Source organism: Achromobacter sp. HZ34 (assembly GCF_002209485.1).
Taxonomy (GTDB): domain Bacteria; phylum Pseudomonadota; class Gammaproteobacteria; order Burkholderiales; family Burkholderiaceae_B; genus Bordetella_C.
In genome coordinates this window covers 169780-227450 of the sequence record NZ_NJIX01000007.1, presented here as the reverse complement: position 1 = coordinate 227450, position 57671 = coordinate 169780, and the positions used below count along the sequence as shown (strand labels likewise).

Annotated in this window: 51 protein-coding genes and 1 pseudogene (2 of these 52 only partly in view); 31 read left to right on the top strand and 21 right to left on the bottom strand. The window is 63.9% G+C overall.

Annotated elements, in window-relative coordinates; translation table 11 throughout:
* The 5 genes in view from CEY05_RS25395 to CEY05_RS25375 are tightly spaced (at most 51 nt apart) and all read right to left on the bottom strand, a layout consistent with a single transcriptional unit that may run on beyond the window.
* On the bottom strand, positions 1-522 hold the 5' portion of the coding sequence (locus CEY05_RS25395) for a polysaccharide deacetylase family protein (RefSeq protein ID WP_088600067.1). It extends 384 nt beyond the left edge of the window; the window shows 522 of its 906 coding nt (coding positions 1-522); its start codon is at positions 520-522; its stop codon lies beyond the left edge, outside the window.
* Positions 523-573: 51 nt separating this feature from the next.
* On the bottom strand, positions 574-1245 hold the full coding sequence (locus CEY05_RS25390; RefSeq protein WP_088600066.1) for an amino acid ABC transporter permease: 672 nt from the start codon (positions 1243-1245) through the stop codon (positions 574-576).
* A gap of 2 nt (positions 1246-1247) precedes the next feature.
* Entirely contained in the window at positions 1248-1922 is a 675-nt protein-coding gene (locus CEY05_RS25385) for an amino acid ABC transporter permease (RefSeq protein WP_088600065.1), read from the bottom strand.
* A gap of 2 nt (positions 1923-1924) precedes the next feature.
* A complete protein-coding gene (locus tag CEY05_RS25380) occupies positions 1925-2668 on the bottom strand; it encodes an amino acid ABC transporter ATP-binding protein (protein WP_088600064.1) in 744 nt (247 codons plus the stop codon).
* A 32-nt stretch (positions 2669-2700) separates the two neighbouring features.
* A complete protein-coding gene (locus CEY05_RS25375) occupies positions 2701-3546 on the bottom strand; it encodes a transporter substrate-binding domain-containing protein (RefSeq protein ID WP_088600063.1) in 846 nt (281 codons plus the stop codon).
* Between the two features lie 368 nt (positions 3547-3914).
* Between CEY05_RS25375 and CEY05_RS25370 the strand changes: the two genes are divergently transcribed.
* Positions 3915-4883 carry a LysR substrate-binding domain-containing protein gene (locus CEY05_RS25370; RefSeq protein ID WP_088600062.1) on the top strand — a complete coding sequence of 323 codons (969 nt, stop codon included), beginning with the start codon at positions 3915-3917 and terminating at the stop codon, positions 4881-4883.
* 62 nt (positions 4884-4945) lie between these two features.
* Here the strand turns inward: CEY05_RS25370 and CEY05_RS25365 are convergent, their stop codons facing one another.
* Complete coding sequence (locus CEY05_RS25365) at positions 4946-5569, bottom strand: ATP-dependent Clp protease proteolytic subunit (protein ID WP_088600061.1); 624 nt, start codon at positions 5567-5569, stop codon at positions 4946-4948.
* 70 nt (positions 5570-5639) lie between these two features.
* Between CEY05_RS25365 and CEY05_RS25360 the strand changes: the two genes are divergently transcribed.
* The 3 genes from CEY05_RS25360 (at position 5640) to CEY05_RS25350 (ending at position 12689) form a co-directional block, all read left to right on the top strand.
* On the top strand, positions 5640-6548 hold the full coding sequence (locus tag CEY05_RS25360; RefSeq protein WP_233161704.1) for an RNA polymerase sigma factor: 909 nt from the start codon (positions 5640-5642) through the stop codon (positions 6546-6548).
* Between the two features lie 151 nt (positions 6549-6699).
* A complete protein-coding gene (locus CEY05_RS25355) occupies positions 6700-8157 on the top strand; it encodes a DHA2 family efflux MFS transporter permease subunit (protein ID WP_088600059.1) in 1458 nt (485 codons plus the stop codon).
* A 17-nt stretch (positions 8158-8174) separates the two neighbouring features.
* The gene (locus CEY05_RS25350; RefSeq protein WP_088600058.1) at positions 8175-12689 is read left to right on the top strand and encodes an AAA family ATPase; all 4515 of its coding nucleotides are present in this window, start codon (positions 8175-8177) and stop codon (positions 12687-12689) included.
* Here the strand turns inward: CEY05_RS25350 and CEY05_RS25345 are convergent.
* Complete coding sequence (locus tag CEY05_RS25345) at positions 12670-13539, bottom strand: LysR substrate-binding domain-containing protein (RefSeq protein ID WP_088600057.1); 870 nt, start codon at positions 13537-13539, stop codon at positions 12670-12672. The two genes, CEY05_RS25350 and CEY05_RS25345, sit on opposite strands and share 20 nt — an antisense overlap.
* 168 nt (positions 13540-13707) lie before the next feature.
* Between CEY05_RS25345 and CEY05_RS25340 the strand changes: the two genes are divergently transcribed.
* A complete protein-coding gene (locus tag CEY05_RS25340) occupies positions 13708-15231 on the top strand; it encodes an MFS transporter (protein WP_088600056.1) in 1524 nt (507 codons plus the stop codon).
* Between the two features lie 133 nt (positions 15232-15364).
* Here the strand turns inward: CEY05_RS25340 and CEY05_RS25335 are convergent, their stop codons facing one another.
* Positions 15365-16051: a response regulator transcription factor gene (locus CEY05_RS25335; RefSeq protein WP_088600055.1), complete on the bottom strand. Its 687-nt coding sequence runs from the start codon at positions 16049-16051 to the stop codon at positions 15365-15367.
* A gap of 349 nt (positions 16052-16400) precedes the next feature.
* Between CEY05_RS25335 and CEY05_RS25330 the strand changes: the two genes are divergently transcribed.
* The 7 genes from CEY05_RS25330 to CEY05_RS25300 all read left to right on the top strand — a co-directional run bounded on the left by CEY05_RS25330 (position 16401) and on the right by CEY05_RS25300 (position 23119).
* A complete protein-coding gene (locus tag CEY05_RS25330; protein ID WP_088600054.1) occupies positions 16401-17099 on the top strand; it encodes a hydrolase in 699 nt (232 codons plus the stop codon).
* 255 nt (positions 17100-17354) lie between these two features.
* Positions 17355-18350, top strand: a complete 996-nt coding sequence (locus tag CEY05_RS25325) for an alpha/beta fold hydrolase (RefSeq protein WP_088600053.1) — start codon at positions 17355-17357, stop codon at positions 18348-18350.
* A gap of 120 nt (positions 18351-18470) precedes the next feature.
* The gene (locus CEY05_RS25320; RefSeq protein ID WP_088600052.1) at positions 18471-20336 is read left to right on the top strand and encodes an amidohydrolase; all 1866 of its coding nucleotides are present in this window, start codon (positions 18471-18473) and stop codon (positions 20334-20336) included.
* Between the two features lie 30 nt (positions 20337-20366).
* Complete coding sequence (locus CEY05_RS25315) at positions 20367-20801, top strand: DoxX family protein (protein ID WP_088600051.1); 435 nt, start codon at positions 20367-20369, stop codon at positions 20799-20801.
* A complete protein-coding gene (locus CEY05_RS25310; protein WP_088600050.1) occupies positions 20798-22420 on the top strand; it encodes an MFS transporter in 1623 nt (540 codons plus the stop codon). The genes CEY05_RS25315 and CEY05_RS25310 overlap by 4 nt, the downstream gene beginning before the upstream one ends.
* A gap of 37 nt (positions 22421-22457) precedes the next feature.
* A complete protein-coding gene (locus CEY05_RS25305; protein WP_088600049.1) occupies positions 22458-22724 on the top strand; it encodes a XapX domain-containing protein in 267 nt (88 codons plus the stop codon).
* Positions 22721-23119: a response regulator gene (locus CEY05_RS25300; RefSeq protein WP_088600048.1), complete on the top strand. Its 399-nt coding sequence runs from the start codon at positions 22721-22723 to the stop codon at positions 23117-23119. The genes CEY05_RS25305 and CEY05_RS25300 overlap by 4 nt, the downstream gene beginning before the upstream one ends.
* A 109-nt stretch (positions 23120-23228) precedes the next feature.
* Here the strand turns inward: CEY05_RS25300 and CEY05_RS25295 are convergent, their stop codons facing one another.
* A complete protein-coding gene (locus CEY05_RS25295) occupies positions 23229-24161 on the bottom strand; it encodes a peptidylprolyl isomerase (protein WP_088600047.1) in 933 nt (310 codons plus the stop codon).
* A gap of 334 nt (positions 24162-24495) precedes the next feature.
* Positions 24496-24933 carry a hypothetical protein gene (locus tag CEY05_RS25290; protein WP_143220642.1) on the bottom strand — a complete coding sequence of 146 codons (438 nt, stop codon included), beginning with the start codon at positions 24931-24933 and terminating at the stop codon, positions 24496-24498.
* A 71-nt stretch (positions 24934-25004) separates the two neighbouring features.
* Between CEY05_RS25290 and CEY05_RS25285 the strand changes: the two genes are divergently transcribed.
* The 4 genes from CEY05_RS25285 (at position 25005) to CEY05_RS25270 (ending at position 29535) form a co-directional block, all read left to right on the top strand.
* Positions 25005-26390: a Do family serine endopeptidase gene (locus CEY05_RS25285; protein ID WP_088600045.1), complete on the top strand. Its 1386-nt coding sequence runs from the start codon at positions 25005-25007 to the stop codon at positions 26388-26390.
* A 326-nt stretch (positions 26391-26716) separates the two neighbouring features.
* Complete coding sequence (locus CEY05_RS25280; protein ID WP_088600044.1) at positions 26717-27196, top strand: Lrp/AsnC family transcriptional regulator; 480 nt, start codon at positions 26717-26719, stop codon at positions 27194-27196.
* A 182-nt stretch (positions 27197-27378) separates the two neighbouring features.
* On the top strand, positions 27379-28491 hold the full coding sequence (locus CEY05_RS25275; protein ID WP_088600043.1) for a saccharopine dehydrogenase family protein: 1113 nt from the start codon (positions 27379-27381) through the stop codon (positions 28489-28491).
* A gap of 57 nt (positions 28492-28548) precedes the next feature.
* Positions 28549-29535: a tripartite tricarboxylate transporter substrate binding protein gene (locus tag CEY05_RS25270; protein WP_088600042.1), complete on the top strand. Its 987-nt coding sequence runs from the start codon at positions 28549-28551 to the stop codon at positions 29533-29535.
* 93 nt (positions 29536-29628) lie between these two features.
* Here CEY05_RS25270 and CEY05_RS31830 read toward each other — a convergent pair whose 3' ends face one another.
* Together CEY05_RS31830 and CEY05_RS32025 are read right to left on the bottom strand one after the other, a co-directional pair.
* Positions 29629-29814 (bottom strand): hypothetical protein, encoded by a 186-nt coding sequence (locus CEY05_RS31830; protein WP_233161703.1) that lies wholly within the window; start codon positions 29812-29814, stop codon positions 29629-29631.
* Between the two features lie 271 nt (positions 29815-30085).
* A pseudogene (locus CEY05_RS32025) lies at positions 30086-30229 on the bottom strand (type IV toxin-antitoxin system AbiEi family antitoxin domain-containing protein); the annotation flags it as partial.
* Positions 30230-30659: 430 nt separating this feature from the next.
* Here CEY05_RS32025 and CEY05_RS25260 point away from each other — a divergent pair.
* The 3 genes from CEY05_RS25260 (at position 30660) to CEY05_RS25250 (ending at position 35327) form a co-directional block, all read left to right on the top strand.
* Positions 30660-32948, top strand: a complete 2289-nt coding sequence (locus CEY05_RS25260) for a phospholipase D-like domain-containing protein (RefSeq protein WP_088600040.1) — start codon at positions 30660-30662, stop codon at positions 32946-32948.
* A gap of 110 nt (positions 32949-33058) precedes the next feature.
* A complete protein-coding gene (locus CEY05_RS25255; RefSeq protein WP_088600039.1) occupies positions 33059-34228 on the top strand; it encodes an ankyrin repeat domain-containing protein in 1170 nt (389 codons plus the stop codon).
* Between the two features lie 31 nt (positions 34229-34259).
* Positions 34260-35327: an esterase gene (locus CEY05_RS25250; protein WP_198952904.1), complete on the top strand. Its 1068-nt coding sequence runs from the start codon at positions 34260-34262 to the stop codon at positions 35325-35327.
* 89 nt (positions 35328-35416) lie between these two features.
* Here CEY05_RS25250 and CEY05_RS25245 read toward each other — a convergent pair whose 3' ends face one another.
* Positions 35417-36478 carry a LacI family DNA-binding transcriptional regulator gene (locus CEY05_RS25245; protein ID WP_088600038.1) on the bottom strand — a complete coding sequence of 354 codons (1062 nt, stop codon included), beginning with the start codon at positions 36476-36478 and terminating at the stop codon, positions 35417-35419.
* Positions 36479-36760: 282 nt separating this feature from the next.
* Between CEY05_RS25245 and CEY05_RS25240 the strand changes: the two genes are divergently transcribed.
* The 6 genes from CEY05_RS25240 (at position 36761) to CEY05_RS25215 (ending at position 42722) form a co-directional block, all read left to right on the top strand.
* Positions 36761-37669 (top strand): dihydrodipicolinate synthase family protein, encoded by a 909-nt coding sequence (locus tag CEY05_RS25240; RefSeq protein WP_088600037.1) that lies wholly within the window; start codon positions 36761-36763, stop codon positions 37667-37669.
* Positions 37669-38736 carry an Ldh family oxidoreductase gene (locus CEY05_RS25235; RefSeq protein WP_088600036.1) on the top strand — a complete coding sequence of 356 codons (1068 nt, stop codon included), beginning with the start codon at positions 37669-37671 and terminating at the stop codon, positions 38734-38736. The genes CEY05_RS25240 and CEY05_RS25235 overlap by 1 nt, the downstream gene beginning before the upstream one ends.
* A gap of 210 nt (positions 38737-38946) precedes the next feature.
* Positions 38947-39954 carry a ketopantoate reductase family protein gene (locus CEY05_RS25230; RefSeq protein ID WP_088600035.1) on the top strand — a complete coding sequence of 336 codons (1008 nt, stop codon included), beginning with the start codon at positions 38947-38949 and terminating at the stop codon, positions 39952-39954.
* A 93-nt stretch (positions 39955-40047) separates the two neighbouring features.
* The gene (locus CEY05_RS25225) at positions 40048-41076 is read left to right on the top strand and encodes an ABC transporter substrate-binding protein (protein WP_088600034.1); all 1029 of its coding nucleotides are present in this window, start codon (positions 40048-40050) and stop codon (positions 41074-41076) included.
* A 78-nt stretch (positions 41077-41154) separates the two neighbouring features.
* Complete coding sequence (locus CEY05_RS25220) at positions 41155-41937, top strand: ABC transporter permease (RefSeq protein WP_088600033.1); 783 nt, start codon at positions 41155-41157, stop codon at positions 41935-41937.
* On the top strand, positions 41937-42722 hold the full coding sequence (locus tag CEY05_RS25215) for an ABC transporter ATP-binding protein (RefSeq protein WP_088600032.1): 786 nt from the start codon (positions 41937-41939) through the stop codon (positions 42720-42722). The genes CEY05_RS25220 and CEY05_RS25215 overlap by 1 nt, the downstream gene beginning before the upstream one ends.
* Before the next feature lie 17 nt (positions 42723-42739).
* Here the strand turns inward: CEY05_RS25215 and CEY05_RS25210 are convergent, their stop codons facing one another.
* Positions 42740-43633, bottom strand: coding sequence for a LysR substrate-binding domain-containing protein (locus tag CEY05_RS25210; RefSeq protein ID WP_088600031.1), 894 nt, complete (start codon positions 43631-43633; stop codon positions 42740-42742).
* Between the two features lie 125 nt (positions 43634-43758).
* On the opposite strand from CEY05_RS25210, the gene CEY05_RS25205 reads away from it, so the two are divergent.
* The 3 genes from CEY05_RS25205 (at position 43759) to CEY05_RS25195 (ending at position 46082) form a co-directional block, all read left to right on the top strand.
* A complete protein-coding gene (locus CEY05_RS25205) occupies positions 43759-44748 on the top strand; it encodes a tripartite tricarboxylate transporter substrate binding protein BugE (protein ID WP_088600030.1) in 990 nt (329 codons plus the stop codon).
* A 1-nt stretch (position 44749) separates the two neighbouring features.
* Positions 44750-45610 (top strand): N-formylglutamate amidohydrolase, encoded by an 861-nt coding sequence (locus tag CEY05_RS25200; protein WP_088600029.1) that lies wholly within the window; start codon positions 44750-44752, stop codon positions 45608-45610.
* 64 nt (positions 45611-45674) lie between these two features.
* Complete coding sequence (locus CEY05_RS25195; protein ID WP_088600028.1) at positions 45675-46082, top strand: GFA family protein; 408 nt, start codon at positions 45675-45677, stop codon at positions 46080-46082.
* 27 nt (positions 46083-46109) lie between these two features.
* Here the strand turns inward: CEY05_RS25195 and CEY05_RS25190 are convergent, their stop codons facing one another.
* Positions 46110-47132, bottom strand: a complete 1023-nt coding sequence (locus CEY05_RS25190) for an amidohydrolase family protein (RefSeq protein ID WP_088600027.1) — start codon at positions 47130-47132, stop codon at positions 46110-46112.
* Positions 47133-47159: 27 nt separating this feature from the next.
* The gene (locus tag CEY05_RS25185; protein ID WP_088600026.1) at positions 47160-48122 is read right to left on the bottom strand and encodes a tripartite tricarboxylate transporter substrate binding protein; all 963 of its coding nucleotides are present in this window, start codon (positions 48120-48122) and stop codon (positions 47160-47162) included.
* Between the two features lie 200 nt (positions 48123-48322).
* Here CEY05_RS25185 and CEY05_RS25180 point away from each other — a divergent pair, with 200 nt between their 5' ends.
* Positions 48323-49063, top strand: a complete 741-nt coding sequence (locus CEY05_RS25180) for an IclR family transcriptional regulator (RefSeq protein ID WP_088600025.1) — start codon at positions 48323-48325, stop codon at positions 49061-49063.
* A 21-nt stretch (positions 49064-49084) separates the two neighbouring features.
* On the opposite strand, the gene prpF is transcribed toward CEY05_RS25180, so the two are convergent.
* From prpF to CEY05_RS25165, 3 genes are all read right to left on the bottom strand, one after another.
* Positions 49085-50281: a 2-methylaconitate cis-trans isomerase PrpF gene (gene prpF, locus CEY05_RS25175; protein WP_088600024.1), complete on the bottom strand. Its 1197-nt coding sequence runs from the start codon at positions 50279-50281 to the stop codon at positions 49085-49087.
* Between the two features lies 1 nt (position 50282).
* Positions 50283-52913 (bottom strand): Fe/S-dependent 2-methylisocitrate dehydratase AcnD, encoded by a 2631-nt coding sequence (gene acnD, locus CEY05_RS25170; RefSeq protein ID WP_088600023.1) that lies wholly within the window; start codon positions 52911-52913, stop codon positions 50283-50285.
* Positions 52914-53159: 246 nt separating this feature from the next.
* Positions 53160-53585 carry a hypothetical protein gene (locus CEY05_RS25165; RefSeq protein ID WP_088600022.1) on the bottom strand — a complete coding sequence of 142 codons (426 nt, stop codon included), beginning with the start codon at positions 53583-53585 and terminating at the stop codon, positions 53160-53162.
* 406 nt (positions 53586-53991) lie between these two features.
* On the opposite strand from CEY05_RS25165, the gene CEY05_RS25160 reads away from it, so the two are divergent.
* Both CEY05_RS25160 and CEY05_RS25155 read left to right on the top strand, forming a co-directional pair.
* The gene (locus tag CEY05_RS25160; RefSeq protein ID WP_198952902.1) at positions 53992-54924 is read left to right on the top strand and encodes an HNH endonuclease signature motif containing protein; all 933 of its coding nucleotides are present in this window, start codon (positions 53992-53994) and stop codon (positions 54922-54924) included.
* A gap of 66 nt (positions 54925-54990) precedes the next feature.
* Positions 54991-55857: a transposase gene (locus tag CEY05_RS25155; RefSeq protein WP_088600021.1), complete on the top strand. Its 867-nt coding sequence runs from the start codon at positions 54991-54993 to the stop codon at positions 55855-55857.
* 203 nt (positions 55858-56060) lie between these two features.
* Here CEY05_RS25155 and CEY05_RS25150 read toward each other — a convergent pair whose 3' ends face one another.
* Together CEY05_RS25150 and CEY05_RS31100 are read right to left on the bottom strand one after the other, a co-directional pair.
* Entirely contained in the window at positions 56061-56498 is a 438-nt protein-coding gene (locus CEY05_RS25150) for a hypothetical protein (RefSeq protein ID WP_088600020.1), read from the bottom strand.
* 159 nt (positions 56499-56657) lie between these two features.
* Positions 56658-57671, bottom strand: partial view of a hypothetical protein gene (locus CEY05_RS31100; protein WP_143220640.1) — the 3' portion only. 75 nt of this gene lie beyond the right edge of the window; only the last 1014 of its 1089 coding nucleotides appear in the window; its start codon lies beyond the right edge, outside the window; it ends in the stop codon at positions 56658-56660.

The following is a 57671-nucleotide window of genomic DNA, read 5'->3' as shown; positions in this document are numbered from 1 at the left end:
GTCATAGCCGGCTTCCTTCAGCAGATCCAGCGTGCACGCCGATTCGGCCAGGTAGGGGCCCAGCCAGCCCTTGGGCTGCGTACCGGACAGGCGGGTGACGACCTCGGTGCACTGGCGGATGAGATGTTCCTCGTCTTCTTCCCACAAACCGTCCTGGCGTTCGGCGTTGGAGCGGCCATGGCCGATCAGTTCATCCTTGCGTGCAACCAGGCGTTCCAGAATCTGCGGGCAATGTTCGAGCACCGCGGAGTTGACGTTGTGCGCGCCCGGAATGCCGTACTCGTCGAGCAGGTCAAGGTAGCGCCAAAGTCCGACACGGTTGCCGTAGTCGCGCCAGGCAAAATTACGCTGGTTCTGCTTGGTCAGGCCATCGGCGCTGTCCGAGCCCATGCCCGCGCGAAAGGCGAAGTACTCGATGTTGTTGCACAGGAAAACCGCCAGGCGCTTGCCTTCGGGCCAGCTATAGTCGGGACGGTCGACGATGGGGCTGAAGTCGTAGCGGTCGTGATGGGGTAGTTTCATTTCATGCTCTCCGGATGTAGTTCTTTGGATATGCCTTGCATCGCCTTGCTTCTACCGGACCTCCCGTTCAGACATGCTGCTGACCCAGCGCACGGCCGGCCACAGCAACACCAGGTAGATCAATGCGCACAGGATCAGCGGCGCCGGGCTGTACAACAACGATTGCGCATTGCGCGCCATGCCCAGCAGGTCCTGCAGGCCTACCACGCTGGCAATCGCTGTCATCTTGATCACCAGCAGGCTGTTGCTGCACAGCTCCGGGTTGGTGCTGCGAAAGGCCTGCGGCAACACGATGCAGCGCAGCGTCTGCGTCGCGCTCATGCCGGTCGAACGCGAGGCCTCGACCTGCCCGCCCGGCACCGCTTCGATGCCGGCTCGCAGGATTTCGCCGTAGTAGCAAGCCGTGCTCAACGTGAAGCTCAAGGCGATGATGCCCCAGTTGCTCCAATCCATGCCCCAGAAGTGGATCAGGAAGGAGATGAAAATCAGCAGCACCAGCGGCGGCAGCGCGCGGAACAGGTCGATGTAGATCGTCAGCGCGATGCGCAGGGCGCGCGACTTGCGCTGCGTCACGCCCAGCGCAATGAGCAGGCCGACCGACAGTCCCAGCACGATGGTGAACACCGACAGCTGGAAGGTCATCCACAGGCCCTTGAGCATCAGCGGCAGGACCTGGCCGAAGATGTCCAGGTTGAAGAAGGTATCCAGTAATCCGTCTTGCATGGCTATTTCCTCCAGTTCCAGGTCCGCTCCAGGTAGCGGCTACCCATCACCACCGGCAGGAAGATGGCGAGGTACAGCACCACGGCCACGGACAGCGTCGACGGATTGCCGGAGTTCGACGACGCCGACTCGGACACGCCCAGGATTTCGGTAAGGCCGATGACGGAGCCCAGCGCCGTCTCCTTGGTGATGGCCGCGATCTTTCCCGTGATCGGGCCTATCATCATCCGCACGGCCTGCGGCAGTACCACGTGCAGCATGGTCTTGAGCCATGACATGCCGGTCGAGCGCGCGGCTTCGACCTGCCCCTTGGGCACCGCCAGGATGCCTACCCAGACACATTCCTCGATGAACGCCGCCAGGATGAGCGTCAGCGTGATCCAGGTCGAGGCAAAGGGCGACAGCGTCAGTCCCAGATAGGGTGCGCAGAAGAACACCACGATCAGGTAGACCATGGGTGGAATGGTGCGCCAGACGTCCACATAAATGACGATCAGCACGGCGAGCAGCCGGTTGCCGGCCGCGCGCGCCACCGCCAGCACGGCGCCCAGGACCAGGCCGCCGATCACGATGAGGACGGACAGCGCGATGGTGACGACCAGGCTTTCCAGGATGTCGGGCAGGTAGCGGTGGATGACTTCCCAATTCAGGAAGACATCGACGATGCTGGAATCCATGCTCAGCGCCCCTTGGTATAGCGGCCCACGAATTCACGGGTGCGGGCTTGCGTCGGGGTTTCGAAAATCTGCCGGGGCGGCCCGTCTTCGACCACGACGCCGCCCTCCATGAAGATCACCCGGTCCGCCGCATCGTGGGCGAAGCCCATCTCATGCGTCACCACCAGCATGGTGATGCCCAGGTTCTTGAGACTCTTCATCACTTCCAGCACGCTGCCCACCAGCTCGGGATCGAGCGCGCTGGTGGGCTCGTCGAGCAGCAACACCTTGGGGTCGAGGGCGATGGCGCGCGCGATGCCCACGCGCTGCTGCTGGCCGCCGGACAGCTCGCCCGGCCTGGCCATCAGCTTGTCGGCCAGGCCGACCTTGGTCAACGCATCGACAGCCTTGTCGTTGGCATCCTTGCGCGACATCTTCTTGACGTGACGCAAGGCCAGTGACACGTTCTCGATCACGCGCAGATGGGGATAGAGGTTGAACGACTGGAACACCATGCCGATTTTCTGGCGCAGGCGATTCAAGTCGACATCCTCGCGTGTGATTTCTTCCCCATCGATCAGGACCTGCCCCCCCTGCACGCTTTCGAGCCGGTTGCAGCAACGCAGCAGGCTGCTCTTGCCCGACCCGGACGGGCCGATGATGCAAACCAGTTCGCCGGCGCTGACCGACAGGTCGACGCCCTTGAGAATCTGGTTGGCGCCATAGCTCTTTTGCAGATTGACGATTTCAAGCACAGGGTAGGCCATGCCGCTTCCTCTCGACCGTGGTTGCGTGCGGATTACTTGCTGCAGGCCAGCGTGACCGGCGTCGCGTCATAGCCGGGCAGGCCGGGGATGCCGGTGCCATCGACGGCCTTGGCCGGCAGGTCGTCGGCAGCGGGCTTGTAGCCCATCCACTTCTCGACCAGGGCAGAGACGACGCCCTTCTGCTTGAGGCACTTCAGCGCGTTCGAAAACTTGGCGCGGGTGGCACCGTCATCCTTGCGAAAGGCCATCGCCACCACGTTGCCGGAATCGATGCTGAACGACGCTGGCGTCAGCAAGGGGTTCTGCTTGGACGCCCAGCGGATCACCGGCATGGTGGCCATATTGGCGTAGGCGCGGCCGGAGATTACGGCCTGCACGGCGTCGGCATTGGTGCCGAACGACTGGAACGTGTAGCCGTACTCCTGCTGGTGCGCCTGCAGCCAGCGTTCCATCGGATTGCCCTTGTTCACGGTGATGATCTTGCCGCGCAGGTCGGCCGAAGTCTTGATGTCGGGCGTGCCCTTTTTCTGCACGAAGGCGTAGATCGACTTCAGATAGCCTTCGGTGAAGATGAAGCTCTGGGCCAGCTCGGGCGTGACCGTCATCGGCGCGGCGATGTAGTCATATTTCTTGGACATCAGGCCCGGCACGATGGCGTTCCATTCCACGCCGTCGATGGATATCTTCTCGCCCAGCTCCTTGCTCATGGCGTTGGTCAGGTCGATGTTGAAGCCGATCAGGTTGCCCGACAGGTCGCGCATCGCGTGGGGCGAATACGTGGCGTCGACGGCGGTGTGAAATTCCGCATGAGCGGCGCCGCTCAGCGCGCAGGCGGACAACAGGAAGGAACCGAGTACGGCGGAAAACCCTTTACGCATTTTGCTACTCCTATCAGTTGCGGGAAAAGACTGGCGCACCGGCCGTCGCGAATGACGTCCAGGTCCGGGAAGAAAAATTGACAGGGGTAGCTCCCCACGAAACGGGAGACGAATCGATCGGCCGATGGCCGGGTGCGCGGCGCCGCCGAGACGACACACCGCCACCTGCCGCATAGGCAGGCGCACTCGCAGCATGAGGCATGCTGTATTCCCCTTGACGATGAGGGTTTTCCCTCTAATTTTCGCCAATGCCGTCGATTTCAAAGAAAAATCGGGCATCAGTCATGGCGGCCAGTGTGACGAATCGTCCCCGCAGTGCACAAACGATTTATCCTGAGGGCTGACTCAGTTTTACTCATACCTATCAAGTGAAACGTCGCCTTCCCCCTTTGCTTGCAGTGCGTGCCTTCGAAGCGGCCGGCCGCCATGGAAACTTCACCGCCGCGGCCAATGAGCTGAGCGTGACCCAGGGCGCGGTCAGCCGGCAGGTCAAGATCCTGGAGGAATTCCTGGGGGTCGATCTGTTCCAGCGCGAAGCGCGCGGCGTGATTCTCACCGCGGCCGGCCGCCGCTACCTGACCATGGCCACCTCGGTGCTGGACCAGATCGCCAATACCCGTGTCGATCATCTTGCCGAACCCGGCAAGCCGCTGTCGATCAGCGTGCTGTCCTCCTGCGCCAGCCTGTGGCTGCTGCAAAGGCTGGCCGACTTCAACCGGCTGCACCCGGAAATCCGGCTGCACGTATCGACGTCGCAGGAGCCGGTCGACTTCAGGCGCGACGGCGTGGACATCGCGCTGCGCCTGGGCCGCCTGCCGGGTCGCGTACCGGCACCGCAGGATGCCCCCTTCTCCACCGACATGGTGCAGGACTGGACCGGTATCGAGGCCCTGCACGTGTGGGATGAATACATCGCGCCCGTGTGCAGCCGGCGGCTGGTCATGGGTGGTCTTCGCATCGACGACATCGACGACCTGGGCAAGCTGACGCTCATACACAATGCCAGCCGGCCCGACCTGTGGCACACCTGGCTGCAGGCCAATGGTGCGTCCATGCCCGCGGACGCCAAATCGATCTGGGTCGGCCAGCGCTTCATGGCGGTGCTGGCCACGCGCGAAGGCCAAGGCGTGGCCTGCGTGGCGGCCGCCGACATAGACCTGCTCGAGTGGCGCCACGAACTGTTCTTTCCTTTCGACCTGCGCGTGCCCACGGGCGACGCGTACTACCTGCTCTATCGTTCGGACACCGGCCGCCGGCCGGAGATCCGCGCCTTCTCAAACTGGCTGCTGACGCTGCGCCACATCGTCAGTGAACAGGGCATCGTTGCGACCGGCTAGGTGCGGCCAGGTCGCTGGCCGCGGCGCCCTACATGCGCGCTGGCCTTGGCCGGATTCCGGTCCTAACCCCGGCCCAGCCCTTCATCCAACTCCCCGCGCCGCTCGATGATGCGCGTGACCAGGCCGTAGGCGACGGCCTCGTCCGCCGGCATCCAGTGGTCGCGTTCGATGTCCGCCAGCACGCGTTCCAGGGGTTGGCCGCTTTCGCGCGCAATGACGCGGGCGATGCGTTCACGCGCCTTGACGATCTCGCGCGCCTGGATGGCAATGTCGCTGGCGACGCCGCCGGCGCCACCGCTAGGCTGGTGGATCAGGAAGCGGGTCTGCGGCAGGCAGAAGCGGCGCTCGCGTGCTGCGCCCAGGTACAGATGCGTGGCGGCACTGCCGACCCAGCCCGTGCCTATCATGTTGACCGGCGCGGTAATGAAGCGGACGACATCGTGTATCGCATCGCCCGATTCCAGATGGCCGCCAGGGGACGACACGATCATGTTGATGGGCGCGCTGGACTCCGCGTCCAGGGTGAGCAGGCGGCGCACCGTTTCGGACGCCGACGCATCCGTGACGGGGCCGAACACCAGCACCGTCCTGGTGCGGAAGGTTTTCTCCTCCAGGAAGGTGTTGTTCTGTCCAGGGGCAGCCTGGGCGGGATGGTCCGGATCGGTGGCATGGGTCGGTGCATACATCGGGGAGAACTCCTGTTCGTGTTAAGTTCACCCGCTATACGAACCAGCCACATGAAACGTGACAGCCGCCATGTCCTCCCATCCATTGAGCCACGATGACGCGCTGCGCAGGCGCCTGATTGCCCTGGCCCGGCGCTGGCTGGCCCAGGGCGCCGAGGCGGAAGATCTGGTGCAGGACACCTATCTGCGCACGGCGGCCACTGCGCTGCCTGCCAGCGATTCGGGCCGGGAGGCGTGGCTGGTGACCGTATTGCACCATCTCTGCATCGATTTCCTGCGGCGGCAGGGGCGTTATCACGCGATTCTTTCCAATGGCGCCGCCGAGGCTGCTGGAGCAATCGGATTTGCCGGGGCCCCCGAAGCTGGCGGGGCTATCGCAAACAACGGCCTTGGGGGCGCTGTCGCCACGGCGCAGGACGAAGACGATCCGCAACGCCTGGCCGCGCAGGCGCAGCGGGTGGAAGCCGCGCTCGCTCATCTCAGCCACACCCTGGCCCCGGCCGACGCGGCGGCCGTGCTGCTGTATGAAATCTTCGAGTTCAGCCATGCCGAACTGGGCGCCTTGGCCGGACGCAGCGAGGATGCGTCCCGCCAGCATCTGCACCGCCTGCTGCGGCGGCTGCGTTCGTCGCCGGCGCAGGGCCGCCGGCCGAAGACGGACGGGCGGGATGGTCGGGACGGGCAGGACAGGCGGGATGCGATGAATGAAAAGGACGGGCAGCCAGTCAGGGATGACACGGATGAGGACGCCGGCTATCTCTTTACCTTGTGCCGCCACGCGCTGGCCCAGCGCGACCCCGGCGGCCTCGTGGCCCTGCTGCGCGCCAGCAATCCCCACATCATGGCAGTCCTTGCGAACACCATCCCTGGCGACCAGGACGCGCGGATCGACGACCGTAACGCCCCACGGATGAATCTCCGGAACCTGCTCGAACTGCCCGCCTTCAGCGCGGCATCACTGCCATGCGTGGTTTCCTGAATCCCGCGCTGAACACCCAACGCCGCACACCGCAATAGGTGGATATCCGCGCAGCTTGCTTTAAGCTCACCGGCACTAGAATGACCGGCTGGTCCCGCCCCCGCGGATCCATGACTAGCCTCCAACGCCTGCAACGGCGTTTCTCGTCCCCGTGTCCACCACCGATTCCGGCACCACGCCCGCCCAGGTTTCCGGCGCTGATACGCAGCGCAGGGAACGCATCGACCCCCAAGTCTGGAAGATCGCCGGCGTGGTCATGCTGGCGCCGCTGATGGCGCAGCTGGACTCGACCGTGGTCAACGTGTCGCTGTCCACACTGGCGGAAAAACTCGATACCACGCTGACGACGATCCAGTGGGTGTCCAGCGGCTACCTGCTCGCCCTGGCCCTGACCTTGCCGCTGACCGGCTGGCTGGTGGACCGGGTGGGCGCGCGCAGGGTGTACCTGGCGACGTTCTCCATCTTCACGCTGACCTCCCTGCTTTGCGGCATGGCCACCACGGCGCCCAGCCTGATCCTGTTCCGCATCTTGCAAGGCATGGCCGGCGGCGTGCTGACCCCGCTGTCCCAGATGATGATGGCACGCACGGCCGGCCGCAATATGGCGCGCGTCATGGGAATAGCCGTGATGCCGGTGATGATAGGGCCCATCCTGGGCCCGACCCTGGCCGGGCTGATCCTGCAGCATGCGGGCTGGCAGTGGATCTTCCTGGTCAACCTGCCGGTCGGCATCCTGGCCACCCTGCTGGCCTGGCGCGTCCTGCCGCCGGACCGCGACCTGCGGGTGCGCCGCAACTTCGACTCCCTGGGCTTCATCCTGCTGGCGCCGGCCCTGGCCATGCTGCTGCACAGCCTGGAGACGCTGGCCAGCGCCACCACCACCGACCCGCAAGGCGTCCGGCTGGAACTGGGCGCGGCCATCGTGCTGCTGGCGGCCTTTCTGTGGCATGCGACGCGGCGCGCCGGCGCGGCCCTGATCGACATCCGCCTGTTCCGCACGCGCACATTCTCCGCCTCGGCCGCGACGCAGTTCCTCACCAACTGCATGACCTACGGCGGGCAACTGCTGTTTCCCCTTTACCTGATCACGGCGCGGGGCTATTCGCCGTCGCGCGCGGGCATCCTGTTGGCGCTGATGGGCCTGGGCCTGATCTGCGCCTTCCCGCTGATGGGCAAGCTCACGGACCGCTTCGGCTCGCGCCGCGTCGCCACGGGCGGCGCGCTGATCGGGCTGGCCGGCACCTTGCCTTTCGTGCTGGTGGACCGCTACGAGATGCCGGATCTGGTGATCTGCGCCCTGCTGTGGCTGCGTGGCACGGGACTGGGATCGATCAACATCCCGTCGATGTCGTCGGCTTACGCGGACATGCCGCGGGAACGGCTGCCGGTGGCGACCACCGCGCTGAACATCGTGCAGCGTCTGGGCGGCCCTATCGCCACCACCGTCCTGGCGATCTGGCTGCATGCCAGCCTGGGCGCGTCCATGAATGGCGCAGCGGCGAGCCACACGGCCGCCGCCTTCTCCAGCACCTTCATCCTGTTCTGTGGGGTACATGCCCTGGGCGTGGTGGCGGCGGCGATGATTCCTGGACGTAGACGCCGGCCGTAGCGCGGTATGCTCCGCGCATGACGTTCGACGCCCTGCCCCAGCCTCCCAGCCAAGATACGGCCCAGCCATCGGCCGCCGCACCGGCACTGTATGGCCGCGAGGCACAGTTGCGGCAGCTGGTCGATGCGCTGGTCCGTGTGCGGACGCATGGCAGCGCCGAACTGGTCCTGATCTATGGCCCGGCCGGCTCGGGCAAGTCCGCGCTGGCCGAGGCACTGGCACATGCGGGCGCCGCGGCCGGGCGGACGGCTGGTAGTACGGCCGGGGCTGCCGCCGCGATTGCGGCCGAAGGTGCCTCCGGCGTTGCGGCTGGGGTTGCGGCTCGATATGTGGCCGGCAAGTGCGACCTGCAGCATCACGACATTCCCTACGCATCGCTGGCCCAGGCCCTGCACGCCCTCACGCGCCAGGCCCTCAACAGCCCGCCCGCCGAACGCGAGGAATTGCGCCTGGCGTGGCTTGCCGCGCTGGCGGGACAGGCCCGCGCGGTGGCCGAGATCCTGCCGGAGATGCACCACGTGCTGGGCGCCACGGCGCCGCTGCCGACGGTGCCGGCGCCCCAGGCTCAGCGCCGCGCGCTGGACGCCATCCTGGCCACGCTTAGCGTTTTCGCCAGCCGGGCCGTGCCGCTGGTGTTGCTGCTCGACGATATCCAGTGGGCAGACAGTTCCACCCTGGCTTTCCTGCAAGCCTACATCGCACGCCCGCCGCGCCATCTCCTGATCGTGGCGACCTGCCGCGACGCCGGCAGCCTGGCCCCGGCGACCGACCTGAACTGGCTGGACCACGCGCACCGCACGCATACGCTGCCCATCACCCGCATCGCGCTGGCGCCCCTGGACGAGAACGCCCTGTCCGGCATGATCGCCGCGCAACTGCATACGGCGCCGGCCAACATCGCGGGCCTGGGCGCAGCCATGCACCGCATCACCGATGGCAATCCCTTCCATGCACAGCAGTTGCTGCGCGCCCTGCTGGACGACGGCGTGCTGCGCAGGCAAGGTGAAAGCGCAGTCGAACGGGGCACAGGCGAAAGGGGCGCAGGCGCAAAGGAGGCAGGCGAAGTCAAAGCCGCAGGCGCCATCTGGACCTGGGATATCCAGCGCCTGGCCGACTGCTACGCCGGCGGCGTGACCGGCTTGATGGCGCGCCGCATCGGGCAGTTGCCCGCCTCCGCCGCGGGATTGCTGGGTCACCTGGCCTGCCTCGGCGCGCGGGCGCGTACCACCCTGCTGGCCGATATCGCCACCTGCCACGAGACCGATATCGACGCAGACCTGGCCGCCCTGGTGAATGCCAAGCTGCTGGTCCATACCCGCAAAGGCTACGCCTTCACGCACGACCGCTTCCTGGAGGCCGCTTACGGCACGGTGCCCGAGCAGGACCGGCCGGCACGGCACGCCCATATCGCCCACGCCATGATCCTGCACTACGGCGACCGCCTGGCCGAACATGCTTTCGACATCAGCAACCAGATCGAGCGCGCGGCCGGCCATCCGCTGACGGAGACCAGGCAGGTGGCATTCGTTCAGGCCCTGGTGGTGGCCGGCCGCCGCGCCAAGGACGCCGCCGCGCTGGCCCAGGCGGTGCGCCACGTCGATGCGGCCCACGCGCTGATGCGTCCAGACTGGTGGCGCAGGCACAAGCAGCTGGCCTATGAAGCCAGCCTGCTGCGCTGCGAATGCCTGATCGCCCAGGCCGAACTGCCGCTCGCCGAGCGCGAGATCGACGGCCTGCTGGCGCGCATCCTGCCGGTACTGGATCGCGCTGCCGTCTACCGCCTGAAGGCTGAACTGCAGACCGTGCAATCCGATTACGAGGGCGCCATCGCCACCGCGTTGTCCGGCCTGGACATGCTGGGCGTGCGCCTGGACCGCAATGCCGGCGCCACCGCATGGCGCCAGGCCCGCGACGCCGTCACCCGTGCGCGCGCCGGCCGCGATATCGCCAGCCTGGCCCAGCTGCCGCTTACCGACGATCGCCGCGTGCACGCCGCGATGGGGCTGCTTTCCACGCTGATCTCATCACTGTTCGTGAAGGACAACCTGTGCTTCCTGCACGTCGCCAAGATGGTGGAGCTGACGCTGACGCATGGCATCACGCCCCACGCGCCTTACGGCATGGCCTGGTTCGGCGTTTTCATCGCGGATATCTACGAGGAATATGAAGACGGCCTGGCCTACGGCATGGTCGCCAAGGACTTGGTGGACCGCCACCGCTATGACGCCGAGCGCATGGCCACGCTGGTCGCGGCCGGCCGCGTAAGCACCTGGACGCGGCCGCTGTGGTTCTCGCTCGACCAGGTGCGCGGCGCCGTGCAGCAAGGCTGGGCGTCGGGCGCGCCCGGCATGGCCTGCTATGCCACTTACCATCTGGTGTGCGACCTCTTGTCCATGGGCGAGGCGTTGCGCCTGGTGGACGAGGAAATCGAACGTGGCCTGGCGCTGACGCGCCTGGTGCGATATCGCGACATCGAACTCATCCTGCTGGCGCAACGGCGCTTCGTGCGCGCCATGCAGGGGCGACTGGAAGACGACGCCACCACGCCGGCGCTGGCTGAACGCCTGGCACAGAGCCGATCCCAGCCCACCCGCTTCCGCGTCGCGCTGTACGAGGGCATGATCCACGCCTATCTGGGCGCATGGGAACCCGCCAAGGCCGCGTTGTCGATCGCGCACGACCTGGCCTGGGCGGCGCCCGCTCACATCAACGTGGCCGAGTGCAAGTTTTTTCTCGCGCTGGCGCTGGCGCGTACACGGGCCACGGATGGCGACTGCGCGGCCCGCATGACGGCGGTTGCCGCGCTGCGCGACCGCGTCGAACGCTGGGCCGCGTTGAATCCGCTGACGTTCCGCGGCAAGCTGCTGCTGATCGAAGCTGAACTGGCGCGGCTGCGTGACGAACCCCTGGCGGCGTTGGCGCTTCACGAACAGGCCATCCAGGCCGCCCAGCTGGCGAGCTTCCCCCAAGAGGAGGCGATGGCGCACGAACTGGCGGCGCAGCTGTGCGACAGCCACGGCCTGCGCACAGCGGCCGGTGAACACCTGCGCGCGGCAGAGGCCGGCTACCGCCGCCTGGATGGCGAACACAAGGCCGATCAGGTCGGCCGCGCCTACCGCGAATGCCTGACCTTGCACAACCCACGCCGCGCGGTGTCCGGCAGGGAGCAGGAAGCAGGCTGGGCCAGCGGCCTGAAAGCGGCCCAGGCCTTGTCCGGTGAAGTGGTGATGGAGCGCCTGCTCGAATCGCTGATGACCAATATCGTCACCTATGCCGGCGCGCAATACGGCCTGCTGGTGTTGATGGGCCCCACCGGTCCCATGGTCGAAGCCTCGGCCCGCGTGCTGCATCACACCGTGTCCGTGCATCTGGGCAGCAGCGTCCCGACAGAAAACGCGCTGCCCATGACGGTCCTGCACAGCGTGCTGCGCACGCGCCAGACCCTGGCGCTGGCCGATGCGACCCAGCAGGCGCCATCCTTGCAGGGCCTGACGGATCCGCCGCGCCTGCTGCGCTCGGTGCTTTGCCTGCCCTTGCAGCGGGGCGGGGAGTTGATCGGGGTTTTCTACCTGGAAAACAATGCGGCGCCCGGCGTGTTCGACGAGACCCACATCGAAGCGCTGGAAGTGCTGGCGCCCCAGCTGGCCATCACCCTGCAGACGGCCCAGCTGTATGAACGCCTGATCAGCGAGAACGACAGGCGGGCCCGCGCCGAGCTGGACTTGCGCAATGCGCGCGCCGATCTTGCCCGCACCTCGCACCTGACGGTGATGGGCAGCCTGGCCGCGTCCATCGCGCACGAAGTCAACCAGCCGCTGACGGCGATCGCGTCCTCGATGGACGCCGGCGTGCGCTGGCTCAAGCGCGCCACGCCCAATATCGAAGAGGCGCTGGATGCCATGGCGCACGCGCGCCAGAACGCCATGCGGGCGGCGGAGATCATCCGCGCGCTGCGTTCTCTGGCCAAGGAGGCGCCGGCCGTGCTGGAGCCGCTGTTGCCGGATGCGGTACTTGAAGAAGTCCTGCAGATGGTGCGCATGGACATCGATGCCAGAGGGGTGCGTTTGCACAGCCACCTGCACGCCGGCCCGGCCACCATCGATGCCGACCGGGTGCAGCTGCAACAGGTCGTGCTGAACCTGATCATCAATGCGCTGGATGCGATGGCCGATACGCCGCTGGCGGAACGGGAACTGGAGGTGTCGTCGGCCTTGCGCGATGGCCGCATCGAGATCAGCGTCAAGGACAGGGGCCCGGGTATCGCCGCCGAGACCCTGCCGCGCATCTTCGATGCGTTCTACACCACCAAGACGCACGGGATGGGAATGGGATTGGCCATCTGCCACTCCATCGTCGAAGCGCATGGCGGCACGCTGGAAGTGCGCGCCCGCAGCGGCGGCGGCATGGCGTTCTGGTTCCAGTTGCCTGCCAGCCTGCCGGCAGCGCCACCGGCCGGTCTGCCGGAGAATCGGCTGGCCTCCCGACCTGCCGAATCCGCGCCCCGACCGCCCATCACCCCTTCAACTGCTTGAGCAGGTTCAGCACTGGCGGCGACCGCTCATACTTGCGGAACACCGCCGCCACTTCCGAGGTAATGGCCGGCTCCGCGAGGTTGCGATAGACGATATTCGGCAGCGTGATGACCGTGCGCAGCGTGTCAGGCACGATAGCGACACCCGCGCCCAGCGAGACGTGCGTAAGGACGGCCAGCAGTCCACCGGGAACCGCGCCGATGGCGGGTTCGAATTCGCCACGATGCGCCACTTCCTGCAAGCCGCGCCGCTGCTCCGGAACGATGAAGGTTTCCTGGGCCAGCGCCCCGGGCTGTATGGGCAGGCGGCCCTGCGCCAGCGCGTGCCGCGCCGGCATGGCGACGCAGAACTTGTCGCGGCTGAGCACCTGGCTGGTCAGGGCCGACGGCAGGATGACGGGCATACGCACGAAGGCGATATCCAGCTTGCCCTCTTCCAGCATCGCCGGCAATCCGTCCATCGGCAGTTCAGACGCCTTGATGACGACGTTGGGCCAGTCCACGCGGTACTGCCCGACGCGCTGCTGCAGCAGGCCGGAGAACGCGGCCGAACCGACGTAGCCGATCTCGACACGGCCAATCTCGCCGCGGCTGGCCTGGCGGCCAACGCTGATTGCGCGCTCCATGCGTTCGACGACGGCGCGGCTCTCGACCAGGAAGGCCTCGCCTGCCGCGGTCAAGGACACGGCGCGCTTGGTGCTGCGATTCAGCAGCCGTAGCTGCAACTCTTTTTCCAGCTTGCGGATCTGCACGGTCAAGGTGGGCGTCGAGATGCCCAGCGACTCCGCCGCCCGCGTGAAGTGCAGTTGTTCAGCGACGGCGATGAAGTAGCGCAGATAGCGGAGTTCCATGGTTTGCTGCCCGAGAGGAAGCGCGCCCGGTGGCGCGCCGTCCGGCGTTGATGTATCGAAGTCGGCGTAAATAATTATCTGAAAACTAATAATTATCCCGTTTCGTTATATTGAACCAAATTATCCGTGGTGCTTCAATGACTCCATGATTCCAACCATCGCCCCAACATGAGCGCCCACCTCGCTTCCCGACGGACCCACGGCCGGACGGCCGTACTGCTGGTCGGCGCGCTGGGTTGCGCGATGACCGTGCTCGACACGAATGTGGTCGGCATCGTCCTGCCGACCATCGCACGCGATCTCAACGCATCATTCGCCGACATCGAATGGGTGATCAGCACTTACGTGCTGTGCTTCTCGGCCCTGCTCCTGCCGGCGGGATCGATCGCCGACCGGTATGGCCGCAAGCGCGTGTTCCTGTGCGGCATCGTGCTGTTCGCGCTGGCGTCCTGCGCCTGCGGCCTGGCGCCCACCGCGACGGCGCTCTACCTGGCGCGCGGTGCGCAGGGTGTCGGCGCCGCCTTCCTGCTGGCGCCGGCCCTGGCCATCATCGGCCATGCCTTCCACGAAGAAAGTGCGCGAGCCCGGGCCTGGGCAATCTGGGGCGCCATCATGGGCCTGACGATGGTACTGGCGCCCTTGATCGGCGGCGCCATCAATGCGCTGCTGGGCTGGCGCTGGGCCTTCCACATCAATGTACCGATCTGCGCCGCCCTCGCCCTGGCGGTCGCCGGCGTCATCGACGAGTCGCGCGATCCGACGCCACGGCCCCTGGACTTCGCCGGCATCGTCCTGTTCGCCGGCGGCATGTTTGCATTCACATGGGCGTTGATCGTCGGGCCGGTACAAGGATGGGGAAGTGCCGGCTTCCTGCTGCGTCTCGGCGCGGGCCTGGTCCTGTTCCTCGGCTTCAGCCAGGTCGAGCGGCGTGGCAGGCATCCAATGCTCGACCTGTCCTTGTTCGCGGCGCCGGCCTTCGTCGGTGCCGTGATTGCCATGCTGGCGTATGCCGCGTCGGCGCAGGTCATGGCGTCGCTGCTGCCGCTGTTCCTGCAGAATGCACGGGGCAAGACGGCACTGCTGGCAGGCGTGAGCATGCTGCCGTTCGCCCTCGCCATGCTGGTGTTGCCGCAGGTAGGCCGGCGTCTGGCCACGCGGCTGCGCTCCTACCAGATATTGGCCTTGGGGCTGGCCATCGTCGCCCTCGGCAACCTGGCCATGATGGTGGCCGCCGGGCATCACAGCCCGGCGCTGTTGATCCTTGCCATGGCGGTGCTGGGCAGTGGCGGTGGACTGCTCAACGGCGAAACGCAGAAAGCCATCATGGGCACGGTGCCGCGCCACCGCGCCGGCATGGCGTCGGGCATCAGCACCACGGCGCGCTTCTCCGGCATCCTGCTGGGGTTCGCCAGCCTGGGAGCGGTACTGGCCGGGGGCGTGCAGGCGGCGCTGCGCGACAGCATGCTGCATGTGGGGATAAGCGGCACGCCCGGCTTCGCCGATACCATCGCCGCGGGAGACCTGGCGCGGGCACTGGCGATGTACCCCGCGACGCTGCATGAGACGCTGACCGCGTTGGCACGGGACAGCTACGGCGCCGGGTTCGCCAGGGCATTCCTGGTGGCGGGGGTGGTCAGCCTGGTGGCGTCGGTGACGGTCTATGTGTTGATGCGCGACAGGCGGCGCGTTTGAGGGAATTGACTTCGCTGCGGCGCCTGAATGCGCCAGGGAAAAAGGAATTTCTTTAGAAATTCCCTTTTTTATCTTGGAGTCGTTCCGACAGCGTCGGCCAAGCCGTGAATACGGAAGATGCGCGGAGTTTGCTTCAGGCGGCGGCGTGCACGCCCAGTTGCTGGGCCATCAGCACCAGGTCGGCGAAGGTGCGGGCTTTCATCTTGCGCATGGCCTGGCCGCGGTGGATCTTGACCGTGACTTCGCTGATGCCGATCTCGCCGGCGATCTGCTTGTTGAGCAGGCCGCGCACCGCCAGGCCCATGACTTCGGCCTCGCGCGGGCTGAGCGTCTGATAGCAGGCGCGGATTTCATTGAGCCGGCGTGACCCCAGGCGGCGCTGGCGGTCCTTTTCCAACGCCGCCGTGACGGCGTCGAGCAGGTCCTGGTCGCGGAAAGGCTTGGTGATGAAGTCGACGGCTCCCGCCTTCATGGCGGTGACGGTCATGGCGATGTCACCGTGGCCGGTCATGAAGATGATGGGAATCTCCACGCCCAGCTGAGCCAGCCGCGCCTGCAGGTCCAGGCCGCTGGCGCCGCGCAGGCGCACGTCCAGCAGCAGGCAGCAGGCGACGTCGGGCAGGGCGGAATTCAGCGGTGGAGCGTCCAGTACCGGGTCGTCCAGCAGTTCAGCCGCCGAGGCATGCAGGCGCACGGTAAACCCGACGGAGCGGAACAGGCTGCCCAGTGCGTGCCGTAGCGCGGCATCGTCATCGACGACCAGCACTACCGCATCGTCGATGGCAACCGGATCCAAGGGTTCGAGGGTGGCGGACGTCAGGGTGTTCTCTCCAATAGCCGCCGATTATATAAGCCGGCACGCGGCGCGCGCCAGGGCCGTACCTATACCTTTGGATGATGCGTCCCAGACGTAAATACGACATGAACCTATGAATGGTAGCTATGGAAGCCGCGGCGCCAGCCATGCGCATATGACGCCGGTATGGCAGAAGGCACCTGGATGGCGGCGCCGTCTCCCTTGCCGTTAATACCATCGAACAATGGTCGGCAACGCCTGGGCCATCTAGTCTAGCTGCGGTCGCGTCGCCACGCGCGTCGAAGTCCCTTGAAGCGGCGGCATCGCGCGTCACCCGCGCGCCGCCCTATTCTCTTCCTACAGGAATCGTGCCATGTCCAATCCCAAGCTCGAAGTGCTGACCCCGCAGAACAGCCAACTCATCTTCATCGATCAGCAACCGCAGATGGCCTTCGGCGTGCAGTCGATGGACCGCCAGACGCTGAAGAACAACGTGGTGGGCCTGGCCAAGGCTGCCCGCGTGTTCAATGTCCCGACCACCATCACCACCGTCGAGACCACGTCGTTTTCCGGCTACACCTTCCCTGAACTGCTGGACGTGTTCCCCGAGCAGAAAGTGCTGGAACGCACGTCGATGAATTCCTGGGACGACCAGAAGGTGCGCGACGCCCTGGCCGCCAACAAGCGCAAGAAGGTGGTCGTGGCCGGTCTGTGGACGGAGGTCTGCAACACCACGTTCGCCCTGTGCGCCATGCTGGAAGGCGACTATGAAATCTACATGGTGGCCGACGCTTCCGGCGGCACCACCAAGGAAGCGCACGACTACGCCATGCAGCGCATGGTGCAGGCTGGCGTGGTGCCGGTGACCTGGCAGCAAGTGCTGCTGGAATGGCAGCGCGACTGGGCTCGTCGGGACAGCTACGACGCCGTGATGGCGATTGCCAAGGAGCACTCGGGTGCTTACGGCATGGGCGTCGATTACGCGTACACGATGGTGCACGACGCCAAGCAACGTACGGCTACGACCCACGAAGCGCTGGCCCCCGTCCACGCGCCCGTGATCGCCCGCTGATAGGCGCCCCGCGCTAACGCGCGGGATAGGTTTTTTAGGGGGGTGCCCCCCTAAGCCCCCCGCACTATCAGGGTCCTGTAGGGACAGCCTTCTACAGCCTCCCACCGTACCCGATGGCTGTAAGGCGCAGCCTTCAACAACTCTCGCCATTGCGGGGAGTTGTAGGGGCGGAGCCCCTTCAGCTATTGCAACGCGGGGGCTTAGGGGGCGTAGCCCCCTATTCCTCTCTCTTACAACAAAACGAAGAAATCCACGATGAATACCGAAGCCCAGACTCAAGACCTCAGCACCAGCCGCCGCAAGATGCTGGTCGCCGGCGCCACCTCGGTCGGCGCCGTCGCCGCCACCGCCATCGGCAGCACCGCCCAAGCCGCCGACAAGCGCGCTGCCGCGCCCACCCATGGCGGCAAGCATGACGGCCGGCAAGGCACCAACTACGTCGTCACCAAGGACGGCACCCGCATTTTCTTCAAGGACTGGGGCAAGGGCCGCCCCGTCGTGTTCTCCCACGGCTGGCCGCTGAACTCGGACGCCTGGGACAACCAGATGCTGTTCCTGGTGCAGAACGGCTTCCGCGTCATCGCCCACGATCGCCGCGGCCACGGCCGCTCGGACCAACCCGCCCAGGGCAATGACATGGACACCTACGCCGACGACCTGGCCGCGGTCATCGAAGCCCTGGACCTGAAGGACGCCACGCTGGTCGGCCATTCCACCGGCGGCGGCGAAGTCGCGCACTACATCGGCCGCCACGGCACCAAGCGTGTCGCCGCTGCCGTACTGATCGGCGCGGTGCCCCCCATCATGATCAAGACCGACAAGAACCCCGGCGGCCTGCCCAAGGAAGTGTTCGACGGCATCCGCAAGGGCGTGGCCGACAACCGTTCCAAGTTCTACCAGGAACTGGCCATCCCCTTCTTCGGTTTCAACCGCCCCAATGCCAAGCCGGAAAAGGGCACCATCGACGCCTTCTGGTCGCAAGGCCTGACCGGCAGCGCGCTGGGCCAGTACCTGTGCGTGCGCGAGTTCTCCGAAGTCGACTACACGCCGGACCTGGAAAAGATCGACGTGCCGACGCTGGTGCTGCATGGCTCCGACGACCAGATCGTGCCCATCGACGACTCCGGCCGCCTGTCGGCCAAGATCGTCAAGAAGGCCACGCTGAAGGTCATCGAGGGCGCGCCGCACGGTATGTGCGTCACCCACGCCGACCAGATCAATGCTGAACTGCTTGCTTTCCTGAAGCGTTGAGCTGACGGAAAATCGTCGCTTCAAGGCATGCGCCCAGCTGTATGAAAACGCTGGGCGCATGCCCGTTGAAGCACCGCCGCGCGTCCCCCCCAGCGGCCATCCTACCTAGAGAACCCTGCCATGAACGCCACCACCACGCCCGATCTCATCTTCGTCAACGGCAAATTCACCACGCTGGATCGCAGCTGCCCGCAAGCCGACGCCGTCGCCATCCATGACGGCCGCTTCACCGCCATCGGTGAACGCGACGACATCATGCGGCTGGCCGGTGCCGGCACGCGCGTCGTCGACCTGCAGGGCCGTCGCGCCATTCCCGGCCTGATCGACAGCCATATGCACATCATCCGCGGTGGCTTGAACTACAACATGGAATTGCGCTGGGACGGCGTGCGTTCGCTGGCCGACGCCATGCGCATGCTCAAGGACCAGGTGGACCGTACCCCGGCGCCGCAATGGGTACGCGTGGTAGGCGGCTTCACGGAGCACCAGTTCGCCGAAAAGCGCCTGCCCACGATCGAAGAGATCAATGCCGTGGCGCCGGACACTCCCGTGTTCATCCTGCATCTGTACGACCGCGCGATCCTGAACGCAGCCGCGCTGCGCGTGGTCGGCTACGGCAAGGACACACCCAACCCGCCGGGCGGCGAAATCGTGCGCGACGCGCAGGGCAACCCGACCGGCCTGCTGCTGGCCAAGCCCAATGCCACCATCCTGTACGCCACCCTGGCCAAGGGCCCCAAGCTGCCGGCCGAATATCAGAAAAACTCTACGCGCCATTTCATGCGCGAGGTCAACCGCCTGGGCGTGACCGGCGTGATCGACGCCGGCGGCGGCTACCAGAACTACCCCGATGACTACAACATCATCGAAGAGCTGCACAAGGAAGGCAACCTGACGGTGCGCCTGGCCTACAACCTGTTCACCCAGAAACCCAAGGAAGAACTGGCCGACTTCAAGAACTGGTCGGAAAAGGTCAAGCCCGGCCAGGGCGACGACCTGTACCGTCACAACGGCGCGGGCGAAATGCTGGTGTACACCGCGGCCGACTTCGAGGACTTCCGCGTCGAACGGCCCGACATGGCGCCTTCGATGGAAGCCGACCTGGAGCCGGTGATCCGCCTGCTGGCCGAGAAGCGCTGGCCGTGGCGCTTGCACGCGACCTATGACCAGACCATCTCGCGTGCGCTGGACGTGTACGAGAAAGTGGCCCGCGACGTTCCCTTCGAAGGCCTGAACTGGTTCTTCGACCACGCCGAAACCATCACCGACCGCAACATCGACCGTATCGCCGCGCTAGGCGGCGGCATCGCCGTGCAGCATCGCATGGCCTACCAGGGCGAATACTTCGTCGAGCGCTACGGCTCGCGCGCCGCCGAGGCCACGCCGCCCATCCGCAAGATGCTGGAACGCGGCGTCAAGGTCGGTGCCGGCACCGACGCCACCCGTGTCGCCTCCTATAACCCGTGGGTATCGCTGTACTGGCTGACCACTGGCAAGACGGTCGGCGGCACGCAGCTCTATCCCCAGGCCAACGTCATGGACCGCGAGACCGCCTTGCGCCTGTGGACCGAAGCCAATACCTGGTTCTCGTCCGAAGTCGGCAAGAAAGGCCAGATCAAGGTGGGTCAACTGGCCGACCTGGCGGTGCTGTCGGCCGACTACTTCCACGTCCCCGGCGATGAAATCCAGGACATCACCGCGGTGCTGACCGTGCTGGGTGGCAAGGTGGTCTATGGCGAAGGCGACTACGACGATCTGTCGCCGGAACTGGCCCCGGCCATGCCCGACTGGTCGCCGGTGCGCCATGTGGGCGGCTACCAGGCACGTGCCAACCTGAGCAGCGCCAAGATGATGCCGGTGTGCGCGTGCGACAGCGCCTGCGGTGTGCACAAGCACTCGCATGCGAACGCATGGGCCACGCAGGCACCCACCTCCGAGGAAAGCACCTTCTGGGGCGCGCTGGGCTGCTCCTGCTGGGCGTTCTGAAGCCTGTACCTGAAGATCCTGGAGAGAACCATGACCGTGATATCCGAGTTGCCGACGGCGGGTTCTCCCGCCGATCGCCGACCGCTGTGGTGGCTGGGCCTGCTGCTGCTGTGCGCGCCTTACCTGCAGGGCGGCCTGGTCAAGTTGACCGACTTCAACAGCGCCTTGGCCGAGATCCAGCATTTCGGCCTGGCGTCCTCGGGGCTGTGGACCACGGTCATGGCCGCCGGCACCATCGCGCTGGAGCTGGGCGCGTCGGTGCTGGTGCTGTCGAATCGCGGACGCAGCCTGGGGGCGCTGGCCCTGGGCGCCTTCACCCTGATGGCCACCTTCATCGCCAACCGCTACTGGTCGGCTCCGCCCGAAGCCCGCTTCGCGCAGGCCAACAGTTTCTATGAACATCTGGCGCTGACCGGCGCGTGGCTGCTGGTAGCGGTCGCCAGCTGGCCGAGGCGCCGCGCATGACATCGCCCGCCCTGCCCCCGTCCACGCCAGCCACGCCGCCGGCGCAGGCCAAGCCTTTCGCGCCGCTCGCCCACGCCACCTTCGCCGTGCTGTGGGTGGCCACCATCCTCGGCAACGTCGGCAGCTTCATGCGCGACGTCGCCAACGCCTGGCTGGCCACGGACCTGTCGAACTCGCCGACCGCGGTGGCGGCGATACAGGCCGCCACCACCCTGCCCGTTTTTCTGCTGGCGATACCCGCCGGCGTGCTGTCCGACATCCTGGACCGCCGCCGCTTCCTCATCGTGATCCAGATCGCGCTGGGCCTGGTCAGCGGCACCTTGATGGTGCTGGCCTGGCGCGGCGCGCTCACCATCGAGATTCTCATCGCGATGGCTTTCGTGGGCGGCATCGGCGCGGCCATGATGGGACCGACCTGGCAGTCCATCGTGCCGGAACTGGTGCCGCGTCCGGAACTGCGCAGCGCGGTCGCGCTCAATGGCCTGGGCGTGAACATCGCTCGCGCCATCGGTCCCGCCACGGGCGGCTTGCTGCTGGCCGCCTTCGGCGCGGCGGCAACGTATGCGGTGGACTTCGTCAGCTACATCCTGGTGATCGGCGCGCTGGTCTGGTGGAAACGGGCGCCACGTACCAGCGATCCCCTGCGCGAACATTTCTTTGGTGCCCTGCGCGCGGGCCTGCGCTACACCCGTGCGCACAGCAAGCTGCACGTCGTCCTGTTTCGCGCGACGGTGTACTTCATTTCGGGCAGCGCCATCTGGGCTCTGTTGCCGCTGGTGGCGCGCCAGGTATTCGCCGGCGGCGCGGGGCTGTATGGCCTGCTGCTAGGCATGGTCGGTGGCGGCGCCATCATCGGCGCACTGCTGCTGCCCCGTCTGCAAGTCTGGCTGAACGCGGACAGGTTGTTGCTGGCGGCAGCGGCCGCCACCGCCGTGGCCATGGGCTTGCTGAGCCTGGCGCCCCCGCTGGTGCTGGCCTTGCCGCTGTTCCTGCTGCTGGGCGTGGCATGGATAGCCGCGCTGACCACCTTGGGTGGCGCGGCCCAGGCCATCCTGCCGGACTGGGTGCGTGGACGCGCGCTGGCCGTTTACCAGATGGTGTTCAACGGTGCGCTGGCGGCAGGCAGCCTGCTGTGGGGCGCGGTCGCGCAGCACCTGGGCGTGCCCCAGGGGTTGCTGGCCGCGGCCGTGTTCCTGCTGGTGAGTTCGCTGCTGGCACACCGTGTCCGCCTGCCGCAAGGAGAGGAAGACCTGGCGCCGTCGCAGGCCTGGCCCGATCCGCGGATGGCGGTGCCGGTCGAAGACGATCGCGGTCCTGTCCTGATCCAGATCGAATATCGCGTGGCACGCGCCGATCGGCAGGACTTCCTGCGGACGATCCGGCGTTTGTCGGAAGAACGCTTGCGCGATGGCGCGTTCAACTGGAGCGTGATGGATGACCCGAACGATCCGGAACGCCTGGTCGAGTGGTTCCTGGTCGAATCCTGGGCCGAGCACATGCGCCAGCATCGCCGGGTTCATAACGCCGACGCCGATCTGCAGCGCGAGTTGCTGCGGTTCCAGCGCGGCGCTGCGCCGCCGCAAGTGCAGCATCTGATCGGCGTGAAACTGCCGCTTTGATATCCGATCCACTTATTACGACACTCAAGGAAATCTCATGAAGCTTTATATCGTTTCGCTCGCGACCGGTATTTTGGTCGGTATTATTTATGCCTTGTTGAACGTGCGCTCACCCGCACCGCCCGTGATTGCGTTGATCGGACTGCTGGGGATGTTGATCGGCGAACAGGTGGTACCGCCGGCACGGCGATTGCTGAACGGCGAGCCCGTTACGCTTTCCTGGTTTCATAAAGAATGCGTGACGAAGATCACGGGCGTCGCTGCCGCCCCCAAGACCGATACACAACCGACCGACAAGTCATGACCGCATCCCCCCGCGCCGCTGCCCCCATCATCGCCATCGTGGACGACGATGCATCGGTGCGGATGGCGCTGGGCCGCCTGCTGCGCTCCATCGACCTGGACGTACGTCTGTACGACGGCGGCCAGGCGCTGTTGAATGACACCCAGGCCGGTACGCTGGACTGCGTCGTGACGGATGTACGCATGCCGGGCGTCAGCGGTTTTGATTTATGCCAGTCGCTGCGCAAGCGCGGGTTCGCCATGCCCATCGTGTTCATGACGGCCCACCTGCAGGAAGGTTATGCCGAGCGCGCGCAGGAAGTCGGCGCGGCCTGTTTTCTGCAGAAGCCTTTTGCCGATACGGAATTGATTGCCTGTATCGAGCAGGCCGTGGGGCGTTCGTCGGGCGACGATTGAGGGACAACGCTGCTGCAACCGCCATCGATGCGTGGAATTGAAAAAGGACCGGCAACCAATATGGCGTCGGTCCTTTTTCTTGAGCGGCTGGGGTGCTGGTCGTGGTCGCTTACCTGATCACCGAATCCACCACCGCATTCAACGCGGGGCCATCGACCGTCACGGTCTGGTTGTTCAGCAAGCCCTGCAGATACGCCGCCGCGGTATCCTGCTGACGCTTCTGCCGCATGGCATTACGCAGGCTGTCGCGCACTTCGGCCAGGGTCGGCGTGCCTTGCGGCGTCATGTCCACCAGCTTCAGGACATGAAAACCCTGCCCCGATTGGACCGGCGCCGACACATCGCCCTTCTTCAGCTTGCCAACCACCGGACGCATTTCCGGCAGCAGCTGGCCCAGCGGAATCAGGCCGGTATCGCCACCCGCCTGCGCCGAAGGATCCTTCGAATACTTCTTCATCAGCGCGGTGAAATTCGCCTTGGGGTTCTGCGCTTCCTTGGCGATGTCGGCCGCGCTCTTGCGGGCCTCCGCGACAGCCTTGGCGTCATTGGCCGGCGCGGGGATGAAGATCTGCGCGACGCGGTACTGCGCCGGCTTGACCATCTGGCCCTTGGTCTGGTCATAGACGGCCTGCAGCTCCTTGTCCGACGGATAGTCGGCCGGTACGGCACTGACCGAAGCCAGGTAGCTGCGGAACACGATCTCCTTGGTGGCCGCATCGATCTGCGCCTTGACCTCGGGACGCTGCGCCCAGTTCTGCGTCTGCGCCTGCTGCAGCACGGCCTTGTCGGCCAGTTGCGAACGGACCAGGCGTTCAGCCGCGGGGCGATTCGCCTTGATCTCCGCGCGCGCCTGCGGCGGCAGCGAATTGAGCATGTTTTCGACTTCGCCACGCTGGACTTCAAGCGTACCGGCCTTGGCGATGACGTAGTTGCTGGCCGGCTTGGCTTCAGGGGCCTTGGCATCGGCAGCGAATGATTGCGCCGTCACGGCCAGGCAGACCGCGCCCGCGGCTGCCATCCATCGGTGTTGAACAGTTTTCATCGCGCTCGTATTTGTACGTGAAACAAGGTGGGCAAGATTGGCGCCGCATCCGGGAATACGCAGCCCGGCCTGGCGCGGCGCGCCGTGGCCCGACTGCGGAAACACTCCGACTGCGGGAAGACCTCAAGCCCCTGATTATTCCACGTCCACGGTCGCGGGAGAAACAACAGGCGCAACCGCAGCAGTTTCGTCCGCATCGACGTTGGCCGCAAATCCTGCCGCTTGCCCCGGCTCGCCGCTGCAGCGGCGGACGGGGCGCCCCTGCCTTGGGCAAGGGCATGCGGTTGCCACCATTCACTGGATAAGGATTCGCGCCAGGCCAGGATGTGCCGATTCAGGTAGCAGAACCGTCGTCTGATTCATGCCGCGCGGCGACGGCGCGGATAGCACGAGTGGCGCGCTTGTGCGCGCCCGGTTCAAGACGCGTCGGCGCCATGAAGCCGTTGGCAACCGCCGCGGCTTTCTCTGCTTCCCAGGCCGGGCTCAGCATTTTTTCCTGGAGGCGCAGGGGCAGGTACAAGGCGTACAGATGCCCCCAGATGCCGCTACTACCCTGTTCCTGGCGTCGATTCCACCACATAGACCTGTCCCCGTCCGGCTCCACCAAGAATGATGCCAACCGCCAGCGGAAGGCCGGGGAAAAGGTTTTCAAGGTGGTGGAAGGATCCTTCAATTTCATGACCGGATGATGAAGTGGCTGTGGAAAAGTTCGCGCTTGCGCATTCGGTGCGTTCGGCGCGATCGCCGCGCTCGGCACAGAGACACCACGCATGACTTACCCTGCCGCACGGTTTATCCTGCCGCGCTACGTGTCTTGCCGCATGTCTTACGCATAATCCGACCATGTCCCACGCCATTACCATCCGCCGTCGCGGCGGCTTCGCCCGGCATATCGCCGCCTGTGCCGCCCTCGCCTCGTTGCTGACCCTCGCCGCCGCGCCCGCTGTTTCCGCGGGCCTGCCGGCGGCGGTCGACGGCAAGGAGCTGCCATCGCTGGCGCCCATGCTCGAAGCGGTGACGCCGGCCGTGGTGAATATTTCCGCGGTGAGCGCCAACAAGCCGCCGCCTGGTTATTTCTATTTGCCGGGCCGTGGCCGCGTCACGCAGAGTTCAGGCTCGGGCGTCATCGTCGACGCCGCGCAAGGTTATGTGCTGACCAATCATCATGTGGTGCGTGGCGCTGAATCGATCAAGGTGGCCTTGCAGGACGGCCGCAGCTTTTCCGCCAAGGTGCTGGGCAGCGATCCCGACACCGACCTGGCGGTGCTGCGCATCCCCGCCGAGAACCTGAAGCAGCTGGCCCTGACAGATTCCAGCGCCTTGCGGGTGGGCGACTTCGTGGTGGCCATCGGCGATCCCTTCGGGCTGGGACAGGCTGCCACGTCGGGCATCGTTTCCGCACTGGATCGCTCCAGCCTGCGTGCCGCCGGCTACCAGAACTTCATCCAGACTGACGCATCCATCAACCCCGGCAATTCGGGCGGTGCGCTGGTGAACCTGCGCGGCGAGCTTGTCGGCATCAATACGATGATCTACACGCCTTCGGGCGGCAACGTAGGCATAGGCTTCGCCATTCCGTCCAACCTGGCCAGCGAGGTCATGCATCAATTGCTGGAACACGGCCAGGTGCAGCGGGGCACGCTGGGCGTGGACGTGCTGGATATCACGCCGGGGATCGCGCAGCAGTTGCGCATGGCGCCCAGCACGACTGGGGTGGTCATCGCGCGTGTGGTGGACGGGTCGCCTGCTGACAAGGCGGGGGCCAAGGCGCGCGACGTAGTGTTGGCGCTGGACGGCAAACCGATATCCACACGCCAGCAGTTCCACAATACCGAAGGGCTGCTGCCGGTGGGCAAGAAGGTAAGGATGACGTTACGGCGCAATGGCCAGACGCTGGATGTGACGGCGGCCATCGAGGCTGAACCCAACGAGGCGATGCATGGCGGGTCGGCCGACCCGCGCCTGACCGGCGTCGAGTTCGCCGAGATGCCGCGCGAGCAGCGGGTGCGGGGTAACGATGGGGTGATCGTCAGCAACGTCTATCCGTCGCGCGGACCGGTGGCGGCGCGGCTCCAGCGTGGGGATATCCTGATCGGCGTGAACCAGCGCCCGATCAGTCGGCTGGCGGATTTGCGGGAGCTGCTTTCGGGCGGAAGTGGGCAGGCGTTGTTGCTGCAGATGATACGTGGGCAGACGAAGTTCTATCTGCAGGTAGCGCCAGCGCGGTGATCTCCCCTCCTCCAAATTACCTAGGGATAACCCTTGGCTTCAGAAATATTCCTGAGCGAGCGTAAGCGGCATGGCGGATGAAGCCGCCCGCTCGGGCGGTCATCACTTTGTTTGAGTAGAGAAACATTCAACTATTCCGCAAGCCCGGGAATATCCCTGGTCCGGGCCCTTATGCGACATAAGCCAGAAAAATCAGCACCCTTAACGCGGGGTTATACGTTTACGATATTTAGACATAGGACACGCGTCAGGCCCTTTCCTATGATCGGACCATCATGCGAACGCCCTCCGCAAGGACAGCGTCCGTACAAGTAACGGGGTAAGCCATGCAACAGGCCAGCATCGAACATCCAGACCCACGGTTGGACGTCACCGACCGTCATCTATTGACCCTGTTGCAGGCCAATGCCCGCGAACCCGTGGCCCTGCTGGCCCGCAAGCTGGGCCTGGCACGCACCACGGTCGTGGCCCGCATCGCCCGGCTGGAGAAAAACGGCATCATCGCAGGCTACGGCGTCCGCCTGGGCCAGACGCTGGAAGAAAACGTGGTGCGCAGCTATTGCTTCATCAGCGTGCGCCCCAAGACCGGCGCCCAGGTCGCCGCCGCCCTCAAGCGCCTGCCCGAGGTAGAAGAACTGTCCGCCGTCAGCGGCGTATTCGACTACCTGGCATTGCTGCGCTGCTCGCGCGTCGAACAGCTCGACGCCCTGCTGGACCAGATCGGACTGGTGGAAGGGGTCAACCACACCCAGAGTTCCATCGTCCTCAGCCGCAAGATAGACCGCCGTGCGGCGCTCGGTCAGTAGGCCGGGCCGGCCCACCGCCCCACCACACCCCGAGAATCCGTCCCGGCACAGTCATTTCGACGAATTCCCCCGTCGAAATGACGAAAGAGCACGACATTTCGACGCTCTGTACGCTACCAACCGACAATCCTCATCCGTACGATTCCCTCACTGCCAACACTTCAGGTAAAGGGGAATCGACCATGGCAACACGCATCGAAAACGTACTCGTGCTGGGCGCGGGCAAAGTAGGCGGCACCATCGCGGACATGGTGGCGCACTACCATGAACTGCCCGTGACGCTGGCCGACGTGGCACTGGCCGACGCAGTGCCCGCCCACGCGGACGACCTGGTACGTCGCCTGCAATGCGACGTGATGGACGACACGGCACTGGCCGCCGCCGTCGAACGCCACGCCGTCGTCATCAACGCGCTGCCTTTCTATCTGGCCGAACGGGTGGCCACGCAAGCGGGCCGCCTGGGCGTGCCGTACTTCGACCTGACGGAAGACGTCGCCGCCACTACCGCCATCCGCCGCATCGCGGCCACCGCCTCCGCCCCGCTGATGCCGCAATGCGGCCTGGCGCCGGGCGTGATCGGCATGCTGGGCAGCGACCTGGCACGCGGTTTCGACGAACTGCACGATCTGCGCCTGCGCGTCGGGGCGTTGACGCGCAGCGCCAACAACGGCCTGCGCTACCACTTCACGTGGAGCATAGACGGCGTCATCAACGAATACTGCAATCCTTGCGTGGCCATTGTCGACGGCCAGTTGCTGTCGGTGCAGCCCATGGAAGGCTATGAAACGCTGACGCTGGACGGCGAACCCTTCGAAGCCTTCAACACCTCGGGCGGCCTGGGCACCCTGTGCGAAACCCTGCAAGGCAAGGTCCGCAATCTCGACTACAAGACCCTGCGCTATCCCGGCCATCGGGACGCCATGAATTTCCTGCTGCACGACCTGCGCCTGATCGAGCGGCGGGAGATTCTGCGCGACGTCCTTGAATATGCCGTCCCGCACAGCCGCGACGACCTGGTCATCATCCACGCGTCGGCCAGCGGCATGCGCGACGGACGCTATGAGCAGGACAGCCGCACCTTGCGCTGCCATGGCGCCACCCTGCGCGGCAAGCGGCGCACCGCCATTGAACTGACCACGGCGGCCGGCATCGTCGGCGCCTTCGAACTGTTGAAGGAAGGCCTGCTGCCGCAACGCGGTTTCGTGTCCCAGGAACAGGTGTCGCTGGACAGCTTCCTGGGTACGCGTACCGGCCACTATTACGCCGGCCTGGGCGTGGAGGCGATCGCAGCATGATCGCCCGCGCCTGGTCCCGGTCCGAGTTTTTCCCTACCCGATCGGCTTCCGAAGACCATGCGCAAATCCCCCCTCGCCCAGCTTGCCCTGACTGCCCTGTCCACCGCCGCCATCCTGTTCTCATCGCAAGGCCAGGCCCAGACCGCGTACCCTGACCGGCCCGTGCGGCTGGTCATCCCCTACGCCGCCGGCGGCTCGCTGGACGTCGTCGGCCGCGTGCTGGCGGAGAAGTTCCAGGCACAGACGGGGCAGACACTGATCGTCGACAACCGCGGCGGCGCCGCGGGGCAGATCGCGGCGGACTACGTGGCGCGTTCGCAGCCGGACGGCTATACCTTGCTGTTGGGAACCGCGGCGCAAACGTCGATAGCCAGCGCGTACTTCAAGAAGCTGCCGTACGACCCGTTGAAGGACCTGATCCCCGTCAGCCTGCTGGTCAACACCTCCAACATCGTCTTCGTGTCCACGGAGTTTCCTGCCACCACCATCGCGCAATTACGCGAGCAGGTGCAGGCCCATCCGGGCGAGGTCAGTTACGGGTCGCCCGGCAACGGCAGCGTCTCGCACCTGGCGACGGCGCTGTTCGAAGAACGCACCGGCATGAAGCTGCTGCACGTGCCTTATCGCGGGGCTGCCCCGGCGCTGAATGATCTGGCCGCGGGCCGCATTTCGATGTTGTTCACGTTGCTGGCCAGCGCCAAGCCCGTGCTGGATTCAGGCAAGGTCCGGGCATTGGCCATCGCGGGCCCCAAGCGCAGCCCCGCCCTGCCTGACGTACCGACGCTGAAGGAGGTGGGCATCGAAGGCGCCGACAGCGGCGTATGGATAGGCGTCATGGCACCCAAGGGCACCCCCGCCGCCGTCGTCGACAAGCTGAACGATGTCATCATGACCGCGCTGCAAGCGCCCGACCTGCGCAAGCGCCTGGCCGACAGCGGCGCCGACCTCGCCCCCATGGGCCCCAAGGAATTCGGCGCGATGATCACGCAGGACGCCAAGACCTGGAAAGAAGTCGTCACGGCGGCGCATATTCAGATGGAGTGATGCGTACCAGGGGTGCGCTAAGCTCAGGCGCCCGGCCAGATACCAGGGGCCGGCAGCGAAGGATAGCCAATGCAGGGCTCTAAGCCCTCTGTTTCATTGCATGGCTATGATGTAAGGCTCGATGCGCGTAGCGACTCGATCGATGGCCGCATACGTCATCAGGTCGTCTACCGTGGTACGCCTTTGCTTCAACGCATCTCTCAAGGCTTCGATGGCCACACCCTCGCCCACGTGCCGTCGATGCTTGAAATAGTCCGCGATCGTCTTTTGCGATGCCATATACCGGAACGTCCACTCCTTCGACCCGAAAGTGCTCCACGCCAGCAGTCAACACGTTCCCTGTGGCGCGGACGACTTCAAGCCTTATCCGCCGTTCGTCTGGCATCCTGGCTTTGCGGGGAATCGTCATCCACACGGTGTGCGGCAATTGAGTGGTCAATAGGTGGTGACGCAGGGCGCTAAGCAGACTGACGACCCCGAGAGGTACAAGCCGGGCTGCCTCCGCCAGATCGTGCGCGGCATCCTCTCCAACAAGGGCGGGACTTTGGTAAAGGCCTCGGGCCAGACGCACCAACTCACTCGCGTCAACCAAGCGTCTGAGATAAACCAACGGAACGCCCGCCGCCGTCAAATCTCGTGCGCGCACCATTCCGCGTTCACTGAGAATCTGTCGCACGCATTCACTATGGGTCATTGAGCGCTCCGATCGTTATTTTACGCCGGCAATTTTCCAAAATTGCCGACATATCATAACGACGTGCGGCGGCTTCACGGATAGAGCGATGGCGGCGCACATCCGGTGGGATGATCGGAAAACAGGCGCTCCGACGATCGACCTGCCTACTCTTAGACCAAGGGCTGATTTAACATTTTGTGAATATTTTAGATTTAAAAAGTAATTTCCCTGGGATTCAGTTTAGATTTATATTTATCTTGTTTCATGCCGTCTCATTTTAGGTAACTATTAATGTTTTTATTCGGCCGCAAGTTGTGCCGCCGATAAAACCATATATCTGGTGTTCCGGTTTTCTGGCAAGCATCAAAAAGGAGGCGCTGCATAAAGCGCGCCGATACTAATCTGCCTTCGCTCACATTGACGAGGGCTAGCCAGCTTTGCCGCCCCCATGCATCCCGACGTCGATTCGTATACCGCTCAAATCGTCCCAAACACCCTAACCACGGCTTCCGGTCAGTATTTCGACCTCAATCAGCCGTTTGCGATGCCGCGCTACGGTAATCAATGCACTGGCTATATCACGGGCCGTGAATACATGGCGGATGTGGCAGACGCAATCCGGAAAGCGAAAAGTTTCATCTTGATCGGGGACTGGCAGTTGGATTTCGACGTTGAATTGGACAACCGCGGGAAAGATGGTCATCCCGGGCGCCTGTCGGAATTGCTTGCTGAGGCGCTCAAGAACGGCGTGCATATCCGCGTACTGTTATACGACTCGGTCCAATTCAAGCTGGACACGCATGAAGAGGTATCACGCCGAATCCTGGAAGGCTTACCTAAAGGCAAAGGGTCGATCAAGGTAATGCTGCAGAACGCGAGTACGGGGCGCGCAGGAGTGTGGGGCCGCAACGTGCCAAATGTGTCCAGCAACATTGTTTTTGCCCATCACCAAAAGTTTGTTGTCGTGGACGGCAGCATCGCGTTCCTGGGAGGAATGGATCTAGCGTACGGGCGTTGGGAAACTCCGGCCTTCCACATTGTGATAGACCCCAATATCCACATCATTAATGACGCCTACAACCAGCAAATACCTCCCGCGCGCAGGCTGACTGACGACGAGAATAAGTTGACGGCTGCAAACGAGGGCCTGCCGGGATTTCGTCAGCCCTTCACTGTGCCTCCGCACGAGGTGTTGGACCCGAAAACGCAGCCACGTCAGCCATGGGAAGATGTGGGTCTGAAGATCGAGGGGCCCGCAGCGTTCGACGTCTTTACTAATTTTGTCCTTCGCTGGAATAGCTTTGCGCGAAGTGGCAGCAACGCCATGGACGGCACAATGAACACAGCCTGGTTCGACCGAGCAAAAGGGAAGGACTACCTGGTCGACCCACTGGCTCCAGGATCGGGATCTAACATCGTTCAAATTTGCCGTTCTGTTTCCTCATATCAATTAGGTATCGAACTTGAGCTCTGGGACGATAATCACAAGTATGTAAACGACGACTGGAAGCAACCCAATCCCAAGCGGCGCCGTGTCGTGCAGGCGGCGCGCGCAGCTTGGGCCGGCAATCATCAGACCAGCATCCTGGATGCAATGGTCAATGGCATCAGATCAGCCCAGGCGTTTATCTACATGGAGAATCAATTCTTCATGTCGGCCTGCGGCCCCGACGAAAACGGCACCGCACCACCGTCCACCAACTCCATTGTCGAGGAGCTTGCCAACGCTGTCGGACGCGCTATTTTTGCAAATCGGCCTTTCCACATTTATTTGGTACTGCCCGAGCACCCTGAAGGACGGCTGGAGGAAAGCGCCACAGTCTCTCAAGCGTGGTGGGCGCTGCAGGGCGTGTCACGGGCACGACTGAGCCTGCGCAACCGAATCAACACGTTTCTCTACCGAAAGCAGGCATCCGCCCGCAAGATGCGGCCCGCGAAGAACGATGATGAGCTACGGCAATTCCTCGCCCTGTGGGGCATGGCGGACGAATGGCGCAAGTATCTGACGGTGTTAAATCTGCGTAACTACGGGCGGACGACAAAGGGCGTACTGACAGAGATGATCTATGTGCACAGCAAGTTCACGATCATTGACGATGCTGTCGCGATCATCGGCACGGCGAATATCAACGATCGCAGTCTCAATGGAAACGGCGATACAGAAATCGCGGCGGTCGTCGTTGACACAGCACAGGCGCAAATGACCGACATGGGCGGCGGGGTACGAGTCGTGGCGCGCGGATTCGCCCGCGACTTACGCAAAAACGTCTGGCGCAAGCATTTTGGGATGTCGATCGATGAACCGACCGAGGGCAGCGAAAAGAAGGACGACCCACCAGAGGGAATAGATATTGACCGCCCCTTGCATCCCGGTACCATCGACGGCATTTTCAAGGTCGCGCGCGCCAATCGCATGGCTTACGATGAAGTTTTCTCGCATACTCCGCGCGATAGTTTCAGGGCGCTGACCGAAGGGCGCAAGCGGTATCCAAAAGGGGACTTTTCCGCCATGCCTCCGTTGCGACCCAACTATATGAAGGGTGGCGGGCATGATATCGCCAAGGCCCACGCCTATTTGCGTGCGCACGTGCAGGGGTTCTTTGTGGAAATGCCACTGTTATGGGGGACCAACATGTCTTCGCCTCCATCACCTGGACATATCGACATGACGATTGCCCAAGCAGACGGCGAGCGACAGGGGCCCATGCAAAGTCAGCCGGAGGAGGCCAGCGTATGAACAATCTGGATTTTGCCGATTCAACCAAGGAACGTTCAACGCGCTGCGCAGGAACGGCCCGATCCGCAGCATGATGTATTCGGCCAATTAATACAGCACAGACCCTTTCCATGAAGAAATTCCTCAGATGGCCCTACATTCTGCCGACCGTCTTGGCAGTCGCAATGCTTTGCATCTATTTGCTAGCGCTATCGGGCGGCAATGCCGCGCATGATGGCAGTGGCCCCGATCCCGTCGGGTTGATCCTGATGTTGGTGGTGTGGATCCTGGGGATTGGCCTGGCCCTCACCACCTTGTACGCGATGTTCGCGCGGCGGCGGACAGGGGCGGTGAAAGGTCATCGAGCACGTGTAATCGGTTTTCACGCAGCGTTGTGGCTCGTGGTAGCGATCGGAATTTATACACCTGAGATCCGTGAGAGTTTTTCCAGACGCGCGGTGCACCAAACGGCCGCATGGAGGGCACCAGAAACTGTCGCCCATGGAACGCTCAAACAGGTCGAACGCGCTTATCTGCAAGCGCGCCAGGAAACCGATGATCCTTCCGTGTTAAACAGCGCGATGACATCAGCGGCTTTATCCTATTTTCGCGTCGATGTCTTGAAATTCCTTAAAGATCAAGGTGTGTCGCTGGCACAGCCGGGACAGGAAAACGCCTGGATAGACAGCATCGTCAGGGTTTTGAGAGCTAGCCGCGATGACAAGCCACAAGCTACCCTTGAAACGGTGCAATGGCTGATGGACGAAGGGGGAAAGCAGGGTTTCTCTTTGAAAGCTCGGGCTACCGATTTCTCCGCGATCACGTTCTATTTCACTGCATACGAGGATGTCAATAATCCGGCAACCCGCCAGCTTCTCGATTTACTCGTTGCGCACGGCGCGGATACGGTCGGGTGCAAGGGCAAGGCTCCTTGCCCGCTAATCTACGTCGCTGGCAAAGGACTGGTCACGACCGTACGCTATCTTCTCTCGCAAGGCGCGGATCCCAATTCGGTAACTACCGGCGCAGACGAAACGGCACTCGCCTCAGCAATCCGCGACCGCAACTCGGAGATAGTGAAGCTGCTGCTGGACGCAGGGGCACGTCCGCGCTTCAGGGTGCACGATAACGATATTGCGCTCGCTTGCGAAACGCAGAGCGGGTCCGATATCGAGGCAAGCAAACGAGTGATTCAGGTACTGCGCGCGGGAAACCTCCATATGACCGCAGACGACCTGGCCCGATACCAAGGCCCGATCTATAGCGAGGACCAGAGGGCCTGCATAAGAAGTTTCATGTGAAAGCCACACTCGCCCCAACTAAGGAGACATCATGCCCTTGCACCGTACCCTGGCCGCGCTTTGCGTCGCGGCAGCCAGCCTGCTGCTCAACTGCGCGAATGCCGCGCCCGCGGCGCCGCCTCCCGTGCCCAAGACGCCCACCGGTCCGTTGACCCTGAGCGGACAAGGCAGCTTCTTCGTCGGCGGACGTGATGTCACGTCGGAGACCTTGTCGCTGTCGCCCAAATACGATGCGCACGGCACGGTGACGGTGGATCAGATGTATGTGCGTTACCAGATTCCCCAACATACCAAGCGTTTTCCCATCACGCTGATCCACGGTTGCTGCCTGACCGGCATGACCTGGGAAACCACGCCCGACGGCCGCATGGGCTGGGATGAATACTTCCTGCGCAAAGGTTATTCGACCTACGTCATCGACCAATCCGGCCGTGGCCGCTCCGCCACGGACATCTCCGCCATCAACGCGGTGAAGCTGGGCAAGGCGCCCACCAGCTCACTGCCGGATCTGTTCGCCGCCGGGCACGAGGCAGCCTGGGCGATATTCCGCTTCGGCCCGCGCTACCCGGAAGCCTTCAAGGATACGCAGTTCCCCGTGCAGGCCCAGGCCGAGCTGTGGCAACAGATGGTGCCGGACTGGCTGGGGTCCATGCCGACGCCCAATCCCACCGTGGCGAACCTGTCCAAGCTGGCCATCAAGCTGAACGGCACCGTGCTGCTTAGCCATTCGCAGTCCGGTATCTATCCTTTCCAGACCGCGGCCATGAACACCAACGGCATCGCCGCCATCGTTTCGGTGGAACCGGGTGAGTGTCCCAAACCGGAGGACGCCAAGCCGCTGACCGGCATTCCCATCCTGGTCGTCTTCGGCGATCACATCGAAGAGTTTCCACGCTGGGCGCCGCGCCTGAAGGCCTGCCACGCCTTCATCGATGCCCTGAATGCGGCGGGCGGCAAGGGACAGCTGATGAGCCTGCCGGCATTGGGCGTACACGGCAATTCGCACATGATGATGCAGGACAGGAACAACCTGCAGGTCGCGGACCTTATCCTGGATTGGATCGGCCGCAATACGTCGGCATCGAAGCAGCAGCATTGAGGACGACGGCGCCAAGGCGGGGCCTCTGAAAGAGATTTTTAGATTATGGGGAGCGCCCCCATAGGCCCACGCTCCGGCGAGCCTCAGAGTCAGGCGCTGGCACGGACGATCAGTTCGAAGCCGATGTCCTGCACGCGGGCGCTGACCGCGTGGCCCGCGGCGCGTTGCACGATCCATTCGGCCGCCTGGGTGCCTATGCGGCGGCCGTCGATGCGTATCGTGGTCAGGGCGGGACTGGTGTCGGCCGCCAGCACGTGGTCGCCGAAGCCGACCACGGCCAGTTGGTCGGGGACGGCGATGCCGTGCTCGCGTGCTTCGATCAACGCGCCCAGGGCCAGCATGTCGGTGCTGCAGAAGACGCCGTCGATGTCCGGATGACGCTGCAGCAGATCCGCCAGCGCGCGACGGCCCGAGCCCATGGGCGCGGGCGCATTCACGACCGCGGTAGGCAAGCGCGCCATCGCGTCCGCGCCAGCCGACACCAGCAGCCCCAGCCGGGCCAGTTCTTCGGCATAACCCTGCCGGCGACGCTGCGCGCGCGGGTCGTTGCCGGTGATCAATGCGGGACAGCGCACGCCGCGTTCGTGCATGGCTTGCGCCACGCGCGCGCCAACGGCTTCATGGGAAAAACCGATCAACATGTCGACCGGTGTTGCCGTCAGGTCCCAGCTTTCCACGACGGGTATGCCGGACCGCGCCAACCGCTGCCGCGCCGCTTCCGACTCCAGCACCCGCGTCAGCACAATGCCATCCGGACCGCGGCTGATCAGGTTCTCCAGCAATTCGATTTCGTCGGCATCGTCATAGCCGCTCTCGCCCAGCATCAGCTGGTAGCCATGCGCGGCCAGGGTTTGCGTCAAGGCTTCCAGGGTCTCCAGGAATACGGGTGACGCGATGGCCGGCACCAGCGCGGCGACCAGCCGGCTGCGGCCGGATGCCAGTCCGCCCGCCAGACGGTTGGGCACATAACCCACCTGCTGGATGGCCGCGCGGACGTGGTTGACGGTCGCCTCCGGCACCGTGGCCGGGCTGTTCAACACGCGCGAGACGGTTTGCGCGGAAACACCGGCCACCCGGGCCACATCGGCCAGCGTGGCCCGCCCCGAACCACGCCGGGTCCGCCGCGGCGGCGCGGCCACCGCGGGCGTCATGTCAGGCGTGCCGGACGCACGGGGCGTAGGCGTTCCAAGCGGACGCGCAGACGCAGGCGCCGCGACGGACGCTGGCGAACGGGAAGACTTGGAGCGTCCAGGTTTCATGCCGCGGAAGATAGCACGGATGATTGTGTTAGCGCTAACGTTAGCGCTAATATTACCCCCCTGATTTCGACGATCTCCCGAGCCTGATCGGCCCGAGCCGATGTGGCTCGGCCCGCGCAGGGCAGCACGCATCGTCGACACGACCAGACCAACCTGAAAGGAAACACCGGCATCATGATGACGCAGATGAAAGGGCTATACGTAGTGGCGCAAACGCCGTTCGCGGCCGATGGTGCGTTGGACCTGGACAGCATCGACACCCTCACCGACTTCTACTTCAAGCACGGCGCCGCCGGCCTGACAGTACTAGGCGTGGCAGGCGAAGCGGCCAAGCTGTCGGAAACCGAGTCGGTCAGCGCGGTCAAGCGCTTCGTCACCCGTGCCCAGGGCAAGCCCGTCATCGCCGGCGTAAGCAACCCCAGCGTCGCGCAACTGGCCACCCTGACCCAGGCGGTGACCGACGTCGGCGCCAGCGGTGTCATGATCGCCCCGCCGCCCGGCCTGCGCACCGAGGAAGACGTCATCGGCTACTACGGCGCCGTCTTCGACCGCATCGGCGACGTACCCACCGTGTTGCAGGACTTCCCTTTCTCCACCGGCGTCTGGATGTCGGTGCCGACCATGGCCCGGCTGATCGAGCGCTTCCCGCAGATCCAGGCCATCAAGGAAGAAGACATCCCCAGCGCCGCCAAGATCACCCGTCTGCGTGAAGCCATGCCGCGCCACGTGCCCATCCTCACCGGCAACAACGCCGTGTTCCTGCCGCAGGAACTGGAGCGCGGCATCGAAGGTCCGATGGCCGGTTTCTCGCATCCAGAGATGCTGTCCGGCGTCTACGCCCTGTACACCCAGGGCCAGCGCGACGCCGCCTTCGACCTGTTCAACCTGTACCTGCCGCTGCTGAACTTCGAGAACCAGGCACAATGGGGTGTCGCCGTGCGCAAGGAAATCCTGCGCCGCCGCGGCGCCATCGCTTCCGCGGTCATGCGCGCGCCCGGCCCGCGCCTGAGCCCGCTGGACCTGAAGGATATCGACTACCTGCTCGAACGCCTGGGGCAGGCCCTCGCACAACGGAGCCTTTGATGTCCGACCATCCCCGCTACGACGCCAGCGCGCTGATCGCCCATGCACGCGCCCTGCTGGAAAAACTGCACATGCCCGCGGACAAGGCCGCCGCCGTGGCCGAGATCCTGGTGGAAGCCGATCTGATGGGCAGCCCCACGCACGGCCTGAACCTGCTCGACCAATACCTGGAGCACGTGCAGAAGGGCCATATGCAGGTCCAGGGCGACCCGGAAGTGGTCTCCAAACGGCCCGCCGTCGAAGTCTGGGATGGCAAACGCCTGCCCGGCCCCTGGCTGGTCCTGCGCGCCCTGGAAAGCGCCATCGCGCGCGCCGCCACCTATGGCACCGGCACGGTGGTGATCAAGAACAGCCACCACATCGGCAGCCTGGCGACCTATCTGCGCCGCGCGACGGCGCGCGGCGTGGTGCTGCATCTGGTCTCATCGGCCCCCAGCGCCAGCAGCGTAGCGCCTTACGGCGGACGCAAGGCGCTGTTCTCACCCAGTCCCATCGCCATCGGCCTGCCCGCGACCACCGATCCCATCCTGGTGGATATCTCCGCGTCCATCACCACCAACAATATGGTGAAGAAGCTGGCGCGCGAGGGCAAGAAGCTGCCCGGCAAATTCCTGCTGGATGCGGACGGCAATCCCAGCGACGATCCCGCCGTCATCGCTGGCTCCCAGCCCGGCACCTTGCTGCCCTTGGGCGGACTGGATGCCGGCCACAAGGGCTACGGCCTGGCGTTGCTGGTGGAAGGCCTGACGGCGGGCTTGTCCGACCAGGGCCGCGCGCAGGACAACGGTCCGATGGCCAACACCATCTATCTGCAGGTCATCGATCCGGAAGCCTTCGGCGGTTTGCAGGCCTTCGAGCAGCAGATGGAACAGGTCGCCCAGGCCTGCCGCGACAACCCACCGCGTCCCGGTGTCGAATCCGTGCGCGTACCAGGCCAGAAAGGCATGGCCACCGCCCGCCAGCAAGCGCAACAAGGCATTGCGCTGGCGCCTGGCATCGTCGCGGCCCTGGAGAAGTGGTCCGCGCATTTGGACGTACCCATGCCCGCTCCCTGCGCGGCGGGCTGATACCGGGTACCGCGCTGGCCGGCACGTTATCAATCGAAGGCCACCCGACTCAAGGCCGGCGTATCGCGGGCGGAGCGGGTGCCTCCGGCCCCAGGCGCCCGCCTGCGCTCAGGTACAAGACAACCGGCTTATGGCAGTATCGCGGATGCCGTGGACCCGGGGCGCTGCAGCGGCCATCGCGAACCACGCTATCGATATTCAAGGGGAATCATGAAGAAGATCTGTATTTTCGGCGCCGGTTCGGTCGGCGGCCATATGGCGGCCCGCCTGGCGCAAGCCGGCCTGGACGTTTCGGTGGTGGTGCGCGGCGCGCATCTCGCGGCCATCCGCAAGAACGGCCTGCGCATGACCGCGCCTGGCGAAGACTTCACCGTCCAGGTGCACGCCAGCGACAATCCGGCCGACCTGGGTCCGCAGGATCTGGTCATTTCCACCCTGAAAGCCCAATCCCTGGGCCCGGCAGCTGAAGGCATGGCCGCGCTGCTCAAGCCCGACACGCCGGTGGTGTTCGCGGTCAACGGCATTCCGTGGTGGTACTTCCACGGCATGCCCGACGACGGCAGCGGGCAGCCCGCCGCCACCCGCCTGCCCCGCCTCGATCCGCAAGGCCTGGTGTGGCGCCATATCGGCGCGCAACGCGCGCTGGGCTGCGTCATCCGCTCGCCCAACGAATTGTCCGCCCCCGGCGTAGTCCGCAGCACCGGCGCCGCCAACACCTTTACCATCGGCGAACCGGACAACAGCGCATCGCCGCGCCTGGCCGCCATCGTGGAGACCTTGCAGCGCGGCTTGCCCGGCGCCCGCGCCAGCCAGGAGATCCGCCGTGACATCTGGGCCAAGCTGGTCTTGAACGTTCCCAGTTCGCTGCTGTGTGCGCTGACGGTCTCGACCGCGCCGGAACTGTTTGCACGGGAAGACACGCGTGAAATGTGGCGCCAGCTGGGCAACGAGACCCATGCTGTCGCCGCCGCGCATGGCATCGACGCCGGCTTCGACCTGGACGCGCAGATCAGCTCCGGCGGCAAGAACCGCCATCCTCCTTCCATGCTGCAGGACCTGCTTGCCAGCCGGCCCATGGAGCTGGACGCGCAGATGCGCGCCGTGCAGGATCTCGGCCGCATGGCCGGCGTTCCCACGCCCACGCTGGACGTGGCCGTGACGCTGCTGGCGCACCGAGAACGATCGGAATTCGCCGCATCGCTGCGGGAAAAGGCGTAAGGCGCGCAGCGGATTTCGATATCACTATCGAATCGTTCGCAATCGTCCCGCCCGTCCCTACTATGAGCGCCCGTCTTCCACACCGGTGCTCATATGAAAGCCCTTTTCCGCGCCCTGCTCCTGACCGGCTTTGCCGCCGTGGCCTCGTACTCCCACGCGGCCGAACCGCTACCCAAGGAAGTACGCATCACCTATAGCGGCGGCGCGCAGCTGATCGTCAACGCCAAGGTAGATGGTTCGCTGGAAAAAGCCTTCGGTGTTCCGGTGAAATGGGTGCAGTTCGGTACGGGCGCGGACGTCCTGAACCTGTTCGCCAGCAACAGCATCGACATCGCCAACTTCGGCTCCAGCCCTACAGTCTCGGCCATCGTGCGCAAGTTGCCGATCGAACTGGTCGGCGTCTCCGCGGACATCTCGACCTACGAACGCCTGGTCGCGCGCAAAAGCAAGAACATCAATACGCTGGCCGACCTGGCTGGCCACACGGTAGGCTACCCCGCCAACTCCACCGCCCAATATGCGCTGGACACGGCAATTGCCCTGAACCATATCGATCGCTCGAAGATCCGCTTCGTTCCGCTGAAGCCGGACGAACTGGTCGCTGCCTGGCGTCGTGGCGACGTCGATGCCGGCTATGTGTGGGCGCCGTTCAACTCGACGCTGGAACAGAATGGCGGCCAGCCCATCTTCTACACGAAGGATCTGAAGAAAGACGGCTACCTGATTTTCAATGGCCTGTCCGTCTCGCGTGCCTTCGGTGAAAAGCACCCCGAGCTGGTCGCCAAGCTCCTGCTGGTGCTGGAACAGGAGGTGCAGAACTACCGGAAGAACCCCGACGCGGTCGCCACCGCCATCGCCAAGGAACTCGGCTCGACCCCACGGGCAGTGCGCGAATCGATAGAGGGCAACAACTACCCGACCATCGCCGAGCAATTGCAGGACAACTGGTTCGGCGACGGCAGCAATACCGACAAGACCGTGCTGGGCGGCGCCGTGCGCAAGACGGCGGAGTTTCTTGGCAGCATCGACCAGATCCGCAAGCAGGACATCCCCGCGTCGTTCGCGGGAGCCATCAATCCCGCGTACCTGAAACTGGCGCGCAAGCTGCAGACCGCGCAGTAAGGCCGAGGCCCCGACCGGGCAGAAGCACAGCCGAATGTCCGTGCCGGACCCGCACTACAAGATCATGAAGCAAGACTTTTGAAGCGACGTACTCGACGTACCTATGGCCTCGTCGTCAGCACCGCCGCCGTCGTGGCGGTGCTGGCTTCATGGCAACTCGCCAGCACACGCGGCTGGGTCGACAGCCTGTTCCTGCCGCCGCCCTCTGAATTACTGTCCACATGGGCCGACCTCTGGCGCAATGGCTATGGACAGATTCCCCTGTGGGAACATGTCGGCATCAGCCTGGCCCGGGCCTTGTCGGCGTTCGCTCTGTCCATCGTCATCGGCGTGCCGCTGGGGCTGGCCATGGGCTTGAACGCCACGCTGGCGGCCATCCTCAATCCCTTCGTCCAGTTCCTGCGGCCGCTGCCCAAGATCGCGCTGATTCCCCTGGCCATCGTTTGGCTGGGCATAGACGAGGCGTCGAAGTTCTTCCTGATCTTCATCTCCACGTTCCTGAATGTGCTGGTAGGCGCGGCCGCCGCCGTACAGGGCGTGCCGCAGGGCTACATCCGCGTGGCCCGAACGCTGGGGCTGACGCGGCGCCAGGTCTTCTGGCGCGTGGTGTTTCCGCATTGCGCCGGCGACATCTTCACCACCATCCGCCTGTCCATCGGCATAGGCTGGACTTCGCTGGTCGCGGCGGAACTGGTGGCTTCGACGTCGGGCGTGGGGTGGCTGATCGTCAACGCGGGATCCTATCTGCGCACTGACGTCGTATTGATCGGCATCCTCATCCTGGGTGTGCTTGGCTATCTGCTCGACCTGATCCTGGTCACCCTGCAACGCTGGTGCGTGCCATGGGCAGGGAAACAGTGATGTCCCATCTGATCCTTGAGAACATCGATTTTTCCTTCGCCACGGCGCGTGGCGACGCTGGGCCGCCGATACTGGCGGGCTTCAACCTGGCCGTCGATCCGGGCGAGTTCGTCGTGTTGCTGGGCCCTTCCGGCTGCGGCAAATCCACCATCCTCAACCTGGTCGCCGGCTTCGAACGCCCCGGCGGCGGGCGCATCCTGGTGCACGACGTCGCGGTAAGCGGGCCCGCGCCCAGCCGCGGCATGGTGTTCCAGCAGGCGATGCTGTATCCCTGGCTGACCGTGCTGGAAAACGTCACCTTCGGCCCACGCATGCAAGGGGTGCCGGCCGCCACGTACCTGCCGCAGGCTGAAACCCTGCTGCGCCACATGGGCCTGCAGAATCATCACCATGCCAAGTCGTGGGAATTGTCGGGCGGCATGCGCCAGCGGGTGGCCCTGGCCCGCGCCTGGATCATGCAGCCGGACATCCTGCTGATGGATGAACCCTTCGGCGCGCTGGACGCGCAGACCCGCAGCCTGATGCAGGAACTCCTGCTACAGGCCTGGGCCCGCGCCAGGACCACGATCCTGTTCGTCACGCATGATGTCGAGGAAGCGCTACTGCTGGGGACACGCATCCTGGTGATGTCCGCGCGCCCGGGACGCATTCGCGAGGAAATCCGCGTGCCCTTCGCCACGCCACGCGACGCGGAGACGCTGGCCACCGATCCGTCCTATGGCGAGATCAAGCGGCATGCCTTGCATCTGGTGCGCGAAGAGGCGCGCAAGCATCTGGCCTTGTAGCGGTGCCCTGCTGGCCGTTACGCGGCCTGCGCCGTTTCGACCAGCCAATCCCGAAATGCCAGCAGCGCGGGAGAGGGACTGCGGTGACCAGGAGCACAAAGATAATACCCGCGCGACAATGAGATGGGCAGGTCAAAAGGCATCTGCAGGCGCCCCGAAGCCACGGCATCTCCTATGAGGCAACGCTGCACCAGGGCCACGCCCATGTCCGTCATGGCGGCCTGGATCAATATGGAAACCTGATCGAAGCCGGATGCCAGATTGGGCCGCGGCGCCTTGACGCCGGCCAGCCGCAGCCATTCCGTCCAATTACCCGGCGCCGTGGTGTGATAAAGCAGTGGCGCCCGCATCAACTCCGCTGGCGTACGCCAGCGCGCCGTGCGTGCGCGGTCGGCGTGGCACACCGGCACCATCTGCTTGCCGATGAGATACGTACAGTCCCATCGCGGCCATTGCGTCGGCCCCGCGCCAGGCAGGATGGCGGCGTGCGGCGTGGCGCCCGAGAAATCCTCGTCCTTGCGGTAAGGCACGAACTTGAGACGGACGTCGGGATGCCTGCGTGCGAAGTCAGGCAGCCGCGGCATCAACCACACGCTAGCCAGCGTAGGCACGGTGGACAGCACCAACTCACGCGGCCCCGGGCCCCGGCGCAGCTCCGCGCTGGCGCCTTCGATCTGTGCCAGCGGCCCTTCGACAGATGCGAGCAGGTCGCGGCCGGAAGATGTCAGTTCAAGCCCGTGCGCATTGCGCCGGATCAAGGTCTGGTTGTAGTGGCTTTCCAGCCGGGCCACGGCGCGGCTGATGGCGCCCTGCGTCACGCAAAGCTGTTCAGCAGCGCGGGTAAAGCTGCCTGTTCTTGCTGCCGCGACGAAGGCGTGCAGCTCGGACATCGACGGCGACTGAATGCGCATCCTGCTCCCCTTTACATGACTGTTGGTAATGATACCAAGCGCTTTTGTCGCTTGAGACGCCTGGGCGCGGCGAGCAAACTTCGGTCCACTTCGCCGTTCAGCCAGTCTCAAAACAGAGAGCCACCATGAAATTCCGTTATCCGACGTTGCCGTTCATGCCTGTCCTGCTTACCGCCGTGATGTCCTTGTCCGCCGCCACCGCAACCGCCGCGGGCTACCCCGAACACAGCATCAGGCTGATCGTGCCCTTCGCGCCTGGCGGCTCGACCGACCTGGCGGCCCGCCTGATCGCCCAGTATGCGGGCCAGGAGCTGGGCCAGGCCATCGTGGTGGAAAACCGCGCGGGAGCCGGGGGGTCCCTGGGGATGGAGATGGTGGCCCGGGCCGCGCCCGACGGCTACACATTGGGCATGGCCACCATGAGTACGCACGGCGCGAATCCTGCCGTCTACAAAGGCCAACTGAAGTACGACGCGGTCAAGGACTTCACGCCCATCACCAACGTGGCCTCGGTGCCAGGCGTCTTCGCGGTCAATCCCAAGGTTCCCGCCAAGACCATCCAGGAATTCATTGCGCTGGCCAAGGCCGCGCCGGGCAAGTACAGCTTCGCCAGTCCCGGCACGGGATCGCTCGGACACGTCAACGTCTCCTATTTCTCGGCGCTCGCCGGCATGCAGTTGCTGCATGTGCCGTACAAGGGTTCCGGTCCGGCCATGAACGACGCGCTGGCGGGCCAGGTCGACGCCATCACCGACAACCTGCCGTCGGCGCTGCCCCACATCCAGGCCGGCCGCCTGCGCGCGCTGGCGGTATTGTCCGAACACCGATCGCCCATGCTGCCCGATGTACCCACGTACATCGAGGCCGGATTTCCGCAGATGGGCGGCGGTGGCTGGTTTGGAATCGTAGCTCCTGCCGGCGCGCCCGCCAGCGTGGTTGCAGGCTTGAATACCGCGATCCACAAGGCCATGCAGCAACCCGAGTTCATCAAGAAGATGGACGATGTCGGCGCCACGTTGGTGCCGACCACGCCTGAAGAATTCAGCGAGCAGATCAAGCAGGCCGTAGCGCGCTATCAAAGCGCGGTAAGCATGGCGAAGATCGAGATCAATTGAAATGACGACCCGCCAGCCCTTTACGATAGAACGCCCCACTGCGCCCCCCATCGCCCTGGTCTGCGACTCACCGCACAGCGGCAGGACGTATTTCCCGGACTTCCGCCACGCGATAGACCGCAAGCGGCTGCGCCAGGTGGAAGACACTCACGTGGAGGCCCTCTGGTCTTCGGTACCGGCCGTGGGAGGCGCACTGCTGCACGCGCATTTTCCCCGCAGCTATGTCGATGCGAATCGCGGCATCGACGACATCGATCCCCAACTGCTAGACGGCGTCTGGCCCGGGCCGTTGAATCCCGGTGAGAAAACCAGGCTGGGATCCGGGTTGATCTGGCGCAAGGTCGCGGCGGATACGCCTATCTACGATCGCCTTTTGCCGGTAGCCGAGGTGCAGGCACGGCTGGACGCCTGCTACAAGCCCTACCACGCGGCCTTGGCGTCATTGATCGAACAGGCGTTCCAGGCTTTCGGGTCCGTATGGCATCTGAATCTCCATTCCATGCCCAATAACGCATACGAGCGCTTGCGCATCGAGCACGATCATCCATTGGCGGATTTCGTGCTTGGCGATCGCGACGGCACCACCAGCGACCCTGCATTCGTGGATGTGCTGGAGCAGGAATTGCGAGCGCGCGGGTACACCGTGGCGCGTAACGATCCCTACAAAGGCGTGCAACTGATCGCGAACATAGGACGGCCGGCGTTGCTGCGCTACAGCCTGCAGATAGAGATACGCCGTCCTCTCTATATGGATGAAGCCACTCGGGAACGCAATGCGAACTTTGCGGCGGTTCAGGCCGACCTGAGGGATATCACGCAGGTCCTTGGAAAATATGTGACGGAACGCACGGCGCCACGCTGAGCTATCCTGGTGTCTTCCTCTTATTCCCTAACCGCGCGTCCAGTCATCCGCGCCAGGAGGCAGTATGAAAGTCGAAGGCCGTTGCCATTGCGGCGCCATTGCGTTCGAGGCGGACGTCGATCCTGCCACGGTTGCGGTGTGCCATTGCGCCGATTGCCAGAAGCAGTCCGGGTCGGCATTCCGGACCAACGTTCCCGCCAGCGCCGCCACCTTCCATCTTCTCAAGGGGTCGCCGCGCCGCTACATCAAGACGGCGGACAGCGGCAATCGCCGCGTTCACGCGTTCTGCGAGAACTGCGGCACGCCGATCTACGCCTGTGCCGTCGAGAATCCGCAGACGTATTCGCTGCGTGTCGGCACACTGGACCAGCGCCAGGAACTGGCCCTGCCGGCCCGGCAGATCTGGACCAAGCGGCGCCTGCCGTGGCTGCACGACCTGGACTCGGTGCCAGGCGTGGAGGGCCAGCCCTGAGATTGACTATCCGGCACGCGCCGCGAATCAAAGACGGCCCTGGGCTTGCAATCGCTGCGCCAGGCGCGGGTAGACGCGCAAGGCGTTTTCACCCAGTACCTTGGCGCGATGCCCGGGCTGCAGCCACTCGACGGCGTCGATATAGCGCTTGGTGTCGTCGTAGTAATAGCCCGTGCGCGGGTCTATGCCCTTGACCGCGCCGATGATCTCCGACGCGAACAGCACGTTGTCCGGCGGCACGACCTCCAGCAGCAGTTCGATGCCCGGCCGGTGATAGACGCAGGTGTCGAAGAACACGTTGTTCATCAGTTCCTCCACCGTCGGCCGTTCGAACTGCTGCGCCAGGCCGCGATAGCGCCCCCAATGAAAAGGCACCGCGCCGCCGCCATGCGGAATCACGAAGCGCAGCGTGGGGAAGTCCTTGAAGATGTCCGCCATCAGGAACTGCATGAAGGCGGTGGTGTCGCCGTTCAGGTAATGCGCGCCGGTATGGTGGAAATTGGGATTGCAGGAGCAACTGACGTGCACCATGGCCGGCACGTCCAGCTCCACCAGGGTTTCGAACAGCGGGTACCAGTGTTTTTGCGTCAGCGGCGGATCGGTCCAATAACCGTCGCTGGGGTCGGGGTTGACGTTGCAGCCGACGAAGCCCAGTTCCTGCACACAGCGTTTCAGCTCGCCGATGCAGTTTGCCGGGCTGACGCCAGGGGATTGCGGCAGCTGGCACACGGCTGCCAGTTGATCGGGATATAGTTCCACCGCGCGGTGGATGAGGTCGTTGCAAGCCCGCGTCCAGTTGGCACTGGTGGTGGCATCGCCGACGTGATGCGCCATCGCGCCGGCGATGGGCGAGAACAAGGTCAGGTCGACCCCGCGCTCGCGTTGGATGCGCAACTGATTGGGTTCCAGGGACTCGCGTATCTCGTCGTCGCTGATATGGAAGTCGGGTGTCAGCACCTTGCCTGCCGCATAGGCTTCAGTCTGGCGTGCGCGCCATGCCTTGAGCGCGGCAGGCGCGGTGGTGTAATGGCCGTGGCAATCGATGATCATGGTTGTGTCCTGCGTAGGGAAGAAGGCCTACTCGACCTTCAGGTTGAATTGCTTGGCCACGTCCATATATGCCTGCAATTCCTCGTTGAAGAAAGTGGTGAAGGCCGGTGCCGGCTGGGGCGCCGCTTCGATGCCCAGTTTGTTCAAGGCCTCGATGACGTTGGGTTGCGCCATCACCACCTGGATGGCATCGGACAGTTTCTTCACCACCGGCTGCGGCGTGCCGGCAGGCGCGAACACGCCCCACCAGCCAGTGCGCTCAAGGTTCGGCACCCCGGCTTCCGCAAAAGTAGGCACCTTGGACAAGCGATGGAAACGCTCCGACCCGGTAACCGCCAGCGCGCGCAGCTTGCCGCTCTCCACCAGGGGGACGACTTCGCTGGCGGTGGGAATCATGAAGGTGAGACGGCCCGCCAGCAGATCGGGCAAGGCGGCGGAGCCGCCCTTGTAGAGCACCTGCACAGGCTTGGTCCCCGTGTTCTGCGGGAACAGCAGATTGGTCGGCGCGCCGGCCCCCACCGCGCCATACGAGGCCTTGTCCGGATTCGCCTTCATCCAGGCCACCAGGCCGGCCACATCGTGGGCCGGCGATGCCGTCGGCACCACCAACACAAAGGGCGCGCGGCCGGTGCGGGCGATGGGCTGCAGATCCTTGGCCGCGTCGTACGGCATGTTGGCCGTGGTGGCGCGGTTGAACGCCAGATACGTCGAGCCCATCAGCAAGGTGTAGCCGTCGGGCGCGGCGCGGGCAGCGTATTCCGAGCCGATGTTGCCATTGGCACCGCCACGATTCTCGATCACCACGCTCTGCTTCAGGCGCGTTCCCAGTTCACTCGCCACCACGCGCGAAATGTTGTCGACGCCGCCGCCCGCGGCATAGGGAACGACCAGGCGGATGGGTTTGTCGGGATAGTCGGCCCAGGCGCTGCCCGCGGCGCCGCTCCAGAGCACTAACGCGGCCAATGCCACGCGAATAGGACGCAGATGCATGATGTCTCCTGGTGTCTTGTCGATGTTTTTGCATTTCGCGTGCTGGAGCCGTTCGCGTACCCTGCTCGCCGGGGCCTCCTGTTGCCCCGGCACGTCTCCATGCACCCTTGCAGCGTAGGCGCCGCCGTCAAGCACGACAATATCGGTCCGTCAGGCGGACCGATATAAGATAGGCGGACAACTAGAACGAGGAGACAGCGATGAGTGAAAACCCTGACGACCTGGTGGTAGCGGCCACGCGGGCGTTGGCCATCCTGGACGTGTTCAGCATGGAAGAGCCGCACCTGGGCCTGAGCGACATCGCACGTCGGGTCGGCCTTGCCAAGACCACCGCATTGCGTCTGCTCAAGACCCTGGAGGCCAGCCATTACGTCGCCCGCACGGACCAGGCGCAATGGCGGCTCGGCCCCGCCACCGCATCGCTGGGCTCGCGCTACACCATGGCCTTCGACGTGCGGGAAAGCATAGAGCCGGCATTGCGCAAGCTGTCCGATGAAACCGGCGAAGACATGTCCTTCTTCGTCCGCGACGGCGACCACCGCATCCGCCTGGTCAAGGTGCGTTGCCCGCAAGCCCAACACAACCGCGCCCGTGTAGGCGAAGCCATGCCGCTGGATCGCGGTGCGTCCGGCCTGGTGCTGTTGGCGTACATGGGGGAAACGGGACCGCTCTACGACGAGATTCGTGCACGCGGCTATCACGTCACCGTGGGTGAAGCGCGGCAGACTTCGGCCAGCGTGGCCGTGCCCGTCTTCGGCAATCGCTGGCGCGTCGCGGGCGCGCTATGCATAGGCATGCCGGCCAGCCCCGACGTCGCACCGAAATTGCATGCCTATGCGCCGCGCCTGCTGCAAGCCGCGCAATCCCTGTCGGCGATGCTCAGCTATGACGCCGGCACCGCGCGCCACGAACGCCGGCCCCGCGCGACCTGGCATCCGTAACGTGCGCGCGTCAACCGACGATCACTTAGCGTCCAGGCAGGACTTCGGCACGCGGATCCAGCCTTCCATCAGGATGCGCGCGCTGCGACTCATCAGCGCCTTGGTGACCTGCCATTCCCCCTTTACCTGCTTCGCCTCGGCACCCACCCGCAGCGTACCGGACGGATGGCCGAAGCGCACCGACTGGCGTTCACCGCCACCGGCAGCCAGATTGACCAGCGTACCCGGCACCGCCGCCGCGGTACCGATGGCCACCGCGGCGGTGCCCATCATGGCGTGGTGCAGCTTGCCCATCGACATGGCGCGCACCAGCAGGTCCGCGTCACCCGTGCCGATCGCCTTGCCGCTGGAAGACGTATAGGCGCTGGGCGGCGCCACGAAGGCAACCTTCGGCGTGTGCTGCCGCGTCGCCGCCTCCGCCAGGTCCTTGATCAGGCCCATCTTCAAGGCCCCGTGCGCACGGATGGTCTCGAAGCGCGCCAGCGCCGCTTCATCGCTGTTCAGATCGGTCTGCAGCTCGCGGCCGGTATAGCCGATATCCACCGCGTTCAGGAAGATGGTGGGAATACCGGCATTGATCAGCGTGGCATCGAAAGTGCCGATGCCCGGCACTTCCAGGCGATCCACCACCTTGCCGGTGGGGAACATCGCGCCGCCATCCTCGCCCTCGTCCGCCGGATCGAGGAACTCCAGCCGCACCTCGGCCGCGGGAAACGTCACGCCGTCGAGTTCGAAGTCGCCCAATTCCTGCACCTGGCCGTCCGTGATGGGCACATGGGCCACGATGGTCTTGCCTATATTCGCCTGCCAGATGCGTATCGTCACTTCGCCATTGCGCGGGATGCGCGCGGCGTCGATCAAGCCCATATGAATGGCGACCGGTCCCACCGCCGCCGACAGGTTGCCGCAATTGCCGCTCCAGTCCACGAAGGGCTGGTCGATCGACACCTGGCCGAACAGATAGTCGACGTCGTGGCCGGGCCGCGTGCTGCGCGCCAGGATCACCGACTTGCTGGTGCTGGACGATGCGTTGCCCATGCCGTCGATCTGCTTGCCGTAGGGATCCGGGCTGCCCAACGCGCGCAGCAGGATCGCGTCGCGCACGGCGCCGGGCTGGCGCGCGGCTTCCGGCAGGTCTTCCACATGGAAGAACACCCCTTTGCTGGTGCCCCCGCGCACATAGGTCGCGGGAATCTTGATTTGATGATCGACGGCCATATCAGGCTCCCTGTTCTTGAGCGAGAAAATCTTGCGCGAAGCGTTGCAGCACGCCACCCGCTTCGTACACCGATACTTCTTCAGCGGTATCCAGACGACAGTTGACGGGCACTTCGGCCGTGCTGCCGTCCTTGCGATGGATGACCAGCGTCAACGTGGCGCGCGGCGTGCGCGCGCCCACCACGTCATAAGTCTCCCCGCCCTCCAGCGCCAGCGTGTGGCGATTCACGCCCGGCTGGAATTCGAGGGGCAGCACGCCCATGCCGATCAGGTTGGTGCGGTGGATACGCTCGAAGCCTTCCGCCACCACCGTTTCCACACCGGCCAGGCGCACGCCCTTGGCGGCCCAGTCACGCGAAGAACCTTGGCCGTAATCGGCCCCGGCGATGATGATCAAAGGCTGCTTGCGGTCCAGATACGTTTCCATCGCTTCCCACATCCGCACGACCTTGCCTTCGGGTTCGAGGCGGGCCAGCGAACCGGCCCGCACCTGGCCGTCGGCATCGCGCACCATCTCGTTCTTCAGCGTGGGATTGGCGAAGGTGGCGCGCATGGCGGTCAGGTGATCGCCGCGGTGCGTGGCGTAGGAGTTGAAGTCTTCCTCCGGCACACCCATCTTTGCCAGGTACTCGCCCGCCGCCGAATTCGCCAGGATGGCATTGGACGGCGACAGGTGGTCAGTGGTGATGTTGTCCGGCAGGATGGCCAGGGGCCGCATGCCCTTGAGCGTGCGCGGATTGGCGGCCAGGGCGCCCACGCCCTCGGTGTCCCAATAGGGCGGACGGCGGATATAGGTGGACTGGGGACGCCAGTCGTACTGCGGGCTGACGGCGGTTTCGACCGAGATATCGCGCGCGAACATGGGCTCGTACACGCGGCGGAACATGTCCGGCTTCACTGCCGCCTTGACGATGCTGTCGATCTCTTCGTCGCTGGGCCAGATGTCTTTCAGGCGGACTTCCTTGCCGTCGACCACTGCCAGCACATCCTTCTCGATATCGAAACGCACCGTGCCGGCGATGGCGTAGGCCACCACCAGCGGCGGCGACGCCAGGAATGCCTGCTTGGCGTAGGGATGGATGCGGCCGTCGAAGTTGCGGTTGCCCGACAGCACGGCGGTGGCGTACAGGTTGCGGTCGATGATCTCCTGCTGCAGGGCCGGATCCAGCGCACCGCTCATGCCGTTGCAGGTGGTGCACGCGAAAGCGACGATGCCGAAGCCCAGCTGTTCCAGGTCGCCCAGCAGGTCTGCTTCCTTCAGGTACAGCTCCACGGCCTTGGAGCCGGGTGCGAAAGAAGACTTCACCCACGGCTTGCGCGCCAGGCCCAGGCGGTTGGCGTTGCGCGCCAGCAGTGCCGCGGCGATCACGTTGCGCGGATTGGACGTATTGGTACAGGACGTGATGGCCGCGATGATCACCGCGCCGTCCGGCATCAGGCCCTGCGCCTCTTGCTCCCTGCCCTGCTCCAGGCCCGCGCTGGTGGCGATGCCGCGTTCGGCCAGGGCGGACGTCGGCAGGCGCCGATGCGGATTGGACGGGCCGGCCATATTGCGCTCGACCGAGGACAGGTCGAATTGCAGTTCGCGTTCGTATTGGGCGTCGCGCAGGCTGTCCGACCAGAAGCCGGCGGTTTTCGCGTAGGTCTCGACCAGGCGCACCTGCGCTTCCTCGCGGCCGGTCAGGCGCAGGTAGTCCAGGGTTTGTTCGTCGATCGAGAACAGGGCCGCCGTGGCGCCGTATTCGGGGCACATATTGGAGATGGTGGCACGGTCACCGATGGTCAGGCCGCGCGCGCCGTCGCCGAAAAATTCCAGATAGGCGCCGACCACTTTTTCCTTGCGCAGGAATTCCGTCAGGGCCAGCACGATGTCCGTGGCGGTGATGCCGGGTTGGGCGCGGCCCGTCAGCCGCACGCCGACGATTTCCGGCAGGCGCATCCAGGACGCGCGTCCCAGCATGACGTTTTCTGCTTCCAGGCCGCCCACCCCTACCGCGATGACGCCCAGGGCGTCAACGTGGGGCGTATGGCTGTCGGTGCCGACACAGGTGTCCGGGAAGGCCAGGCCGTCGTGCACGTAGACCACCGGCGACATCTTCTCCAGATTGATCTGGTGCATGATGCCGTTGCCCGCTGGGATCACGTCGACATTGGCGAAGGCCAGCTTGGTCCAGTCGATGAAGTGGAAGCGGTCCTCGTTGCGGCGGTCCTCGATGGCGCGGTTCTTGGCAAAGGCATCCGGATCGAAGCCGCCGCATTCCACCGCCAGGGAGTGATCGACGATCAGCTGCACGGGCACCACGGGATTCACCAGGGCGGGGTCGCCGCCTTCGGCCGCGATGGCGTCGCGCAGTCCGGCCAGATCGACCAGGGCGGTTTGTCCGAGGATGTCGTGGCACACCACGCGCACCGGATACCAGGGGAAGTCGCGGTCGCGGCGCCGTTCGACGATCTGCTGCAGGCAGGCTTCGAGGATGGCGGGGTCGCAGCGTCGCACCAGGTTTTCGGCGTGCACGCGTCCGGTGTAGGAAAGCTGGTCCCAGGCGCCGGGCTTCAGGGCATCGACCGCCGCGCGGGCGTCGATGTAGTCTACGGCGGTGCCCGCGAGGGGCTTGCGGTAACTGGTGCTCATGGGTGATGTGGCGGGACGGTGTCGGCCCTGCCCAAGTCCTTGATGATGTTGTTGTCTTCAGGGCGGCATGGGTTACGGCGGGTATCCGCGGGTAGTTTGTCTCCACCCATGCGCGTCCGGTCTCGTTCGATATTATGCCGCTTGTTGTCGGGATGCCATCGGGGCTGTTCAACCGCTGGGATCCGGACCGCGGGTTTACCTGGGGTGCGCGGGTGCCCGCAGGGCCTCCCTGAATCCTAGCGAGGATTACGTTTTCCCGGCCGGTGGCTGTGGGTTGTTCGCGGGGTTGGTGTCCACCTTGGTCACGGCCTCGATGCCGCTATCTGTCCCCAACGCGACCAGATCCACGCGCAGGGCCTCGGCTGGGGCGCCGTCGTAGACCTCCTGATCGTCCACGTAGGCGGTATAGACACGCCGATACTTGGCTTCCTTGACCGGATCCTGAATGGTGTCGCGGGTCCAGCGATACAGGGGATACTGCGCCTCGCCCTCGCGTTCGGCTTCGGCGACGTAATCGGCGAAGGCCTGGAACTGGGACTTGATGACGGCGTGGTGGCACGCCAGGACGGCGCGTAGCGGCGCATCCTCGGATGCGTCGGGCCGATCACGCAACCGCTCGGCCGTGGCCGCGGTTACGCGCAGGCGAATCTGATACTGCCAAGTATCTTGCACGAAGGCCTCGCTGCTGGGCCGCGCGGCCCGAACTGGGCGCGCGAACCGGTCGTATTCTACGCTGGCCTAAGTTTGGGGCTGGTGTCGATTGCCTTGCAGTGTGGAACCTTCATACCCCAGTTTGGAATGCCTCGAACATGGGCGGGGCCAGCGGAGCCGCATTTGCGCGGGAGACAAGGCGATCTGCCGCGCGCGATTCTTGCCGCTACGGATTTCCTGATTCTTTGCAGCATCCGACGCGTGTCGATGGCCGTTTTCGCCCATTGCGGTCATGAAGACAAACATCACGGAGCCGCCATTCAATGAGCAAGCTCGCGTAATATCGAGCAATGCATTCATTTACCTTTCTGTTATCTCAAGTGGCGTCTTGCAATCCAGTCCATCTCTTACGGAATAGGAGCTGCGCGTGGCAATAAAAAGCAAGGACTTAAAGATCCTGTGGGGGCGATCTGGGAATCGATGTGCAATTTGCAGGATTCAGCTAACTCAAGACGCTAGCGCAGCAGCATCCACATTCTCGCTTGGAGAGCAAGCACACATTGTTGGAGATAAGGACGATGCTGCCCGAGGAAAGAGTCCCCTGAATTCGGAAGAGCGCGATAGCTATCACAACCTCATTCTGCTTTGCCCAAATCACCATACTGAGATAGATAAGAATGAAGCTGATTGGCCAGTTGAGAGACTTCATCAAGCTAAATCAACTCATGAGCTTTGGGTTACCGAAACTCTTAGCGAAACCATCGATCATGTGAAGCTCGCTCAGCAGGCCGCGGTCAGTTCCATCGTCGATGCAGCGGTAGATTTGTGCGATCTCGAAACATGGCAAGCTTGGACGAGCTGGACTCTTTCACCCAACCAGCGCTGGTCGAAAGGGAAGCCAGCTGAGTTGTTCAAATTCCGCCAGCAGGTCATGGCAGCCATCTGGCCTCCGGATTTCGAAGAACTTCGGAGGGCAACGACGACACTTTCGCTGCTTCTGCATCAAGCATGCGAAAAATTCATGGAACATAGCGACATTTCAGGCGAGCACTATCGTGAAGATCGCTTCTACCAAAGGCCAGCATACAATCCGAACTACGACTCCGACGTTGAAGAATTTGAAGCTTGGCAGGAGCGGTGTTATGCGTTAATCAAAGACGCAACAAAGGCAGCAAACTGGTTCGCTGACGTAGTGCGCCGCGACGTCAATCCAATGTTCTTCGCGACCAAGGGAAAGTTTTTGATAACGGAAGGACCATTTCCCGACTTCTCGTTTCGGACTCGTTTGCTTGAGTACACTGAATCTGAGAAGTCGATGCTTCCCTTGCCTAGGAATAAGCGCCAATCGGTCGCTCAATGAGATGCTGATGCCCTTGTTAGTCCATAAGCGCCTTCCACGTCACATATTAGAGCTCATACTTCACGCATGCGACTTTCCAAATCACTTTGCGCAGTTGTTGGCGATGTTCTGGCAAGCACAGGTTCTCATGCAACGCTGGACGACTTGTTCAGCTCGGCAGGTGCACCGGGCGAGCCTCCCGCACTCTCGCACGGCTCCAAGTGGAAGACGTGGATCTTCCGCTGTGGCCAAGATCCCAATATTGATAGTTTGGAAGTTCTAGGGAATCTGCTGGAGGAATTCATGGATCTTCCCCCTTCCGATGATGAGTATTTGGAAGACTGGCGAGCAAAACGCACCCGAGTGGAAGCTGTACTAGAAGAGAACGGCTTGCGCTATTTCCGCTTCGGAAGAATTCTCCCGCAGGGAGCGCTGCCGATCGAAGCGCAACCTGACACTGCACAGCTTCGAGCTCAATCAGCAAAACCCTCGGAAGTCGAAGAACTCCTCGACGTGGTCGTCCGCGGCCTTCGAAGAGCGATGCATCCACTAACCCATAGGCGTAAGGGTGTTCAGCCTCTGTCCTTCTGTAGCGAGTACGACGTTCAAGACCTCCTGCATGCGCTTCTCCGGCCCTGGATCAGCGATATCCGGCCCGAGGAGTTCACTCCGAGTTATGCGGGATCGAGTACTCGGATGGACTTTCTACTGCCCGCCTACGGTTTAGTTATCGAAACCAAGATAGTTCGGGATAGATTGCATGCCAAACGCATCGGTGACGAACTAATCATCGATATCGAGCATTATCGCAAGCACCCGTCATGCAAAACGCTTTGGTGTGTTATCTACGATCCCGATCATCAAATTACGAATGCGCAAGGGCTCAGAAGTGACCTCGATGGTCAGCGCCAGTCTAAAGATGGGACGGTTATGGTGAAGACATACGTTCTATGAAGGTTAGGATGCATTCGAGGGTCAATCCGACCTGCCTGCGGCCGGCAAAGTACCTGTATTGTCGAATGACCGCTGCCCCCCCTATTACCGACCGCTCGTGGCAGAAAATGGACACCGCCACGCGCCTAAAAGGGAACGGCGTCGAGCTGATGTCGTGGGGGGCGAAGTAGAAATGTCACCCGACCAGACAAGACATTGGAAAATTAATCTTGGGGCACGATCCGAGCATTTGCGAGCCACCCTAGCGCCTTCGCTTGACGGTATTGGTCATTCCAGAAATGCACGAGTTCCGCGTACTGCTGATGAGTAATCCATGCGAAGTTATCATCAGCACGAGGGTCACCGCCGAAAAGGAGCGGCTTGATTAACCACTTAACTTTCCCTGATAAGCGTTCGTCGGACGTAAGTTGATTCGGGAGCGGCTTATCAATCGGGGAGAGATACGCGTCGTCGATAGGAACCGAGGGAATCGTGAATGTCATTCCAGCGGAATCACTGACAATGAAATCCTGCCATCCGCTTAGCCCCAAAAGTGCAAAGCCAGGCAACGCCGTGTTCAGCTCGCATATCCGCGCAAAAGTGTTTGCCTCGTCGGGCGAATAAAGAACCACATACTCGTCCCCGTTCCAGCCTTCCTTCATTTTTCACCTGCGACGTCGAAGTTGAAGTTTCCGCTCAAGGGATGCTCTACGGGCCAGCCGCCACCCAGCCTGAGCCAGGTCTGCGATACTGGTTTTCTGTGGCCACGGAATTCATCGTCAATGGCGATGCGCAAGGACTTCGAAGCCAATGTCCGTTCGTCAGTCGGAAATGCGAAAAGGCAGTCCTGGTTCACTGCGATGGCAGCGAAGTACGAGACCGCCCGCTGGCGCCTTCCAATTGCCTCGTGCTCCGCCGATCTCGATTCCATCCACGGGAGTGGGAAAGCCTATTTCAAAATCGCCTTTCGCGTATGTGTTAGCGCCGATGTAATACTGACCCAGTGGGTCAGTTTTCAACCGGCGTTGACACGTATGCGCGAGCCAAGCTCTCGGCAGCGATGTCGTAAATACTGTCGACCGTTTCGCCGAGCCCTTTAAGGTCCTGCGGGCGTAGATTGCGGACGATTCCCTCGCCCTCAATGACAATGACCATACGGACATCGAAGAGGATCGCAGTGCTTTGTCGAGGGCAACCACGGCAGAAAGGAATGCGCCTGCAAACTGAGTGGCGTCAGACGTCCAGACCTCACTATTGCCTTCTTTTTTCGTGAAGTTCGGCGGACTGAAATCCATGTCGGGGAGCAACAATAGCGTCCCGGCGGAAGACTTGCTTCTATAGAGTGCGCCCACGGGTTTATCTCCTGCACGAGTCTGAACGCATGCTCGAACATCGGATGCGTTCAGGACAGCCCTATAGCCAGATCTATCGCCGAACTCGGCCCAGTAGGGGGCCAATAATTCAGCCCCCTTCGACGTGAGCTTCATCGAACTCCCAGTTGCTGCTAATGGCTCCAAGCTCATCGGGAGCGTGTCGTAGTTAGTGAGGAGTTCAACGTGACGAGTTGTCTTCTGATTTCGACCGGTACCCGAGTAGGAGCGCTTACCCGTATCTACGTATGCTTCGTACAAAGAAGGCAGAAAGACAACCACGGTCTTTCCCGTCTCGACAGCCTGTTTAATTTCGCGACGCCAGTGTTCACAACATTCTTTCGCCTTGAACGAGGCGCTGTCATTGAAGCACGGCTTGCCTTGGTAAGTTTCGTAGTGGTTGTGAAGAAACTCCGAGATTTCTGGCCTGAAGAGAAATATGTCCCAGTCCAGTAGCGATGTCTT

Coding starts and splice junctions, on each gene's coding strand:
- CEY05_RS25205 (WP_088600030.1), top strand. CDS start 43,759: ATGAAATTCCGTTATCCGACGTTGCCGTTCATGCCTGTCCTGCTTACC.
- acnD (WP_088600023.1), bottom strand. CDS start 52,913: ATGAGCACCAGTTACCGCAAGCCCCTCGCGGGCACCGCCGTAGACTAC.
- CEY05_RS25320 (WP_088600052.1), top strand. CDS start 18,471: ATGAACGCCACCACCACGCCCGATCTCATCTTCGTCAACGGCAAATTC.
- CEY05_RS25260 (WP_088600040.1), top strand. CDS start 30,660: ATGCATCCCGACGTCGATTCGTATACCGCTCAAATCGTCCCAAACACC.
- CEY05_RS25315 (WP_088600051.1), top strand. CDS start 20,367: ATGACCGTGATATCCGAGTTGCCGACGGCGGGTTCTCCCGCCGATCGC.
- CEY05_RS25365 (WP_088600061.1), bottom strand. CDS start 5,569: ATGTATGCACCGACCCATGCCACCGATCCGGACCATCCCGCCCAGGCT.
- CEY05_RS25185 (WP_088600026.1), bottom strand. CDS start 48,122: ATGCATCTGCGTCCTATTCGCGTGGCATTGGCCGCGTTAGTGCTCTGG.
- CEY05_RS25235 (WP_088600036.1), top strand. CDS start 37,669: ATGTCCGACCATCCCCGCTACGACGCCAGCGCGCTGATCGCCCATGCA.
- CEY05_RS25270 (WP_088600042.1), top strand. CDS start 28,549: ATGCGCAAATCCCCCCTCGCCCAGCTTGCCCTGACTGCCCTGTCCACC.
- CEY05_RS25390 (WP_088600066.1), bottom strand. CDS start 1,245: ATGCAAGACGGATTACTGGATACCTTCTTCAACCTGGACATCTTCGGC.
- CEY05_RS25190 (WP_088600027.1), bottom strand. CDS start 47,132: ATGATCATCGATTGCCACGGCCATTACACCACCGCGCCTGCCGCGCTC.
- CEY05_RS25180 (WP_088600025.1), top strand. CDS start 48,323: ATGAGTGAAAACCCTGACGACCTGGTGGTAGCGGCCACGCGGGCGTTG.
- CEY05_RS25225 (WP_088600034.1), top strand. CDS start 40,048: ATGAAAGCCCTTTTCCGCGCCCTGCTCCTGACCGGCTTTGCCGCCGTG.
- CEY05_RS25325 (WP_088600053.1), top strand. CDS start 17,355: ATGAATACCGAAGCCCAGACTCAAGACCTCAGCACCAGCCGCCGCAAG.
- prpF (WP_088600024.1), bottom strand. CDS start 50,281: ATGGCCGTCGATCATCAAATCAAGATTCCCGCGACCTATGTGCGCGGG.
- CEY05_RS25155 (WP_088600021.1), top strand. CDS start 54,991: ATGCGACTTTCCAAATCACTTTGCGCAGTTGTTGGCGATGTTCTGGCA.
- CEY05_RS25285 (WP_088600045.1), top strand. CDS start 25,005: ATGTCCCACGCCATTACCATCCGCCGTCGCGGCGGCTTCGCCCGGCAT.
- CEY05_RS25385 (WP_088600065.1), bottom strand. CDS start 1,922: ATGGATTCCAGCATCGTCGATGTCTTCCTGAATTGGGAAGTCATCCAC.
- CEY05_RS25330 (WP_088600054.1), top strand. CDS start 16,401: ATGTCCAATCCCAAGCTCGAAGTGCTGACCCCGCAGAACAGCCAACTC.
- CEY05_RS25215 (WP_088600032.1), top strand. CDS start 41,937: ATGTCCCATCTGATCCTTGAGAACATCGATTTTTCCTTCGCCACGGCG.
- CEY05_RS25290 (WP_143220642.1), bottom strand. CDS start 24,933: ATGCGTGGTGTCTCTGTGCCGAGCGCGGCGATCGCGCCGAACGCACCG.
- CEY05_RS25375 (WP_088600063.1), bottom strand. CDS start 3,546: ATGCGTAAAGGGTTTTCCGCCGTACTCGGTTCCTTCCTGTTGTCCGCC.
- CEY05_RS25340 (WP_088600056.1), top strand. CDS start 13,708: ATGAGCGCCCACCTCGCTTCCCGACGGACCCACGGCCGGACGGCCGTA.
- CEY05_RS25240 (WP_088600037.1), top strand. CDS start 36,761: ATGATGACGCAGATGAAAGGGCTATACGTAGTGGCGCAAACGCCGTTC.
- CEY05_RS25230 (WP_088600035.1), top strand. CDS start 38,947: ATGAAGAAGATCTGTATTTTCGGCGCCGGTTCGGTCGGCGGCCATATG.
- CEY05_RS25310 (WP_088600050.1), top strand. CDS start 20,798: ATGACATCGCCCGCCCTGCCCCCGTCCACGCCAGCCACGCCGCCGGCG.
- CEY05_RS25345 (WP_088600057.1), bottom strand. CDS start 13,539: ATGGAACTCCGCTATCTGCGCTACTTCATCGCCGTCGCTGAACAACTG.
- CEY05_RS25305 (WP_088600049.1), top strand. CDS start 22,458: ATGAAGCTTTATATCGTTTCGCTCGCGACCGGTATTTTGGTCGGTATT.
- CEY05_RS25380 (WP_088600064.1), bottom strand. CDS start 2,668: ATGGCCTACCCTGTGCTTGAAATCGTCAATCTGCAAAAGAGCTATGGC.
- CEY05_RS25210 (WP_088600031.1), bottom strand. CDS start 43,633: ATGCGCATTCAGTCGCCGTCGATGTCCGAGCTGCACGCCTTCGTCGCG.
- CEY05_RS25250 (WP_198952904.1), top strand. CDS start 34,260: ATGCCCTTGCACCGTACCCTGGCCGCGCTTTGCGTCGCGGCAGCCAGC.
- CEY05_RS25300 (WP_088600048.1), top strand. CDS start 22,721: ATGACCGCATCCCCCCGCGCCGCTGCCCCCATCATCGCCATCGTGGAC.
- CEY05_RS25195 (WP_088600028.1), top strand. CDS start 45,675: ATGAAAGTCGAAGGCCGTTGCCATTGCGGCGCCATTGCGTTCGAGGCG.
- CEY05_RS25150 (WP_088600020.1), bottom strand. CDS start 56,498: ATGAAGGAAGGCTGGAACGGGGACGAGTATGTGGTTCTTTATTCGCCC.
- CEY05_RS25275 (WP_088600043.1), top strand. CDS start 27,379: ATGGCAACACGCATCGAAAACGTACTCGTGCTGGGCGCGGGCAAAGTA.
- CEY05_RS25245 (WP_088600038.1), bottom strand. CDS start 36,478: ATGACGCCCGCGGTGGCCGCGCCGCCGCGGCGGACCCGGCGTGGTTCG.
- CEY05_RS25280 (WP_088600044.1), top strand. CDS start 26,717: ATGCAACAGGCCAGCATCGAACATCCAGACCCACGGTTGGACGTCACC.
- CEY05_RS25255 (WP_088600039.1), top strand. CDS start 33,059: ATGAAGAAATTCCTCAGATGGCCCTACATTCTGCCGACCGTCTTGGCA.
- CEY05_RS25200 (WP_088600029.1), top strand. CDS start 44,750: ATGACGACCCGCCAGCCCTTTACGATAGAACGCCCCACTGCGCCCCCC.
- CEY05_RS25350 (WP_088600058.1), top strand. CDS start 8,175: ATGACGTTCGACGCCCTGCCCCAGCCTCCCAGCCAAGATACGGCCCAG.
- CEY05_RS25295 (WP_088600047.1), bottom strand. CDS start 24,161: ATGAAAACTGTTCAACACCGATGGATGGCAGCCGCGGGCGCGGTCTGC.
- CEY05_RS31830 (WP_233161703.1), bottom strand. CDS start 29,814: ATGGCATCGCAAAAGACGATCGCGGACTATTTCAAGCATCGACGGCAC.
- CEY05_RS25360 (WP_233161704.1), top strand. CDS start 5,640: ATGTCCTCCCATCCATTGAGCCACGATGACGCGCTGCGCAGGCGCCTG.